Genomic DNA, 56,186 nt, shown 5'->3' on the forward strand with positions numbered 1-56,186 from the left:
CAATTTCACGTTCTGGTTCTGGAATTGATGCATCAACAGCTGTCATCAAGTCATCTATTTTAGTCTCCCAATCTGCTTCTCCTTCGATAGCTTTTAATCCCGAAACTTGAACGACAGGGATGTCATCGCCGGGGAAGTCATAACTTGTAAGAAGTTCACGAATCTCCATTTCTACAAGTTCTATCATTTCTTCATCATCAACCATGTCACATTTGTTTAGTGCAACAACCAATGCGGGTACTCCAACCTGCTTCGCCAAAAGAATGTGTTCTTTTGTTTGTGCCATTGCTCCATCGGTAGCTGCTACAACAAGAATCGCACCGTCCATCTGAGCAGCACCTGTGATCATGTTTTTTACATAATCAGCGTGACCTGGGCAATCAACGTGAGCGTAATGCCTGCCCTCAGTTTCATATTCAACGTGAGCAGTGTTGATTGTTATGCCGCGTTCACGCTCTTCTGGAGCTCCATCAATTTCAGCGTAATCTTGCGCTTCGGCTTGACCTTTCTTTGCTAAAACCTTCGTAATTGCTGCTGTAAGGGTTGTTTTGCCATGGTCAACGTGGCCAATAGTACCTATGTTGACGTGAGGTTTGTTCCTCTCAAACTTCTCGCGAGCCATTTTTTTTAAAGAATCGGGGGGGTGGTTAGTAAATTTTTAGAGATCAGGAATTGCCCTGATTCTTGGAGATAATTGCCTCCGCAACATTACGAGGAACTTCCTCGTAGGTGCTGAACTCCATGGAGAAAATACCCCGACCTTGAGTCATTGATCGGAGTTGAGTGGCATAGCCAAACATTTCGGCTAATGGCACTTTTGACTGGACTTTGGATTGTCCATCTTCGATGGATTGACCTTCAACCTGGCCTCGTCTAGAGGACAGATCTCCAATTATAGATCCTAGGAAGTCCTCGGGCACTTCTACCTCAACTTTCATCATAGGTTCTAGAAGGACAGGATTGCACTTCTTGATTCCATCTTTGAAAGCCATTGAGCCTGCAATTTTGAAAGCCATCTCTGATGAGTCAACATCATGATAAGAGCCATCAACCAATGTAACTTTTACATCTATCAAAGGATAGCCAGCAATCACACCAGACTCACATGTTTCTCTCATTCCTGATTCAGCAGGCTTTATATATTCTTTTGGTACAGACCCACCGACAATTTTATTGACAAACTCAAACCCAGTTCCTGGTTCACCTGGCTCAACTTCAATGACAACATGACCGTACTGACCTTTACCACCAGTTTGTCTTGCAAACTTACCTTCACCTGAAGAGCTGGCTCTAATCGTTTCTCTGTAAGAAACTTGAGGGGCTCCAATATTTGCCTCTACCTTAAATTCTCTCAACATACGATCAACCAGAATCTCTAAGTGCAATTCACCCATACCTGCGATTACGGTTTGATTTGTCTCTTGATCAGTACTTACTCTGAATGTTGGATCCTCCTCAGAAAGAGATGTCAGCGCTTTGCCTAACTTTTCCATATCACTTTTAGTCTTGGGTTCTACCGCAACTGAAATAACTGGCTCAGGAATATAGAGCGTTTCAAGAACAATTGCCTCTTCTGAAGCGCATAAAGTATCTCCCGTAGTTGTGTTTTTGAGACCAAGCACAGCCCCAAGATCACCAGCTCTTAATTCATCAACTTCCTCTCGGTCATCAGCTTTCAAAATTATCAACCTAGAAATTCTCTCTTTTGCATCCTTAGTTGAGTTGAGCACATAACTTCCTTTTTCAAGGACACCAGAATACATGCGAACAAACGTCAATTTCCCATATGGATCAGCCATTACCTTGAATGCAAGTGCGCTAAACGGAGCGCCATCATCTGACGGCCTTACAGCTTCTTTTCCGTTAGGGAGCAAACCTTGAATAGGAGGAACATCAACAGGAGCAGGAAGATAATTAACTACTGCATCTAGTAATAACTGAACCCCTTTATTTTTAAAAGCTGAACCACATAACATAGGAACTACACCATGCTTAAGGACACCTTCCCTAATACCAGATTTGAGTTGTTCTATTGTTAGCTCTCCATTTTCTAGAAATGCTTCTAATAATTCCTCTTCAGTTTCTGCTATTGACTCCATTAATTTTGATCGCCAATCAGATACTAAATCAACCATGTCTGATGGAACTTCAGTCTGCTCAATATCTTTACCAAGATCATCTTTATAGATATATGCTTTATTTTCAACAAGATCAATAATACCTTTCAAATCATTTTCAGCTCCTATGGGTAACTGAATTGGAACTGCATTAGCTTTTAATCTATCTTTAATTTGACCATGGACCTTTAGGAAATCAGCACCAGTTCTATCCATTTTATTGACAAATACCATTCTTGGCACTGAATATCTGTCGGCTTGGCGCCAAACTGTTTCAGATTGAGGCTGTACTCCTCCAACAGCGCAGAAGACAGCGATAACACCATCAAGAACCCTCATCGAGCGTTCAACTTCAATGGTGAAGTCAACGTGACCAGGAGTATCGATAATGTTGATACGATGATCGTCCCATGTGGTTGAAATAGCTGCAGCGGTAATAGTTATTCCTCTCTCTCTCTCTTGAGCCATCCAATCAGTCACGGCTGCTCCATCATGAACCTCTCCCATCTTGTGAACAACACCTGAATAGAAAAGAATTCTTTCAGTGCAAGTTGTTTTACCAGCATCAATGTGTGCAGCAATACCGATATTTCTTACTCGTTCCAAAGGAAAGGCGCGTGCCACAGAAAATACTCCGACTAAAGGGCTTTAAAATGCGCATGGACTCTACAACTAAGCATGCAAAAAAAGAAATATTTTGAGGATTTAAATAGAAAAATTTGATCTAAATCAATAACGATAGTGAGCGAAAGCCTTATTAGCTTCGGCCATCTTATGGGTCTCTTCCCTCTTCCTCACAGCATTTCCAGCCTCATTAGCTGCATCCATAAGTTCTCCAGCAAGTTTTTGAGCCATGCTTCTACCATTTCTCGATCTTGAGAAATTTACCAACCATCTAAGTGCCATTGCAATACCTCTTTCTTGACGAACTTCCATTGGGACCTGATATGTAGCGCCACCAACTCTTCTCGCTCTCACTTCAACAAGAGGTGTGACATTTTTCACTGCTGTTTCAAATAATTCAATCGGATCTGAACCAGTTCGTTCGTTGATCAAACCAAAGGCATCAGAAAGTATTTTTTGAGCTGTGGATTTCTTACCGTGTTTCATCAATCGATGGACCATCATGCTTGCCAAGCGATTATTGAATTGGGGATCAGGGAGAACAGGTCTTTTTTCTGCTGCGTTTCTTCTTGACATGAAATTAAATTTGTATAAGGGGAAAATTCAGTAAATCAAAATAAATTTTTATTCTTTGGGGGATTTAGCTCCATATTTTGATCTTGACTGTCTACGGTCTTTAACCCCAGCGGTATCAAGAGATCCTCTGACTATGTGATATCTAACTCCTGGAAGATCTTTAACCCTTCCACCTCTCAGCAAAACTACAGAGTGTTCTTGAAGGTTGTGACCAATACCACCAATATATGCAGTAACTTCAAAGCCTGAAGTTAATCTGACACGAGCTACTTTTCTTAAAGCCGAGTTAGGTTTTTTTGGAGTTGAGGTGTAAACCCTTGTACAAACTCCTCTCCTTTCAGGGCAACCTCGCAAAGCAGGAGACTTTGTCTTTGTTTTTAGAGTCTTTCGCTCTGTTCTTATCAACTGTTGAATGGTTGGCATTAATTTAATATTTGGTCTAGTTTCGACCAGATTCAACAATTCTCCAGATTACTTGGTCAACCACCCAAATTCATATTTTTATTCAATTAATATTTTATTTTTATTTAGATTCAAGCATATCTACAAATATTTCAAGAAAAGTATTGAATAAAAAACTAGATGGTCGACAAAAATGTTTAAGATGTAACTCTAAAGACTATCAATTCATCTATTTCAAAGCTTACCAATAGCACTTTTGTAAGAAAAGAAAAATAGTAAGTTAAAAAACATGCATCAACGAATCTCCAGATCAAATTGGCCTTACTGCGATAGCACCTATCCAGATGCCTTCTCTGGGGAAAAAGACTCTTGTGGAGTTGGATTTATAGCTAGCGTTGAAGGCAAACAAAATCATTGGGTTTTAACTCAGGCATTACGTGGGCTGAGTTGCATGGAACATAGAGGAGGATGTGGGGGAGATAGCGACTCAGGAGATGGTGCTGGGATTTTATGTGAAATCCCATGGTCATATTTCAAGCAAGTTTGGGACAAGGCTAAGCATTGCGAACCCCAAGCATCAGGAATAGGCATGATATTTATGCCTAAAGACTTAAAAAATAGAGAACTAGCGAAAAAAATATGTGAGCAGGAAGCTGAGTCCTTAGGATTAACCTCCAAAGGATGGAGAGATGTTCCTGTTCATGAAGAAGTTTTAGGCAAACTTGCAAGGGAAAATGAACCTTTTATTACACAATGGATAGTTGATATTAAGGATAAAGAAATCAATCTTGAGGCTTTACTTTTCAGATTGAGGCAAAGGATTTCTAATCGAGCAAATATAGAATTAAAGGAAGATGAATTAGGTCTCTATATTTGCTCTTTAAGTAGCAAAACTATTGTTTATAAAGGAATGGTTAGATCTGAAATATTGGCTCCTTTCTATAATGATTTAAAAGACGATAGATTTGAAGTCTCATATGCTGTTTACCATAGAAGATTTAGTACAAATACATTACCTAAATGGCCTTTAGCTCAACCAATGAGACTTTTAGGTCATAATGGAGAAATAAATACATTACTCGGAAATATAAATTGGGCTAAAGCAACAGAAACAGATATAAGTTCTGTTTGGAAAGAAAATGCAAATGATCTAAAACCTATAGTCGATAATTTATATAGTGATTCAGCAAATCTTGATTTAAACCTTGAACTATTAGTTCGAAGTGGAAGGCCAATAACTGATAGTTTGTTAACACTTATTCCCGAAGCTTTTAGAGACCAGCCTGAATTAATCAATAAACCTGAAATAACTGCTTTTTATGAATATGCTGCAGGAACCCAAGAACCTTGGGATGGTCCAGCTTTAATAGTCTTTACTGACGGAACAAATATTGGAGCAACTCTTGATAGAAATGGTTTAAGACCAGCTCGCTATTGCATTACTAAAAATGGATATGTTGTTATGGGATCTGAAACAGGTGTTGTTGAATTAGAAGAAGATGTAATCCAAGAAAAAGGTCGTCTAGGTCCTGGTCAAATGCTTGCGGTAGATTTAGAAAGCAAGAGAATTTTACGAAACTGGGATGTTAAAGAAGAGTCAGCAAATAGATACCCATATTTAGATTGGTTAAAAGCAAATCGTATAAACCTTAACAACCAAAGTTGGGAAATAAATAATAAATTTGATAAGCAAAAATTGCTTCAATATCAAATTGCATTTGGCTTTAGTGCAGAAGATTTTGATTACATAATTAATAGCATGGCAGCAAATGCAAAAGAACCAACTTATTGCATGGGAGATGATATACCACTAGCAATACTTTCTAACAAATCACATATTCTTTACGACTATTTCAAACAGAGATTTGCACAAGTTACCAACCCACCAATTGATCCTCTTAGAGAAAAGCTAGTCACTAGCTTAGAGATGAATCTAGGGGTCAGGAAAGCGCCCTTGAGACCCAAAGAAGAGTCTGCAAGGCTAATTCATCTTGAATCTCCAATACTTAATGAAAAAGAATTAAATTCAATAAAAAATTCTGAACTTTCGTGTAAGCAAATATCGACTTTAATTCCTATTAACGATGATAAAATTATTCTCGAAGAAGGTCTCAAAAATCTATGTAAAGAAGCAGAAGATAGTGTAATCAATGGTAGAGAGATACTAATACTTTCGGATAGAGATATTAATCGAGAAAACTCTTACATTCCACCTCTTCTTGCGGTTGGTGCAGTTCATCATCATTTACTTAGAAAAGGGCTAAGACTAAAAACCTCGATAATTATAGATACAGCTCAATGCTGGAGTACTCATCACATTGCCTGTCTGATTGGATTTGGAGCAAGTGCAATTTGTCCTTGGCTGACATGGGAAACTACTCGCCATTGGTGGCAACTACCTAAAACTCAAAAACTTATTTCCGATGGGAAGTTATCTAATTTATCTATAGAGATTGCTCAAGATAATGTTAAGAAAGCAATGGAAGATGGATTAAGAAAAATACTTTCGAAGATAGGAATCTCAGTATTAGCAAGTTATCACGGAGCACAAATCTTTGAAGCTATAGGTATCGGTGCAGATTTAATTGATTTAGCTTTCAAGGGAACAACAAGTCGTATAGCAGGTCTAACTCTGAGCGAATTATCAATCGAAACAATTTCATTTCATAAAAAAGCTTTCCCCGAACTGGAGCAAAAAAAACTTGATTTTAATGGATTTGTTCAATATCGAAATAGCGGAGAATTTCATTTAAATAATCCAGAAATGTCAAAAATTCTTCATGCTGCAGTGAAAGCTGGGCCTGAATATGACCACTTCAAAACTTATCAACAACTTCTAGAAAATCGTCCCGCTACTACCCTCAGAGATCTCCTTACATTCAAAACAGCTACCCAGCCTTTACCCCTTGATCAAATAGAGAGTGTTGAGAATATTTGTCAAAGATTTTGCACCGGTGGAATGAGCCTAGGTGCCCTATCTAGGGAAGCGCATGAAGTTCTTGCAATAGCAATGAATAGGATTGGAGGCAAAAGTAATAGTGGTGAAGGAGGTGAGGATCCTGCAAGATTCAATGTCCTCGAGGATGTTGATGAAAATAATCAATCAAAAACATTACCTAATCTCAAAGGACTTTTAAATGGAGATACAGCATGTTCTGCAATTAAACAAATTGCCTCTGGCCGATTTGGTGTAACCCCTGAATATTTAACTAGCGGCAAGCAATTAGAAATCAAAGTAGCTCAAGGTGCAAAGCCTGGAGAAGGAGGACAATTACCTGGGCCAAAGGTTGATGAATACATAGCAAGGCTTCGTAATAGCAAGCCAGGAGTAGCTCTTATTTCTCCTCCTCCTCATCATGATATCTATTCCATAGAGGATCTTGCCCAACTTATTCATGACCTACATCAAATAAATCCAACTGCAAAAGTTAGTGTGAAATTAGTTGCTGAGATAGGGATTGGCACAATTGCAGGAGGAGTAGCTAAAGCCAATGCTGATGTCATCCAAATTTCAGGACATGATGGCGGTACGGGCGCATCTCCACTTAGTTCAATCAAACATGCTGGTTTGCCATGGGAACTTGGATTAACGGAAGTTCATCGCTCTTTATTAGAAAATGGTCTTCGCGAAAGGGTTTTATTAAGAGCAGATGGAGGTCTAAAGACAGGCTGGGATGTGGTCATAGCAGCTTTACTTGGAGCAGAAGAATATGGCTTTGGAACAGTCGCAATGATTGCCGAAGGTTGCATAATGGCGAGGATTTGCCACACAAACAAATGTCCAGTCGGTGTAGCAACTCAGCAAGAAGGCTTAAGAAAAAGATTCCCTGGATTACCTGAACATGTCGTTAACTTTTTCATCTTCGTAGCTGAGGAAGTCAGACAATTGATGAGTCAAGTTGGAGTAGCAAAAGTCGAGGATCTAATTGGAAGAACAGATCTATTAATCCCACGGAATATAGACTTAACAAAAACAAAAAAAGTTGACCTATCTAGCCTTCTCAAACCTATAGATAACCCAACAGATCGTTCATGGTTAAGCCACGAAATTGAAGCTCATAGCAATGGAGAGGTTCTTGAAAATGCCCTACTCAAAGATAAAGAAGTTTCTAATGCAATTCAAACTCAGGGAAGTATTACTAAAGAAATTCCTATTGTTAATACAGATAGAAGTGTTTGTGCACGAATCTCTGGAGAGATAGCTAAAAAATATGGAAATAAAGGTTTTAATGGGAATTTAAATTTGATATTTAAAGGTTCAGCGGGGCAAAGCTTTGGTGCATTTATTTTAAAAGGAATGAATATTTCTTTGATTGGAGAAGCTAATGATTATGTAGGAAAAGGCATTAACGGAGGTTCCATTACGATTGTTCCTGAAATTATTAATGACACATCTAACACTCAGGTGATACTTGGCAACACATGTCTATATGGAGCAACTGGTGGAAAATTATTCGCCCTTGGAATAGCTGGGGAACGTTTTGGTGTTCGCAATAGTGGAGCTCATGCTGTTATTGAAGGAGCTGGAGACCATTGTTGCGAATATATGACTGGAGGAGTAGTTGTTGTGCTTGGAAAAACTGGAAGAAATATAGGAGCAGGAATGACTGGAGGCATAGCTTTTATTCTTGATAAAAAAAATGAACTTGACTTAAGAATGAATAAAGAAATTGTTGAGGTCCATCCTCTAACTGCAACTAACCATGAACAATTCTTAAATGACTTAATTTATGAATATCATCAGAAAACGAAAAGTCCATTAGCACAAAAGATTCTCGCAGACTGGTCTTCATGGAAGGAATTATTTAAAGCAGTAGTTCCTCCAAGCGAAAAAAGTAAACTAGGTATTGAGGAAGTGCTTGAGAAAGCTACAATTTAGATAGACAAGAATGCCGATATTTATTAAGACAGAGAAGTTTAAAGATAAAACTTTAAAATTATCTAATAGTGAAAGGAAAAAATTCTTATTAATGCATAAAGAATGGGTCAAAGGTATTACTAACTCAGGCCATTACATCCATAGCGGATATTTAATAAATGACAAAAAGATGCCAGGCGGCGGCGGTTTATTAATTTTTGAAGCGAAGGACTTTTTAACAGCTAAAAAAATTGTAGAAAATGATCCAATGATTAAGTATGAGTTAGTTTCTTGGGATCTTCAAGAATGGATATCAATTGACGGAAGTCAACCAAAGTTTTCAAATTATCTTGGATGAGACATCATTAATTTTTTAACTTCTCCAGCGTGATAACTACTTCTAGTTAATGGTGAACTAATGACCTGTAAAAATCCTAATTTATTTTCTCCCTCAACACGATAACTATCAAATTGCGAAGGGGAAACAAATCTATTAACAGGTAAATGTTTTGGTCCTGGTGATAAATATTGCCCAATAGTTACTATATCAACTTTATTTAAATGGAGATCACTTAGAACACTCAAAATCTCATCATCTGTCTCCCCTAATCCAGCCATTAAACCTGATTTTGTATAGACTCTTGGCCAACCTTCCCGAACTCTTTTTAATAATTCTAAAGACCTTTCATATTTCCCTTGAGGTCTAACTCTTGGATATAGCCTCGGAACTGTCTCGATATTGTGATTAAGGACATTTGGCGCAGCATCCAAGATAACTTTCAAAGCATCCCAATTTCCGCAAAGATCTGGGATTAAGACTTCAATAGAAGTAAAAGGAGATTTACTTTGCACAGCCTTAATACATTTCAAAAATTGACTAGCGCCTCCATCTTCTAAATCATCACGATTAACGGAAGTTATGACGACATGCGTTAAGCCCATTCTGTAAACAGCTTCACCTAGACGATCAGGTTCTGATGGGTCTAAAAGCCTTTTTGAATTATCAAATGAAATATCGCAATAAGGACATTTTCTCGTGCAAGCAGGTCCCATTATTAAGAAAGTAGCAGTACCTCCTGCAAAACACTCTCCAATATTTGGACAACTTGCTTCCTGACAAACTGTATTGAGTTTTAAATCAACTAATAAATCAGCAACATTACCAATCCTCTCTTGCTGTGGTGCTTTAACACGTAGCCAGTCTGGTTTAAGCAAAGCTCTTTTAATAACAAACTAACTTTAGAAAGAATTTCCAGATTGACTTGATTTTTTAACGTCTTCTCAACTTGACAAGCAAAAATAAGCCTAAAACAAAGTATTCGATTTTCTAGTTAGAAGAAGTAAACAAAAAATTAATTAGAAAAATAACCTCTTGGCGTTAAAAATTTATTGTTTTTGATCACACTTTGACTATTACCAATAACCAAAATCGTAAGCATATCTACCCGATCAAATGGCAATGTTTCCAGAGTATGTATTTCTATACTTTCCTCTGGCCTCCCAAGCTGCCGAGCAATAGCAACAGGCGTACTTGGGTTGCGACATTCAAGTAATAAATCAACAGTCTTTTTTAACTGCCAATCACGTTTTATTGATTTCGGGTTAAATATTGCAAGAACAAAGTCACCTATAGCTGCACTTTTTATTCTTTTCTCAATTTGATTCCATGGAGTCAAAAGATCACTCAAAGAAATAGAACAAAAATCATGCATAAAAGGAGCTCCTAGTTTTGCAGCAGCCATTTGAAAAGAGCTAATACCTGGATGAACTTCAAATAAAGGTCTGGAATCAAGCCTTTCATTTAGCCAAAGATCAAGTGCCAATCCTGCCATGCCATAAATTCCACTGTCGCCAGAAGAAATAAGACCAACCTTTACTCCCTGTTTTGCAAGATCAAGAGCATGCTGACAACGATCTTTTTCAAAAGTTAATTTGGAATCAATTCGAACCTGATCATGACCTCGAATTGATTCCAAATAATTTAAGTAAGGACCATAACCGATCCAAACAGCACATCTAGTTAAAGCTTGGCGTGAGTCAGAAGTAAGCATTTTCAAGTCTCCAGGGCCACTACCAATCAAATGCAACTCTCCTTTATGAGGGGCAAAAGGGTTTTCAACCTCAGCCAATGCAATTGTTACGGCACCAGATTCCTCTTCCTTGGAATAATAGATTTGTTTATTTTGTATTAACCTTCCACGATGATCTCCTGCCAAAAGTGCTGCAGCTTCAGCGACTGAAGGAGTTCCCATTTCATTCAACACTACATTTGAAGGAGTAGGCACGTTGACTTTTGAAAGTTCAAAGGCACTAAAAAAATAAATTGGCCATTCATGTTTTTTTGACAAACTCAATAATCCTATTTCATCATTTTTTCTATCGATAGTTGCTAAACCAGAGATTGAAAGAAGTGATAAACCATTTTGATTAAAAGATTGATTAATAGCTCGTTGAATGACCTTTTCATCTGTATTTCTCTCACAGCCAATGCCAATGATTATTGTCGGGGGATGCCATGAACATTTATTCCTATTTTCTTGACCTATATAAAGATCGATATTTTCGAAAGAAATTGGATCATTTTTTTCTAAAAAAGAAAAATTGGAACAACCCTTTAATTGCTGCCACAATTTTGACCCTTTGGATTGAAAAACAATATTTTTTTGTTCTTTAGACTGACTAATCATTAACTTTCGCCAACCGACAACCTCCCCTCCTCTTTTCCAACCCCATCCTTCACCAAAACAATCCAAAGGGATTCTGCTTTCTGTGAATGAATCTGAGGTGCAAATCACTTCTGCTTCTAAAGCAGCTGCTAACTCACTAGCAAATCGATCTCCTCCTTGCTTATGTCCTCCTAAAAGAGTAATAACATTTTTTGCTTTTGAATCCGTTACCAATATTGCTGGATCATTTTCTTTAGATCGAATAAAAGGAGCTATAAGCCTAACTACAGCGCCGATTGAACCTACAAAAATTAATTTATTATTGCCCTGCCATTGATCTTTTAGAAAATCAATTGGTGAGGATTCAACTAAACCATCAATTTTTTTTTCTAAGGAAAGAGTTGAACCAACAGATATAAAAATTTGATCTACATGTTTTGATGCTTGTAATCTCTCAAGCAAAGGCAAAGAGCTTAAAGAAAATCCAAATGCAATCCTTTTTGGGGTTTTAACTAATGTTTTTTCCAGAACGAGAGATAAAATAAATTTTTATTTATCTATATAAGGTAGCTTCTTTAAGAAAGCTTTAGTAAAAATCAAACATCAAAAACCGTGAAATAGTCTTTAAACAAATTTATTGAAATCAATAAAAAGCTCTTATCAAGAAATCAAATAGTATTTTTACCTAGCTATTAGCATCCAATTAAACTTTGCTGAGCCAAGAAAGCCTTATATGACAAATGTTTTCTCTAATTAATATCTATAAGAAGTAAAGCCCCTAGGCCTAAAAAACTTGCTTGCCTGCACTCCACGAAAGGCAAAGATTTACTAATTAAGAAAAACCGTGGATTCAATGACCACTTAAGAATAAAAGTGTAGAACATTTGTTACATGCTTCCGTAGTAACTGACTGTCTACTTTATGCTTATCACATAACCCTTATATAGGTTTTCAAGTAACTTCAAAGGTAGGTCTTGAATGCCTGAAATCTTTCACCAAAGTAATTTCACTTCATAAGTAAAATTACTTGCTAAAGATTTCACCCTAATCTTTCCAAGATTAGGCCCCCCAAACCTCGATCACATTCCTGAAGGAATCACTCGATGACCATTAGCCCACCAGAAAAAGAACAAAAAAAAGAACCGGTTCTCGATAAACCTATCGAAACTGATGCAATCCCTGTAGATTTTTCCAAGCTTGATAAGCCTGGTTTTTGGTCAAAATCCCTTGCTAAAGGGCCAAAGACTACTACATGGATATGGAATCTTCATGCTGATGCGCATGATTTTGATACTCATGTTGGAGATCTCCAAGAAACCAGTAGAAAAGTATTTTCTGCTCATTTTGGACATCTAGCAGTCATCTTTATTTGGATGAGTGCAGCTTTTTTCCATGGAGCTCGCTTTTCTAATTATTCTGGATGGCTCTCTGATCCAACTCATGTCAAGCCAGGAGCACAAGTTGTTTGGCCAATAGTTGGTCAGGAGATGCTTAATGCGGATTTAGGCGGTAATTATCACGGTATTCAGATCACTTCTGGAATTTTTCAGATGTGGAGAGGCTGGGGAATTACCAATGAAACCGAGCTCATGGCTTTAGCTATTGGTGCACTACTAATGGCAGCCATAATGTTGCACGGTGGCATATATCACTATCACAAAGCTGCTCCCAAGCTTGATTGGTTTAGAAATCTAGAGTCTATGCTCAATCACCACATAGCTGGTCTAGTGGGATTGGGTTCGATTGCATGGGCTGGACATTGCATTCACATTGGTGCACCTACAGCAGCACTCATGGATGCAATTGATGCAGGAAAGCCTCTAATTATTGATGGAATTCCAATTGCTTCGATTGCGGACATGCCTCTGCCCCACGAGCTTTGCAATCCTGCTATTGCTAGTCAAATATTCCCTGGCCTCGCTGGAAGAACAGTTGAAAATTTCTTTACGACTAATTGGTGGGCGTTTAGTGATTTCCTAACTTTCAAAGGTGGTCTAAATCCAGTTACTGGTAGCTTATGGATGACAGATATTTCTCATCATCATTTAGCTTTTGGAGTACTAGCTGTATTGGGCGGTCATCTATATAGAACAATGTTTGGCATTGGCCATAGCCTGAAAGAAATACTAGATAATCATGCTGGAGATCCAATTCTTTTCCCTGCTCCAAATGGTCATAAAGGGATTTATGAGTTTTTAGCTAATAGTTGGCATGCTCAGCTTGGTTTAAACCTTGCAATGATTGGCTCCTTGAGCATCATCATTTCCCATCACATGTATGCGATGCCCCCATATCCGTACTTGTCGATTGATTACCCAACTGTCCTAGGTCTATTCACTCACCACATGTGGATAGGAGGATTATTCATTGTTGGTGCAGCAGCTCATGCTGGTATTGCAATGATTAGAGACTATGACCCAGCTGTTCATATTGATAACGTTCTAGACAGAATCTTGAAAGCAAGAGATGCATTAATTAGTCATCTGAATTGGGCTTGCATGTTCTTAGGTTTCCATAGTTTTGGTCTTTATATTCATAACGATGTAATGCGTGCATTAGGAAGACCTGCAGATATGTTCAGTGATACAGGAATCCAACTTCAACCTGTTTTTGCTCAGTGGATTCAAAATATTCATAATTCAGCAGCTGGTTCTACCACTCTTGCTGGTGCAAACGTAAGCCTTCAACCTGGATTAGTTAGTGAAGTTTTTAATGGTTCCGTAAGTCAAGTTGGAGGAAAAATTGGAATCGCTCCTATACCTTTAGGAACTGCTGATTTCATGATTCACCATATCCATGCTTTTACTATCCACGTAACCCTTCTGATTCTTCTAAAAGGAGTTTTATTCGCAAGGAGCTCCAGACTAATTCCTGACAAAGCGAATCTTGGATTTAGATTCCCATGTGATGGACCAGGAAGAGGAGGTACATGCCAAGTTTCATCTTGGGATCATGTTTTCCTTGGATTGTTCTGGATGTATAACGGCTTATCAGTAGTTATCTTCCACTTCTCATGGAAGATGCAAAGTGATGTATGGGGTCTAACAGGAGGAAACTTTGCTCAAAGTTCCATAACTATCAATGGATGGCTTAGAGATTTCCTATGGGCTCAGTCATCTCAGGTCCTAACAAGTTATGGTCAACCTATAAGCATGTACGGTTTGATGTTCTTAGGAGCTCATTTCGTTTGGGCATTTAGTCTTATGTTCCTATTTAGTGGACGTGGTTACTGGCAAGAGTTATTTGAGTCAATCATTTGGGCTCATAATAAACTTAACTTGGCTCCAACCATCCAACCAAGGGCTTTATCTATCACTCAAGGTCGCGCAGTAGGAGCAGCTCATTTCCTTCTTGGAGGAATTGCTACAACTTGGGCCTTCTTCCATGCTCGCTTAATTGGTCTCGGCTGACCCTCTCTGATTTTTTATAAAATAATGGCAACTAAATTTCCATCTTTTAGTCAGGGTCTTGCTCAAGACCCTACAACCAGAAGAATCTGGTACGGCATAGCTACTGCCCATGATTTCGAAAGTCATGACGGCATGACTGAGGAGCAGTTATATCAAAAACTCTTCTCTACTCATTTTGGTCACTTGGCCATAATTGGCCTTTGGGTGGCTGGCAACCTTTTTCACATTGCTTGGCAAGGAAACTTTGAGCAATGGGTTCTAGATCCACTCCACACGCGTCCAATTGCACATGCGATATGGGATCCACATTTTGGACAAGGACTTACTGATGCACTAACTCAAGCTGGAGCGACTTCTCCAGTCAACATTGCTTACTCAGGCCTATACCATTGGTGGTACACCATCGGCATGAGAACTAATGAACAGCTTTTTCAAGGTGCGATCTTTATAAACATCCTTGTTTGTTGGTTATTGTTTGCAGGATGGCTTCATCTTCAACCTAAGTACAGACCCTCATTAGCATGGTTCAAAAATGCTGAGTCTCAGTTAAATCATCACTTGGCTGTTCTTTTTGGATTCAGTAGCATCGCTTGGACAGGTCACTTAATTCATGTGGCCATCCCTGAGTCAAGGGGTATACACGTTGGCTGGGAAAATTGGTTAACTGTTATGCCTCATCCAGAAGGTTTAACTCCTTTCTTCTCAGGAAATTGGGGAGCTTATGCTCAAAACCCTGATTCTATTGATGCAGTTTTCGGAACTTCTCAAGGAGCTGGAACAGCAATATTTACTTTTCTTGGTGGTCTTCATCCTCAAAGTGAATCACTTTGGCTAACAGATATTGCTCATCATCATTTAGCTATAGGAGTTGTATTTATAATTGCTGGACATATGTATAGGACTAACTTTGGCATAGGTCATAGTCTCAAGGAAATTATTGAAGCGCATAATACAAGTCACCCAAAGGATCCACATAGAGGTTATTTCGGGATAAAGCACAACGGTCTTTTCGAGACAGTTAACAATTCACTCCATTTTCAGCTTGGACTAGCACTTGCTTCTTTAGGAGTTGCTTGCAGCTTAGTTGCTCAGCATATGGGTGCATTGCCTTCATATGCATTTATCGCAAGGGATTACACAACTCAGTCAGCTCTATATACCCATCATCAATACATAGCAATGTTCTTGATGGTTGGTGCGTTCTCTCACGGAGCAATTTTCTTTGTCAGAGATTATGATCCAGAGCTTAATAAAGACAATGTTCTAGCAAGAATCCTTAGTACAAAAGAAGCCTTAATTAGCCACTTAAGTTGGGTAACAATGCTTCTAGGCTTCCATACTCTTGGAATTTATGTTCACAACGATGTAGTTGTAGCCTTTGGTACACCTGAAAAGCAGATTCTTATAGAACCAGTATTTGCACAGTTCGCACAGGCTGCTAGTGGAAAAATGATGTATGGATTTAATGCGTTGCTAGCAAATGCATCAAGTTCTGCATCTATAGCTGCTAATTCCATGCCAGGTAATCACTACTGGATGGACATGATCAATAGACCAGATGCACTAACCAATTTCTTACCTATTGGACCTGCAGATTTCTTAGTTCACCATGCGATTGCACTAGGACTACATACAACTGCTTTGATTCTTATAAAGGGTGCTCTTGATGCTAGAGGAACAAAACTAATTCCAGATAAAAAGGATTTAGGATTTGCTTTCCCATGTGATGGACCAGGTCGTGGTGGTACTTGTGATAGTTCTTCTTGGGACGCTACTTATTTAGCAATGTTCTGGGCCTTAAATACTATTGCTTGGATTACCTTCTATTGGCATTGGAAACATCTAGCAATTTGGATGGGTAATACCGCTCAATTCAATGAATCTGGTACCTATTTAATGGGTTGGTTTAGAGATTATCTATGGCTAAATAGTTCTCAGCTAATCAATGGATACAACCCATTTGGTGTAAATGCTTTATCTCCATGGGCTTGGATGTTCTTATTTGGTCATCTCATTTGGGCGACTGGATTTATGTTCCTCATCTCTTGGAGAGGATATTGGCAAGAACTTATTGAAACTCTTGTTTGGGCTCATCAAAGAACACCAATAGCTAATTTAGTTGGTTGGAGAGATAAGCCTGTTGCATTATCCATTGTCCAAGCACGATTAGTTGGTTTAACCCATTTCACAGTTGGAAACTTTGTAACTTTTGGTGCATTTGTTATCGCATCTACTTCAGGTAAGTTCGGATAAATCTATAACCAGGCTTCCAATCAAAAGGACACTGTCTTCAAAAGCAGTGTTCTTTTTTTATGGGTACTAATCTCATATTTCTTAGATTATCTATTGATATTTTTAAGCAGACATATATCAATTTAATATGGAGAATTAGGCATAGAGCAATTCACAAAAACAAAAGATCAATCTAAGGCAAAGCTTGAGAAAAGATATCATTTAATTGAAGTAAATAATTTAGAGCATTAAAAAGCCCCTTACCTTATCGAGGGGCTTTTTATTTAAGTTATTATGGAAAACTTTTAAGCTCCAAGTAAATGATATTCCTTAATCAACGGGAGAACAGTATCTAGATGCAAAGTACCAATTAACAACCACGCAAAAACGACACCTCCAGTGCCCCCTAACCAAAAACCATTTGTAAAATCATTCCATCCTGCTCTAGTAAATAAATCGGAAGGAGGATTAGCTACTGTTGCATCAGGAGGTTGTACGTTAGGAGCCTTACCTGCAGCATTGTAAAGAATAAAAAGAGCAGTCATTATTTGAATAGCTCCTACACCGCCAAGCAAACCTGCCGTTAAAGCAAAATCAGTATTCCTTAGAGGCCCAGTCATAGAAAAAGGACCAAAAAGTAAATAACCAAAAATTGCACCTGTTTCTAGACCTCTGAAGTTTGGCGATAGGCCTTCTCTATAGACAGGAAGATTATTTATAACCATCTTTGTAAACCAACCACTGTTAACTGGGGTTTGAAGATTGCCAACAGTTGGGTCTGAGACTGTTTTCACAGCCCACTTTTGCATAAGTGTTTCTTGAGATTTAGTCATGGGCTAAAAGAATTGGTAGAAAATTAAGTTTTTGAAATTACTCAGTAGCAGTTATGTACCTACCAATCAAAACAATGAAAACGGCTGGACCCATTATTCCAACTAATGGAATCAGAATAGCGGGAAGCAAACTTGAAGCTAGTTCACTAGTCATTACTTATTTCAATAAATCCACATTTATTTTATAGAATTATGATCTAATCAAACCAAATACAACACATTGATGACATAAAAGTTCAATCCGTATATCTTCTTTAACGAAGATGCATTGCTAATCATTTTTTCTCATCATGAATCAAGTTTTTGCTGGTGGTTTAGCTCTAATTATTGCTTTAATCCTTTGGAGTTCAAAAAAACAATCCAAGGCATCAGCTTTTTTCAAATCTCAAAAGGATTCTTTTTCAAAAGCTCAGGTATCATCGGCTTTGGTAATCGAAAAGAGTTTACAAAAACAAAAATCAAAAAAACTGAATAATAACAAATCCAGGTTTTTTTCACCTCAACCTTCACTTAATTCAATAGAAACAAAAAAACAATTAAATAAATTAATCTCTAGCAACCCCAATGATCGTCTATTAGCTATTCAAATTGCTAGTCAATGGAACAACAAGAAAGCATTACCTTTTTTAAGAAGAGGATTGAAGGATTCTGACAGTAGGGTTGTTATTGCTTCTGCTTCTGGAATTTCATCTTATAAAGGAAAAACTATTGATTTATATAAAAAACCTCAAGTTTCTAGACGTCCTCGAAATGTATCTCTAATCCGATAAATTGGTCTATTTTGACTTTCATGATAAGTGCGGATCTGAAGCTCTCCAAGTAAACCAAATCCAAAAAGTTGAACTCCAGTCACTGCAAGAAGTAAAGCGAAAATAAGTAAAGGTCTATTACCTATATCTTCTCCTAAAAGTTTGATGATTAATAGGTACAAGCTTGTTATGAAGCTCCCAATGATTGCAAGAATTCCACCAAAACCAAATACATACATAGGTCTAGTTAAAAATCTATTCATAAACCAAACAGTCAACAAGTCCATCAAGACTCTAAAAGTTCTATCTATTCCATACTTACTAGATCCAAATTGACGAGCTCTATGATTTACTTTAACTTCCGTAATTCTAGCTCCTTCAATATTTGCAAGAACAGGCAAGAATCTATGCAATTCTCCATATAATCTCATATCAGTCAGTACTTCTTTCCTGTAAGCCTTTAAAGAACATCCATAATCATTAAGTCGCACACCAGTAACCTTCCCAATCAATCGGTTAGCAATTTTTGATGGAAGCTTTCTACTTATCGCAGCATCTTGCCTTCGATATCTCCACCCACTCACAAGATCAAATCCATCCCTAATCTTATTAACTAATAACGGAATATCTGCAGGATCATTTTGCAAGTCACCATCAAGTGTAACAACTATCTCTCCAGAAGAAATATCAAATCCTGCTGCCATCGCTGCGGTCTGTCCATAGTTTTTACGCAGAAGAACTCCAACTAATTCTGGTATATCAAAGCTTAGTTTTCTAATCACCTCTGCGCTGTTATCTGATGAACCATCATTAACTAAAACTAGTTCAAAAGTTTCCTCCATAGGCTGTAAAACTTCTAATAACTGATTCACCAAAAAAGGAAGACTTTCTTCTTCGTTATAGATAGGAACAACAACTGATAGTGCAACATTAGAATTCATTAAAACTCCTCATAAAGTTCAATTAATCTTCTTTAGAGTTTTTCACTCTGATAACAAGAGATTACTCTTCCAGCAGATCTAAATTTAGATCTGTAAAAAGAAGCAATTTTCCCAAGGTTCGGTTGAAATAAACCATCAATCTCTATTCCATTATGCCCATCAGTTACCCCAGAACTATGAATATAAAAACCATTCTCAATATGTAATCCAACGTGGGTACATTTTTCAGATGATCCAAAGAAAAGTAAATCACCAGGTTTTAAATATTTGTCTAAAACTTCAATATCCAATGCAATATTTTTGCAGAATTTTTCCTGCTGATAAGCATCTCTTGGTATCCAAATGCCTGAACTTGCAAAAGCAGATTGAACCAAACCAGAGCAATCAAAATTTGGACCTATCGTTCCACCCCACAAATATTCATTACTCATTTTTTTCGCGTCCTTAGTCCAAGACAATATCGCAGGAATCCTAGAAAAAATTCTCTCTTCAGTAAAAAATTCAAATTCCCAAGATTCTATTTTTGAAGCTTGATGAGTTAATTCAGAAAATCTAAACCAACAAATATAGTCATCTTCCAAAAGACGCACTTTAACTCTATCGATGAATTCCTTATCTTTAAAATTAGATCTTAAACAATCAATCAATTGAAAACTCCTACCAATACTTGCTTGTGTAACTAATTCATCACTATTTTCACTTTTAAATCCATCAATATTTATTCGCAGTTTCCATAAACTTCCCAAAACAAATGAAGCTTTAGTTAGCAAAACCTCTAAGGTCATATTGAATTCTTCTCGAGCGCTATGGCGTTCTACCGGCAAGACCCTGAGATGGCATATTGCCTGAAAGGTCTACTCGATAGATTTGAAAAAGAAGGTCGCCCATACCTTCAAGAAAACATTGCAATAACATGCATTCGTTATGACAAGCAAAGTCCATCTACATCTAGTGGATATGGGACAGGGTGGAATTCAAACAGATTTTTTTATCCTGCAAGCGTAGTAAAAATAGTTTATGCATTGGCGACTCAGGTATGGCTAGAACAAGACTTAATTGTTGACTCAGAAGAACTTAGAAGAGCCTTACATGAAATGATTGCAAACTCCAACAATGACGCCACAAGTTATATTGTAGATCTTTTAACAGGTACAACAAGTGGTCCATCTCTTAATAAGTCAAACTTTCAAGCATGGAAAATCCAAAGGCAATTAATCAACCACTGGCTAGACGAACTTAGATGGCCTGAAATTAAAAAGTGGAACTGCAGTCAAAAGACATGGAATGAAGGACCTTTTGGAAGAGAAAAAGATTTTTATGGAAAAAAGAATGAGAATCGAAACAGTATGACAACCGATGGGAGTGCCAGAATCTTTGAATCATTAATGACTCTTGAAATGCTTCCAAAATTAGCAAGCGAGCATTTAATAAAAGTTTTTCATCGCTCACTCGACCCAGTTTCTCGCAAGCAAGACCCAGAGAATCAAGTAGATGGTTTTTTAGGAGCAGGCCTTCCTTTAGCTTCTAAACTTTGGAGCAAAGCAGGGCTAATGAGTGAAGTTCGCCATGATGTCGCATGGTGGAAGTCGCCTAATAAGAATCCTATGCTTACAGTCGTCTTTACAACTGGCAAAGAATTAGTCAAAGATCAATTTTTGCTTCCTGCGCTTAGCAGTGAGTTAAACAAATTAGCTATTTAGCAATAAGTAAAATTCCAGCGAATAAAATAGATCCCAAAAGAAATCCAACAGCCAAAAGCACTGCTATTATTGGTGTATTTAAGTAAACAGATATAGTTGCGAGTTGATTACCCTTTGCTTCAGACACCTTTAAAACTCATAAAAATCACCTTGATTAAAGCATCTAACTCTGCCATAAAACAAAAAAAGTTTAACTGATAAAACAATTTTTAAAAAACCAAAGAATTTTCATTAACATCAAAAAATAGTTCAAATAAAATTTGATTTTGGTTTCTTATTTTGTAAGCTTTTAATATCTTTATTCCCTTCACTTTCTTTTATTGCATTATCTTGTTTATCAATCTTTTTATTTATTATTTTTTCATCAGCTTTCTTTAAATTATCATCTAATGAACTTATTTTAGTTGATTTTGCTAAGTCTTTTGTCTCAATATTTTTTTGGATTGTTGAATTCATAGAGTCTATATCCTTTAAAATAGTTATATCTAGAGCTTTATTTTTATCAACTCTTACAATACCGTTAATGTCAGAATTATTAAATAAATTAAAATCAAATCTACCTTTTGCAAAAGATACTGAGATAAATACTAGTATTGAACCTAGAATAATAATCAAAAAAATATTCGATAATAAACTATTTAGTGGAGACCAAAAAAATGTTACTTTAGCAACTTCACTTGTTTGTTTAGATCTATCAGTAGAGGGACTTAAATCTAAAAATATATCTTGATTAATCCACCCTTTATTAGCTTTCCTATAGGGAGACTCACTTTTAGTGAACTCAAAAACCTCTTGGATTCTTTCTTTAAGCACAGGTTAGGTTTACCTAAAACTACAAGAACGAAAACATAGCAGAAAGTCAGAATAAAAAAGTTGCTTTTATATAGATATTCGTGAAATTGAATTACCCAGCAATAAATACCATTGCAGAAACAAGAATAGCCGAAGCCAAAATCCCTATGGAGGCTATTGACACGATCTTTCCAGTGTTTAATGAGACGGATACCGTTAACAATTCAGTTCTAGAGTCTCTTTTTTGTTGTGAATTAACTTGAGTTGGAGAATTAACTTTCTTACGGGCTTGAGCTTTTTTATCCGCTGCTGCCTTTTTCTCGGCTAAAGCTTTCTTAGCTGCTGCTGCCTTTTTATCTGCTAACGCCTTCTTATCCGCAGCTGCCTTTTTATCTGCTGCTGCCTTTTTCTCGGCTAAAGCTTTCTTAGCTGCTGCTGCCTTTTTATCTGTTAACGCCTTCTTATCCGCAGCTGCCTTTTTATCTGCTGCTGCCTTTTTATCTGCTAACGCCTTCTTATCCGCAGCTGCCTTTTTATCTGCTGCTGCCTTTTTATCTGCTAAAGCTTTCTTAGCCGCCGCTGCCTTTTTATCTGCTAACGCCTTCTTATCCGCAGCTGCCTTTTTATCTGCTGCTGCCTTTTTCTCGGCTAAAGCTTTCTTAGCCGCTGCTGCCTTTTTATCTGCTAACGCCTTCTTATCCGCAGCTGCCTTTTTATCTGCTGCTGCCTTTTTCTCGGCTAACGCTTTCTTAGCCGCTGCTGCCTTTTTATCTGCTAACGCCTTCTTATCCGCAGCTGCCTTTTTCTCGGCTAACGCTTTCTTAGCCGCTGCTGCCTTTTTATCTGCTAACGCCTTCTTATCCGCAGCTGCCTTTTTCTCGGCTAACGCCTTCTTATCCGCAGCTGCCTTTTTATCTGCTAACGCTTTCTTAGCGGCTTGAGCTGTTTTCGCTTGCACTTTAAATCCAAAAATTTTCCTTATTCAAGCATCCAGATATCAATGATTTTAAAAATATTGGCTAGTTGCAATGAAGTAATGCAAAAGATTTTTTCGTATACGTAATGGTTTCAAATCTCAATTTGGAATATATTCAATGATCCCATCTTTAATTATATGAACATGCTTAAATTGCTTTAATTAGTTAATCCTTTTACTTCGAGTCAATTTGGCGCTATATGGACTTCTCTGACATCCAATAAGAACGGAGAGGGAGTAATTCCGATTAGAGCAAAAAGAACGGGACGGAACGGGTTCGAAATAGTTGTTGTGGGGAGAGCGGAAAAATCCCCCTCAAAATCCCCCTCATTAGAAAAATGTTAATTAAAAGCTATTATATTGAATTGTAGAATTACTGAACTTGTAAGTTCGAAAAAAGTTTTGACATCTCGTGATAAAGATCAAGGAAAAAAGAAAATCAAGAATGTTAAAACATACCCAGTTCCATTCACTTTGGAAGAAAAAAAGAAAAATATTACTTTTAATACAAACACGCCTTCTCAACCTTCTAAAGAACAAATAATCAATCAAGCAATTGAATTTCATTCACAAGGAAATATTCCAGAAGCGGCAAAATATTATAAAAATTTCATCAATCAAGGATTCAAAGATGAGAGGGCTTTTTCTAATTATGGAGTCATATTAAAAAGTCTTGGTAAATTAAAAGAAGCAGAAATATCAACTCGTAAAGCAATTGAAATTAAACCTGATTTAGCAGATTCATATTATAATCTGGGGATCATTTTAAAAGATCTTGGCAAATTAAAAGAATCAGAAACATACACTCGCAAGGCTATTGAACTGAATCCTAATTACGCAGAGGCTCATTCCATTTTAGGACTAATATTGCGAGATCTTGGTAACTTACAAGAAGCAGAAAGCTACACTCGCAAAGCTATTGAAATTAAACCTAATTACGCAGAAGCTTGTTCCAATTTAGGACTAATATTGAAAGATAGCGGCCAATTACAAGAAGCAGAATTGTCATGTCGCAAAGCGATTGAAATTAATCCTAATTTCGCTGATGCGTATTCCAACCTGGGAGGTATATTGAGCGATCTTGGCAAATTAAAAGAAGCAGAGCTATCAGCTCGCAAAGCCATTGCAATTAAACCTAATTACGCAGAAGCTTGTTCAAATTTAGGAATAATATTGAAAGATCTTGGTAACTTGCAAGAAGCAGAAAGCTACACTCGCAAAGCTATTGAAATTAAGCCAAATTTCGCAGAGGCTCTTTATAGCCTGGGAAGCTTATTGATAGATCTTGATAAACGAGAAGAAGCAATGAAAAGCTTGTTAAAGGCAGTTGAATTAAAACCTGCATTAGATAAGGCAGTTAGAGACTTAGCCATTAATTTAAATTATGAAAAAAAATTTGAATTAGCTTTAAAATATCTAAGCAAAAATGAATCTATTTCTTGTCAAAGCCTATATCTAGGCTGTCTATTATCTCTAGATCGAGAAAAAGAGTTTAATGAAAAATATCAAGAACTATCTAAAAAGAGAGTCTGTAATGCTGAGATTGGAGGCATAATTGAGCATGCCAGTATTATTTACGAAAAAAAATATCATTCACCTTTCTGTAATCAAGCCATGAAATATGTCTTGTTTGAAAAAATAAATGAAGAATCATTCTCCACAAATGATCTAAACAAAATGATTTCTTATATAAAAAACGAAAAAACTATGATGAGGTATCAAGGTACTCTTCATAAAGGAATTCAAACTTCTGGAAATTTATTTTCATTAGATCTTCCATTTGTTAGGTCAATTAAAAAAGCCTTAGAAGAAAAGATTGAACTTTACAGAAATAAATTTAAAGATAGTGGGCAAGGCTTCATCCTTAATTGGCCCGAAAAGTATGAACTTCGGTCATGGATGATAAGTATGAAAAACGGAGGATTCCTGGCACCTCATAATCATGAATATGGATGGGTTACTGGTAGTTTTTATCTACAGATTCCTAAATATAGTAATAATGATAATCATTCAGGTGATATAGCTTTTAGTTATAAAGGTCCTAGATATCCTAATAAAGGTAAGAATTTTAATTTAATGATTAAGAAAATAGAAATCAGAGATATTTGTATATTTCCTTCTTCTTTATTTCACCATACAATTCCATTTGAAAGCACAGAAGAACGGATATGTTTTGTTTTTGATTTAATACAGAAATAATAATATTAAATCTATATATAAGAAATGCTTACCGAAATATAAAAAAGAAAAACTTGCCAAACTGGCCAAAGTTTGAAGTAAAATATCCCAAAAATCAAAAAGGAATCTATCAGTCTCTAATTTCTAAAGGCGAGTAAATAATTATTCTAAAGACGAGCAAAATCAAATGATATCACAAGGCCTTTACTTAAATCTTTCAGTCAAAAATGATTACTTACCTTAATTAATTGAGAAGTATTCATAACATTTATGATGTCCAAAGCGTATAGGAGTGCTGTGCTTCTTCAAGCATTTCTAAAACTTCTTGCTTACAAGCACATGATATTTGAGCAAGCAAGCAGATCATTTGGTAGGTTATTTTCTAATGCCGTATGAGATGAACAAAACCGCCTACAAAGTTGATAATAATTTTGAGCGAGAGAAAGAAGGAAATCCTATCTCTCTTGGAGTAGAAGCACCTTCTTTGTAGGTCCTTTTTTAATGCCTTAAGTAATAAACAGACCACACATATCCACCCAATAAACTTCAATCCCCCTCAGACGCAGCAAAAATCCCCCTCAACGAGCGTGAAACCGATTGACATATCAGAGATCTCTCTCCTAGTGAGTTCTCAAAATCCCCCTCGCACTTTTCGTTCTGTATGGCACACTAAGGGACCGCTTGAAACTCTTAAACTTTCAAAACCATTACTACGACTGTATTCTTGCTTTTTCTGGGAACGCCTGAAACGCTCTGAAACTAATTAAGAACGGAGAGGGAGGACTTTTGAGTGACACCAAGTGGACTGTGGTGAAGCAGCATTACGCAAGGAGATGGGATTTTTGGGTTATTCCACCCAACATTCCACCCAACACAATTCAAATGTTATTTAAGGAGCACGATTACACTCTAAAATATACCTTCAAAATGAAGTGAGGGTCTCAAGGTCGCTGAAGCAGCAGGATCCCTTTCTTAATGCAAAAATTAAGGTTTCCAATACTCATCCCATTCATCCTGAAGTTCTTTCTGCGATAAAGAGTTGTAGAAACCTCTCCACTTCTTTTCTGAATTTGCGTCAGTTGCACTCAATGACACCATTAGATCTATTGCTTCTTCTTTGGTAAAGGATTTGCCTTGATTTGATTTGAATATCACTTACGAAGCAATCTCCTCCCAAGGATCACGTGAAGATAGTTCCTTGAATGGTATCAATTTAAAATCACCTCTCCTGATACCACTACAGATCAATCCATCTGGATGTTCTCTCTTAAATATTTCAACTGCATCTTCTTTTCGTTCTGATGGAATAGTGACTTTATAAATCACATCACCTGAATCACGAATCTTATAAACAAAAATCCAATTATATTCTTTACTATCCATCATCAGTTCATGCTGACTAACTTTGTTTTAACTCACTTTGGTCTGATGAACCAATTACACAAATGGAAACAGGTGTTTTCTCTCATGTTCCAATGATTTTGTTTAATTAGAAATGGGTTGGAGTTCTAGCACTTGTCTTCCCGTAGGTCAGGGAAGTGGTTAGTTAAAGGGAATCGGATTGTTCACATGGATACACAAGTGCTGAACTTAAATTGAAGTGGGCAACCAAAATCTTGCCCACTTCTTTAATGGAAGAAATTAAGAACGGAGAGGGAGTAATTCCCATTAGAGCAAAAAAGAACGGGACGGAACGGGTTGGGAATAGTTGTTGAGGGGAGAGCGGAAAAATCCCCCTCAAAATCCCCCTCATTAGAAAAATATTAATTAAAAGCTATTATATTGAATTGTAGAATTACTGAACTTGTAAGTTCGAAAAAAGTTTTGACATCTCGTGATAAAGATCAAGGAAAAAAGAAAATCAAGAATGTTAAAACATACCCAGTTCCATTCACTTTAGAAGAAAAAAAGGAAAATATTACTATTAATACAAACACGCCTTCTCAACCTTCTAAAGAACAAATAATCAATCAAGCAATTGAATTTCATTCACAAGGAAATATTCCAGAAGCGGCAAAATATTATAAAAATTTCATCAATAAAGGATTCAAAGATGAGAGAGCTTTTTCTAATTATGGAGTCATATTAAAAAGTCTTGGTAAATTAAAAGAAGCAGAAATATCAACTCGTAAAGCAATTGAAATTAAACCTGATTTCGCAAAGGCTCATTACAATCTGGGAAATATATTGAATGATCTGGGTAAATTAAAAGAAGCAGAAATATCAACTCGTAAAGCAATTGAAATTAAACCTGATTACGCAGATGCTTATTCCAATTTGGGAAATATATTGAATGATCTGGGCAAATTACAAGAGGCAGAATTGTCATATCGCAAAGCAATTGAAATTAAACCTGATTACGCAGAGGCTCATTACAATTTGGGAAACTTATTGAAAGAGCTAGGCAAATTACAAGAAGCAGAATTGTCATATCGCAAAGCAATTGAAATTAAACCTGATTTCGCAGAGGCTCATTACAATCTGGGAAATATATTGAATGATCTGGGCAAATTACAAGAGGCAGAATTGTCATATCGCAAAGCAATTGAAATTAAACCTGATTTCGCAGAGGCTCATTACAATCTGGGAAATATATTGAATGATCTGGGCAAATTACAAGAGGCAGAATTGTCATATCGCAAAGCGATTGAAATTAAACCTGATTTCGCTGAGGCTCATTACAATTTGGGAAACTTATTGAAAGAGCTAGGCAAATTACAAGAAGCAGAATTGTCATATCGCAAAGCGATTGAAATTAAACCTGATTTCGCTGAGGCTCATTACAATTTGGGAAACTTATTGAAAGAGCTAGGCAAATTACAAGAAGCAGAATTGTCATATCGCAAAGCGATTGAAATTAAACCTGATTACGCAGAGGCATTTTGGAATCTTTCATTACTTGAACTACTTCAAGGTGACTATAAAAATGGTCTAGAAAACTATGAATTTAGATTCAAAAAAAAGAAGCCTGCTATTCCTCACTGTAAGACAAAAGTCCAAAGGATAAATAATCAAAAACTACAAAAAGGAGAAAAGCTCTTAGTCATTAGCGAACAAGGTTTAGGCGATACTCTTCAATATATGAGATATATTCCTTACCTTAGAAATCAAGAACTCAAAATTTCTTTTTGTGCTCAAACAAAACTACATTCATTGATCCAAGCCTCAGGGATTGATCAGAATCCATTAACGCCAGAACAAGCTGAGACAATTTCAGAAGGGCAATGGAGTTCATTATTATCTTTACCTAGATATCTAGAGATAAATCCCCAAAAACCAATCATTTCTGAACCATATATCTTTTCCACTAATCAACTAAAAAAGAAATGGAAAAACATACTCTCTAAAGAGAAAAGACCAATCATTGGTATTAACTGGCAAGGGAATCCAAATATGGAAAAGACTTATCAAGGACGATCAATTCCTCTTGAAACTTTTGCCACTCTTGCTAGGAACAATAATTTTAAATTACTTTCACTACAAAAAGGTTTTGGTTCAGAGCAACTTGAAAAATGCTCTTTCAGAAATAAGTTTGTTAACTGCCAAGCTCAAATTGATGAGACTTGGGATTTTCTTGAAAATGCTGCCATAATTGAGAACTGTGATTTAATCATTACTTGTGATACTTCGATTGCTCATTTAGCTGGAGGAATGGGTAAAAAAGTTTGGTTACTGCTAAAAGATATTCCTTTTTGGACTTGGGGACTTGAAAGGGAGAATACATTTTGGTATCCATCGATGAGATTATTCCGTCAAAAAGAGCGAAATAATTGGCAAGAGGTTATGGAGAGAGTATTAATGGAAATTACAAAAGAAAAAAATTACTAAAAAAGTTAAATTCAGTTTTTAGCACACGTATTTTGTACTAAAAACCTTATCTATTGACCTGATTCATTACTTTTGAAAGTGTTGGTATGTTTTTTCAAACTTTTCCCAGTTCTATAAGTTTGTTTTATAAGGTTATGTCTTGATATCTATCAGTTTGAGTAAGGATTTCAATAGCAGGTTTCAGCATATCTTTGTAGTTCTTCCATCCACCAATTGATTTTGAATTAATTGGGGAACGAACTTGAACATTGCTTGCTGTTGAAACTGAGCGTGGATTAAGATGAGGCGATAGATATTTATCTTCCCATTTCCAACCTAACCAAGAGATCAAAGATTTGATTTCTTTATTTGGATTGCTAACTAATGAGTCATAATTTAAGTCATAAATTGTTGATTTAAATCTATTCTTATATTGAGTCATAATTTCTTCTTGATCTAGATAAATTCTTACGCAATCAACTAGGGATGAGGAATATTCATTTCCTTTAGCAAAATGTGTTCGGTAAATTGAAAGAATATTATCTAAAGGATTTCTATAGCAGTGAATAATTTTTGCGTTTGGTATTCTTTTAGCAATAATACCTGTGTATTGATAATTATATAAGTTTTTATTAGTTGCAATGTTCAACTCAGTATGATTATTTACTTTTTCCCCATAAAGTTCAGCAAAATTTGCATCTTTTTTAGACTTCTTATACTCTAGAAAAGATTCCTCTAGAATATTAATTTCACCTAGATCACATACTTCATTGTTCATACTAAGAATTGATTCCAATAATGTAGAACCACTTCTAGGCATTCCGACAATGAAAATACTCTCAGGAGAATTTCTGGGTTCTTTTTTATTAATTTCATTTTTATTAGATTCAATAAATAATGCCTGAGACTTACTTAATAACTTATTAGATTCAGATGGTTTAATAGCAAGTTTTAATTCATTCGCCAAATCAAGATATGTAGAACTCTCTTCGTATTGTTTTTCCTTATGAAGAATATTTGCTCTTGCAAAGTAAATATAAACTTGATCTTCTTGGGATTTATTAATTAAGATATTTTTAGAAAAGAGTTGATCCTGCCATATATTATTCTCATCAGAATATTTAATTAATGATATTGAATAGTATGCTATTGCGTAATCAGGTTTGATTTTAATTGCTTTGCGGCATGACAATTCTGCTTCTTCTAATTTGCCAAGATCTTTCAATATGATTCCCAGATTGTAATGAGCATTGGCGAAATCAGGATTAAGTTCAATTGCTTTGCGGTATGACAATTCTGCTTCTTGTAATTTGCCTAGTTCTTTCAATAAGACTCCCAAATTGTAATGAGAGTCTGCGTAATCAGGTTTGATTTTAATTGCTTTGCGGCATGACAATTCTGCTTCTTCTAATTTGCCAAGATCTTTCAATATGATTCCCAGATTGTAATGAGCATTGGCGAAATCAGGATTCAGTTCAATTGCTTTGCGGTATGACAATTCTGCTTCTTCTAATTTGCCTAGTTCTTTCAATAAGACTCCCAAATTGTAATGAGCGTCTGCGAAATCAGGATTAAGTTCAATTGTTTTGCGATATGACAATTCTGCTTCTTGTAATTTGCCAAGATCTTTTAATATGTTTCCCAGATTGGAATGTGCTTCTGCGAAATTAGGGTTAAGTTCAATTGCTTTGCAGTATGACAATTCTGCTTCTTCTAATTTGCCAAGATCACTCAATATGATTCCCAAATTGTAATGTGCTTCTGCGAAATCAGGATTCAGTTCAATTGCTTTGCGGTATGACAATTCTGCTTCTTCTAATTTACCAAGATCACTCAATATGATTCCCAGATTTAAATGCGCTTTTGCGTAATCAGGTTTAATTTCAATTGCTTTGCGAGTAGATAATTCTGCTTCTTGTAATTTGCCTAGACTTTTTAAAATTATTCCATAATTAGAAAAAACCCTGTGATCTTTGAAAACTTTATCAATAAAATATTGATAAAGTTTTGCTGCTTCTGAAATATTGCCTTGTGAATGAAACTTCAATGCTTGATTAATTATTTGTTCTTTAGACGGTTTGGAAGGAGTGTTCGTAGTAATAGTAATATTTTTTTTGATTTCTCCTAAAGCAAATGGAACGGAGAATGTTTTTATTTCAGTGACTTTTTTCTTTACTTCTCCATCTTGACTAGAAAGATCCATCTTCTCTTATCTTTTCTCTCTTTTGATTCTTCCGATTTTACTACTTAAGTAAAGCGGATACTTGAAATTGGTTAGTGTCCTGAAGATGCTTGAATCCTTATCCCTTAGATCTTGATTGGTGGTGCTTGCAATTCCTGTTCTTAAAAACTTTTTGCCACCTTTCATCCCAATTGCCCTGAATACTTTGACTCCCGTAAGTTCCAATAATATTTCCTAAGCACATTGCAGCAGTCTTCCCCCTCGCCTCATATGCACATACTGGACACTGAAGAATCCAAGTACCCTTAGTTCCCTTGATGATCCTTGCTTGCTTTCTATCCGCACACTTTGCATGATGTTTTGCACAAGTAGGACATTTAACTTGCCAACAAAAATCTATTTTATTCCATACACCTGATAACTCCAAAGCAATATCTCTTGCGAAGGAGTCCTGATCAACTCTATGCATTATTTTTATCTCTAATGTTTATAAGTAATTAACTTATTAGGCTAACCATGTTGTTACATTATGTTAACACGAATGTACATTTCTGTCAACTCAAGACTACATAACAAATGAGATGGTGATGATGCTTTAGAGACTCTAAGTGTCCTTTTGTTTCCGCAAACGAAAAAGAAAGCATAAATAAAGTATGCGGAGCAATCTGTGTAAGACGTAGAGATATCAACTGAACAAAACTCAATAATGACATCAGCAACATATTCACCAACAAAAATAAACAGAATACATAAACAAAAACCTCTATCAAACAATGTTCATATGGTTCTTACTGATGAGGAACTTGAAATGGAAACCAACATTAGAGAACTAACAAATACACCAAAGAGAACAGACTTGTATAAAAAATGCTTGAAGTCTATGGATGACTTATTACGCAAATAAAAATTGAAAAGATAGAACATGAGTAAGCAAGCAATTATCAATACAAATACAGACACAAGACTGAATAAAGCATTAGTTCAAATCAACAAGAATGCATCTAGCAGTATCAACAGTGAACCAATGAAGAAGAATGCACTAATTGATTCACTACTTAATGCTGCAATGGATAAAATGGTGCGAGATAAGAAGATCAAACTATAGTAAATTTTTGGAACCTTAGTAACCTACAAACGCCCCAAAACGAGCAAGAGATATTAAACAAATAAAAAAAATTCCAGTTGGAAAAAATCATAAAATAAGTTTGCAAAGAGTAGTTCCCGTCTACTCTTTTTTATTGTCTTCTTCGCCATCTTTAAGCATATTGATTACTCTGTCCCACCATGCCTTGACTTCTTCAGTACCCTTTCTTGCTGCTTCTGTTTCTGGACACATTGCTCTCCACCTCTGAAACACACTTCCATTTTTGCTGAAAAAGTTTGGTTTGCCGCTGCTAGTGAATGCACTTAAATTTCGTTCCCACTTTTCCTCTGGTGGAGATGGAGGAGGAGAAAAATATTCTCTGCTTCTATTAGTAAAAATATTTGTCTTGCAGTTGGAATAGTTCCAACTTGTAGTACCACCAGTACCAATTGGTGAATCAAATACTGGTGCTCGCTGCTCTAACCCACCTTCACGAGTCCACATGTATGGAGTACGTTTCACTTTGATTTTTCTCCAACCATCACCTATCTCAACCATGTTTGTTAGTTGTTCAACTTTCTTGTGACATCCAGCACCACAACTAAACTTTTCAATCACGTTGGTTTGAAGAACAATTTCTGATTGAAGTGCAGCGGCAAATAGTAGTGGAATCAATTGAACCCCCTCAACTTGGTTTCATCAATTACTGCTGGATGCAAAATCAATGAGTGAGGTTCACCAATATTGGATCTATTAGAAAAAGACTTAGGTCTTATCCCTTCAACCCATCCGCTCTTATGACACCAATGAATTGGAAAATTATCTCCACGCTTGTGACCCTCTGGCATTTTTAGACTGCTGAACTTGCACCAAAAACCTTTGCCACGTTTAAGTTCAACCACGTCAGATGAATGGCGTCTTCCAGCGAATCCAAGAGAACCAAGTGATGGGTATGCAACAGGACAGCATGGTGGTTCACCTTTGATTTGACGGCAGCGGCAAGGATAGAAAATTCCATTCTTGTTACCAATAAAAACCACGTTCCCTGTATGAGTTACTTGTGAATACATCTCTACGTTGCCGTTATCAATATCACTGTCATCCATGACATATGCAGCGAAAACTCCAGCGAAGAGAACAGGAGCAAGGAAGATATTCATAAACATCTCAGGGGTTCACAACGTCCAACATGCGTCCTGAATCGTCAGTCATCTTATGCCTGAGATTTGTTGATTTTGCTCTTCTGGTCATTGTCCTAAAGGTATCTGCTTCGTTGGTTTTGGTGAGATACTTTTGCCAAATTCCATGTTGGTTTTGCCAGTAAATATGAAACTTCATCATTACTTTTGACCAAGAATTGTTTATCAAATTAAGCACATAAATTTGAGTCCTAAAGTGTTAGGTCCCCGTTACAGGACCAACCTCCCAACAACACATTTCCTGAGATCCTTTGCAGCAACTGAATTTTCTCCCAACAACAAAATGACTTCTCCCAACAACATTCCCAACAACACACGCTTGACTTAGTATGAACCCACCTGACTCCAATTGACCCGCTCTATTCAGTCATATCAGTAGTTTTGGGGGATTATGAACCTTTCTGAATCCGTCTGAATCTAATGAAAAACGGAGAGGGAGGGATTCGAACCCTCGACAGAAGTTGCCTCCTGTAACTCCTTAGCAGGGAGCCGCTTTCAACCACTCAGCCACCTCTCCATTCCCCATACCTTATCAAGTCAAAGCTCAAATAATTTGTATTGTGATCCTCTACAAATTTTAAGTGACAACTCTAGGAAGTCGATTTCGGAAACTGCAAAGAACTTCCCATGGAATTGATCCAGACAAATCACACCAATCTTGAGGAGAGATGCAAACCTCACCATCAGTTCCAAGAAGAGTTAAAACCTGACCTGTTTTTATATCTGGTTTATCAGTTATGTCAAAAACCATTTGATCCATTGCAATTGCACCTACTTGAGGAACTAACACTCCATCTATTGAGGCTGATATTTTTCCAGAAAGGCTTCTGCTTACCCCATCTGCATAGCCAATAGCAACGACAGCAAGCTTGCTTGCCCTTTGAGTTTTAAAAAAATGTCCGTACCCCACTCCAATTCCTTTCCCAACATCCCTAACCAAAGTAACTCGAGCCTTAACTTTCAACGCTGGGCTAAGTTTCAAATCAGACTTAAAATCATTTACAGGGAAATAACCATACAAACTTAGTCCCACCCGAACCATATCAAAATGAAGTCGACTATCTGAAAGTGTTCCCGCAGAATTTGCTAGGTGTCTGCATATAAACTTGTTTCTTTTGCCCAAACCCTTTAAGACCTTCTCAAATCTATTTAACTGAATCTGCGTGAAACTTAGTTGAGTATTATTTTCTAGATATCTATCAGCAATTGCCAAATGACTATATATACCTTCTAAGGCTATATTTTCAAGACAATCAATCTTATTAATTAATTCTTTAAATTGATTGCAGTTACAGCCAAGTCTCGTCATACCTGTGTCTATTTTTAAGTGAATAGCAAATTTTTTATTCTTATTTTCTGCGATATTATTGCAAATTATTGCCTCACGAATTCCACTAATCGTAGGAATAAGATCCCAGCAAAAGGAAGAATAAAGTTCTTCTGAATTAATTAGATTTCCAAGAATTAATATCTGACACTTCAAGCCAGCATTCCTTAATTGAATACCCTCTTCTAAAGTTGCTACTCCAAGACTGTCTGCACCTCCAGTTAACGCAGATTTAGCAACAGTCTCTGCACCATGTCCGTATCCATCAGCTTTCACAACTGCCATCAATGAACAATCATCGCCAATAAAGTTTTTCAAGACTCTTGCATTATTTTCGATAATTTTCGAATCAACCTCAACCCATGCACGACTGCGAGGATCAGGGGTAATTACATTTTCAGTTAACCCACCAAAAGTGAAAGATCTTTCAGTTCTATTGATTTTTGACATACTCTGCATCCAATCAATGTAATAAGGGAAACTGCAACAAGGAGTCAATACCACTAGCATGCCGCTTAAATAGCTTGCTTGCATGGGTCAAGTTCTTGTTTTGAATGCTTCCTATGAGCCATTGAACATCACTTCATGGCGACGCGCGACTGTTTTAATGCTCAAAGGCAAGGCTGAAAGTCTTGAAGAAGATGCTACACACAATATTAGGCAAGATGTCAAAGCTCCTACAGTAATAAGATTAAGGCAATTTATTAGAGTTCCATATCGAGATATTCCTCTATCTAGAAAAAATATATTTCAAAGAGATAATAACTCTTGTCAATATTGTGGTCAGAAAAATAAAAAACTTTCAATTGATCATGTTTTCCCTCGTAGTAGAGGAGGAACAGATAATTGGGAAAATGTGATTACTGCATGTCTGCAGTGCAACGTCATGAAAGGTAATAGAACCCCTGAAGAGGCAAAGATGCCTTTAAGAACCAAACCCTATAAACCTTTAAATAACATGAGTTTTGAAACAACAAAACAAATTCATTCTGGTCGTCATAAAGAATGGAGTAAATACGTAATTGGATGGGTAGCTTAGCTTTTAATCTTCAGATTGATTACTAAGCTCTTCCATTTGCCTTTTTTGTTCTTCTGCAATACATGCACCTATGACATCTTCCAATTGACCTGAAAGAACTTGTTCAAGGGGGAAATTAACTCCTAATCGATGATCAGTTGTTCGATTATCTTTGTAGTTATATGTCCTAATCTTTTCACTTCTATCACCTGTGCCAACCTGAGACAATCGAGCAGATCTTTCCTTTGCATTAGCCTCTGCTAGTTCTAGTTCTAATAATTTAGCTCTTAAAATCTCCATTGCTCTTTCTCTATTTTGCATTTGAGAACGTTCTTGCGTACAAAAAACTCTTATACCTGAGGGCTTGTGAAATAAATCAATAGCGGTTTCTACTTTATTTACATTTTGCCCGCCAGCACCACCTGATCTTGCCGTACTAATTTCTAGATCGGTAGATTCTATTTTCACCTCTACTGGATCAGCTTCTGGCATTACAGCAACAGTTGCAGTAGAGGTATGAACTCGTCCTTGAGATTCAGTTGAAGGGACTCTTTGAACTCTATGAACACCTGCTTCAAATTTTAATTGGCTGTAAACAGACTCCCCTTTGACAGAGATAATCATTTCACGAAAACCGCCCATATCAGCTTCTGTTGAACTTATAGGTTTTACATTCCATCCAAGTTTTTGACCATATCTTTCATACATTCTTGCTAAATCACCAGCCCATAAACAAGCTTCATTCCCTCCTGCTCCAGCTCTGATTTCAAGCATCACACTTCTTTCATCTCTTGGATCTTTGGGTAAAAGAGCCAAAGTCAACTTTTGAATTAATTCATTTTTTGAGAGTTCGAGATTTTGAAGTTCTTCTCTAGCTAAAAGTTCCATCTCTTTATCATCTCTGCTTTCTTTTACTAATCCTTTAGCTTCTAGACACTCTTTTTCTATTATCTGGAGCTTTAAATAATCATTAACCAAAGGCTCTAAACGGGATCTTTCTCTAGCAATTGTCTCTAATTGTTTTGGATCTGATGCAACATCTGGATCAGCTAATTGCAACTCCAAGTTTTGAAAACTACTTTTAGCTGTTTCTAATCGTTTAATTAGGGTTGAAGAATCCATTCTTTTTATTCCCTAAATCTTTAGATCAACAGCTGTCAACTTTCTTTTTTTTCTTCTGAAGATTTATCTTTTTGTTCACTCGAGTCCGATGAGGCCATACCATATTTTCTCATGAATCTATCTACTCTTCCTTCCGTATCTAAAATCTTTTGAGTCCCGGTGAAGAAAGGATGATTTCCACTCCAAACATCAACCTGTATTTCAGGCTGAGTAGCACCTGTTGTCATGACAACTTCTCCATTACAAATTACTTTTGCTTCTGGATACCAAGTTGGATGTATATCTGATTTAGGCATGATAAAAAAGTGAAAACTTTAAGGTGAAAAGTAAAATTATCTCTTTGAGAATTGAGGAGCTTTACGAGCTTTTTTCAGACCATATTTACGCCTTTCTTTTGCTCTAGGGTCACGACTAAGGTGCCCCTCTAATTTTAGAGGTTTACGATTATCAAGAGATAAAGTACATAAAGCTCTAGCAGCTCCCTGTTTAATGGCGTCAGACTGGCCAGTCAACCCTCCACCATAGACATTAACTAAAACATCATATGATTCACTCAATCCTAAAGTTTTCAAAGGAGCTTTAACAGCAGATATATAAGCAGGATTAAAATTCAAGTAGTGGTCACCAGGACGACCATTGATGATTATTTCACCTTTCCCAGGAGTTAATCTAACTCTGGCTACAGATGTCTTACGTCTACCAGTTCCCCAGTAAACTACTTTATTTGTGGAACTAGTCATTTTGTAACAGATTCAGAATTTAGAGAAAGAATTTTAGGCTCTTGGGCTGAATGAGGATGATCAGAGCCTTTATAAACTTTGAGTTTCGTAAATAATTGCCTTCCTAACCTTGTGTGAGGCAGCATTCCTTTAATTGCCTTTTCAACTATTCTCTCAGGGATTCTGGATTGAAGAGCCTTAAAGGTTTCAACTTTCATGCCGCCTGGACGTCCAGAATGTCTGCGGTAAAGCTTTTGATCTGATTTTTTGCCGGTTACTTTGATCTTTTCTGCATTTACGACAATAACAAAATCTCCAGTATCCAAGTGAGGAGTGAAATTTGGCTTTGTCTTACCCCTTAGGACGCTAGCAACTTCAGTTGCTAGTCGACCAAGAGTCTGATTCTCTGCATCCACGAGAAACCACTGGCGATCTATTGAGTCCGGCGATGGAACTGATGTCTTGTTCATTTTTCCTGAACACCTTTAACACTGAATAAGCATTATCGTTTTGATAATACTGTTTAAGGAAGTTATCAAGTCAAAAAATTGATCTGATTCTTCAGAAAAATAATTCTACACTTTCAAGGCTTAAAACTGGCCTTTTTGTTCGGATGAAATTTAAATTACTGATTTAACAAAATTCATATATTTTTAATTTATTAATCTTTTAATTAGCTTGTGTATTTCGTAGGTTCAAATTTTGGAAGATAAAAACTTGGAAAAGTGTCAAAACTTTTCTCTTTTGAAAAGATTTTTTCCTCATAACCAACTCTTATCAAACACAGTCCATGAGCAGGAGCAGCCTCTTTCACCTCAGAGCGCAATCCCTTTCTCCATCTATATCTAAATTTTTCAAGAGAAAGTCGTTTTTCTCCAACAGCAACTAATTGACCCATCAAAAGCCTGACCATCCCGTACAAAAAGCCACTGGCCTGAATTTCAACTGTAACTATGTCTCCATAACGAGAAATAGAAACATCTTGCACTGTGGTCAATGAATTACTTCTATTACTTCCTGCTTTTTGAAACGCTGCAAAATCATGTAAACCTAATAAATCATTCAGAGCATGCTTCATTAAATTGATGTCCAACATAAATCTATATTTATGCCAACTTATATTTTGAAGAAAAAGATTTGGATAGGAACCATTAAAAATAGAATATCTATACCTTCGATATTTTGCCGAATAGCAAGCATGCCAAACTTTGGGAACACCTACTGCTTCAAGAACTTTAATTGATGCTGGAAGTCTGCCATTTAAGGCTGATGCCCATTTATGAATAGGAATTGGGCCAGAGCAATCAAAATGAACAACTTGTCCTGAAGCATGAACTCCTGAATCAGTTCTGCCTGCTGCAATTGCCTTGACTGGTCTGATTGGATCAAGTTCTGCAATTTTTTCTTCTAAAGTTCCTTGAACAGTTATTGAATCTTTTTGATTTTGCCAGCCTCTAAAACCTGATCCATCGTATTGAATGACAAGAGCAATTCTATTAGTCAAATTGAACTAATAAGTAAAAATATTGATTTGTTTTTGAAAAATTAATATCCTATACAAGTTCAACAATGGCCATTTCAGAATTATCCCCGCGTCTTGGGGTCGTTCTCACGATTCTTGTATAACCACCTTCTCTATCGCCGTATCGCTCTTGGGCCTTTTCAAAAAGTGCATGAACTAATTGCTTATCATATACATATCCAATAGCTCTTCTCCTTGAAGCAAGACTGCCATCCTTAGCCAAGGTAATCATCCTCTCAGTTTCATTTCTCAAAGCTTTAGCTCTTGCTTTCGTTGTTGTAACTCTACCTTCGCGAATTAGTTGAGTAGTTAATCCTCTTAAAAGTGCCTTCCTTTGATCTGCAGGTAGACTCAATTGTGGAATTCGACGTTGATGACGCATTGGATTAGCTTTGAAATTTAGTAGTAATAAAACTGAAAGTCATGCAGAAGTTCTACTTTGTGGAATAGAAATTCCAATTCTCTCAAGAGCTTCAATAACTTCGTCAGCGGATTTAGAACCGAAGTTCTTAATTTCCAATAAATCCTCATAACTGAAACCCATCAAGTCTGAAACAGAGTTCACTTGGGCTCGTTTTAGGCAATTATAAGCTCTTACAGATAAGTTTAACTCCTCGAGGGGGATTTGGGCCTCTGCTGCAGGCTCTGGCTCTTCAGGAATCTCTTCTACCATTGAAACAGTAGCAAGAGGTTGAAAAAGTTCGATTAATTGATTAGCAGCTTCCGCTAATGCATCGTCTGGGGAGGTGGATCCATCGGTGACCAACTCCATTTTTAATCTTTCTCTGGTTGATCCTCCCTCAGCTACAGCAGTTTCATCAATAGTAAAATTAACTCTATTTATAGGCATAAATACAGCATCTATCTGAAGCAAATCAATTGCGCTTGTCTCCTCATTTTTTCTATCAACTGGTCGATATCCAACACCTCTTTCTACATGTATTTCTAGTTCTAGGTTATGCCCCTCCTGAACTGTTGCTATTGGACGATCACCATCAACAACTTCAACTTGAGATGAGAACTGAATATCCTTTGCTTTAACATCAGCTGGGCCTGTTACAACAAGTCTTCCTATCTCAAGCTCTTGACTACGACTGTCAACTGAAATTTGTTTACAATTTAGAAGGATGTCTAGCACGTCTTCTCTTACACCAGGAATTGTTGCATATTCATGATTAACTCCTGCAATCCTGACAGCTGTAACTGCGCTGCCTTCGAGTCCGCCCATCAACACTCTGCGTAAAGAATTACCCAAAGTTGTTGCTTGACCTCTCTCAAGAGGTCCGATTAGGAAGACACCTGTTTGGGAACGATCATTAGAAACTTGATGATCGATCCTGTCTATCTGGTATTGCAACACGGTCTAATGCGATGTGGAAAAAAAGAAAAGTTCACTTAAGTGAATAGATTTTAAACGCGTCTGCGTTTAGGTCTCCTGCAACCGTTATGAGGAAGAGGAGTTACATCTCTGATCAAAGTAATTTCAAGACCAGCTACTTGCAACGCTCTTATTGCGGTTTCACGACCTGAGCCTGGTCCTCTTACAAGAACTTCTATTTGACGCATTCCTTGCTCTAGGGCCCTTCGGGCCGCAAGTTCAGCCGCGGTCTGAGCAGCAAAAGGAGTACCTTTTCGAGCTCCTTTAAAACCGCTTGCTCCTGCTGATGACCAGGAAATGACTTCACCAGAGGTGTCGGTAATAGAAACAATGGTGTTGTTGAAGGTACTTTGAATATGCACAACTCCATTGGGAACGTTGCGCTTTGACTTCTTAGAACCGGATTTCTTTGAGGTTGTAGCCATTAGGCTGTGCTTTATTTAAAAAGATTTTGTAAATTACCAGCTGGTAACAGGATTCTTAAGAAATTATTTCTTTCTTCCTGCAACAGTTTTTCTTGCTCCTCTCCTTGTGCGAGCATTAGTTCTTGTTCGTTGTCCACGAACAGGAAGGCTCATTCGATGCCTGCGTCCACGGACACATCCTATATCTTGAAGTCTTTTAAGCGCCATTCCTTCTTGGCGCCTCAAGTCTCCTTCAAGAGTGAATTCTTCAGTAACAGCTCTGAGCTTCTGAATATCACTATCCTCTAAATCCTTTACACGAATATCAGGATTAACACCTGATTTTTCAAGGATAGATTGGGCTCTGGTTAAACCAATGCCGTAAATGTAAGTAAGGGCAACTTCTACCCGCTTTTCGCGAGGTATATCGATGCCTGAAATCCGTGCCACTTAGGGATAAATCGAAGAGGACAATGAAAATCATCAAAATTAAATGATGACAGTTGTTGAAAAAGGCAAACGAAAAAAATTAAACGTTTAAGACTTCTTCAAAAGTCAGGAATCAGCCCTGACGCTGCTTGTTACGAGGCCTTTTCTTGTTGATCACATAGATTCGGCCTCTACGCCTCACGATCTGATCGTCAGGACTAATTTTTTTGACTGAGGATCTAACCTTCATTTGGTGAGACTCTCCTATTTCCAAAGTAAAATCTTACTACATCGTCAGCCTAAAGATTTCTCAATGCATGAAAAAACAACATCAATGTCAGCATTACCTTCTATCTCTTCAAGAATACCTTGCTTCTTATACAAATCAATTAGTGGAGAGGTTTTTTCTCTGTATATTTTTAGTCTGTTAGTTATTACTTGCTCATTGTCATCCTGTCTTCCTCTCTCTACAAGCCTTTTAATTAAATAATCGTCAGCAACTTTTATTAAGATGACCCCCTCTAGAGGTTGATTAATTTTTTCTAAAAGATTTTTTAGAGAATTAGCTTGATTGACATTTCTAGGGAACCCATCCAACAACCAACCCTCATTAATATTTGCCAACCTCCCTTCAACAATTGAGAGAACTAATTCATCACTCACTAATTCTCCTTTATTCATAATCTCAGCAGCTTTGATACCTAAAACAGATCCTGAGGAGACCTCATCTCTAAGTAAATCTCCAGTTGAAAGATGAATTAGTCCGTATTTTTTGCAAAAAAGATTTGCTTGAGTCCCTTTCCCCGCGCCAGGGGGGCCAAGAAATAGTAATTTTTTTTTCATTTAAATAAAATCATAGTAAAACTTTATTGGCGTACTAATCCTTCATATCTTTGAGAAATGACATAAGTCTGAATCTGTTTAGAGGTATCAATTGCCACTCCTACCAAGATCAATAGTGACGTTGCCCCAAGCCCTTGAAAAGTTTGAACATTAGTTGCTCTCTCTACTGCAGCAGGGACAATAGCAACTGAACCAAGAAATAATCCACCAAGCAAAGTAAGGCGATTTTGAACACCTGAAAGGTAATTAGAAGTAGCACCTCCTGGTCTTACGCCTGGAATTGCAACACCACCTTTTTTTAAATTAGAGGCTATGTCTAATGGATTAATTGTTAGAGAAGCATAAAAGTAAGCGAAACCTAAAATTAATGCAAAAAAGGTAATTGCATATGGCCATGGGTTGGATGAGCCTGGATTAAGTGAACTCGCAGCCTTGATAAGTAAAGGATTTTGAGTAAAATTTGCGATTGTTATTGGTAGAAAAATTAATGCAGAAGCAAATATTATGGGCATAACGCCACCAGCATTTAACTTAAGAGGTAAATAACTTTGCCTACTTGGCAAAAGGGCTCCTCCACCCATTTGACTTTTTGCACTTACTATGGGAATCCTTCTAGCACCTTCTTGAACAAAAATAATACCAACAATAGTAATTAAAAAAACTATCAAAAGAATGATTATCCCCAGGACATCCGCTCGATCTCCAGTCTGAGCTTTTTCAATAGTAGAACTAAGTGCCTTGGGCAAAGTAGCAACAATATTCAAAAAAATAACTAATGAAGCGCCTTGGCCTATCCCTTTTTCAGTAATGATCTCACTAAGCCACATAACTATCATCGATCCAGTGACTAATGCCAGTGATGTCTGAATAACGAATTCAGTTTCGCTAATACCTTCAACCGCATACTGTCGAAGAATCAAAGCAAAAACCGTGCTTTGAACCAATCCCCATCCCAAAGCGACGTATCTAGTGATTTGAGCAATCTTCCTTCTTCCTGCTTCTCCTTCATTTTTCTGTAAATCTTCCAATTGAGGTAAAGAGGCAGTAAGCAATTGAATAATTATTGACGCATTAATAAATGGAAGAATACCTAGTGCAAAAACTCCTAAAGTTGAAATCCCACCGCCTGTAAAAATATCAAGAAATCCAATTAATTGTCCTCCCTGATCAATAAAAGTTTTAAAAGCCTCTCTATCTATTCCAGGCATAGGAATATAAATTCCTAATCTAACAATTAGCAATAAGCCTAGGGTCGTAAATACTCTACCCCTAAGTTCCTCATTACTAAAAAGCTGGGTGATTACTTCACCTGCACTTGGGTTTCGACCACGACTTATTAACATTTAACAAGGATAATTGATTGGAGGCTAGTGTATAAAACTAAATTCTCGAGATAAAGCAATTAGTTATATAGCTCACATGAGCCCCCGACTTCTTCAATTTTATTTTTAGCAGATGCTGTAAACGCTGCAGCTTGAACAGTCAATTTTACTTCTAATTTCCCATTACCAAGGATTTTTAGAGGATTTTTTGGTTTAGTCAAAATACCCTCCTTGACCAATAAATCGAGGTTAACTATTGTCCCATCTTTCAATGCATTCAACCTAGAAACATTGAGGACAGTAAAATTTTTCTGATTAACAATTGGGAAATGCTTTAGTTTTGGAACTCGTCTGTACAAAGGCATTTGACCACCCTCAAATCCTGGGCGAGTAGGTCTTCCTGATCTAGATTTTTGTCCCCTCATACCAAAGCCGCAACTAGCACCTTGACCAGCAGCTATTCCTCGACCTTTACGCATTTTTTTACGTCTAGATCCTTTATTTGATTGAAGAGATTCTAATTTAATAGTCATGATTTTTAGGAATAAATCTGCTCAAGTGAAATACCACGCTCTTTTGCTGTGGCTTTATGAGTTCTTAACTCACTTAAAGCAACCATTGCAGCACGAGCATTATTAAGAGGGGTCTTACTGCCTAATCGCTTTGCAAGTACATTCTTAATTCCAGCTAACTCTAGAACGGTACGAATTGAACCACCCGCAATTACACCTGTTCCAGGAGCTGCAGGACGAATCAACACACTTGCTGCCCCATCTCTACCGTTAGAGAGAGTTGGGATCGAACTATTTCGAGTTAAAGGAACACGAACTAAATGTTTTTTGCCATCAGCAACTCCTTTACGAACGGCACCTATAACATCTCCCGCTTTTCCAACACCAACTCCAACTTGTCCTTTTTCATTGCCTACTACAACTATTGCTCTAAAACTCATTTTTTTTCCACCTTTGACTGTTTTCGAAACCCTTCTAATTTGGACAACTCTTTCTTGCCATTCAGAATCTCTTTCTTGACCTCTTCGATCTCTTCTTCCTCCGCGTTTTTCACCACGACTGCGACGATTTTCCTGCCTACCATCTGCCGCTGGAGGGGCACTTGATGATCCAGAAGTTTTTTTATTTGGGGACTGGTTGTTAGAGTCTGTCATTATTAAAGCAATGATTAAAAGTTCAAGCCTGCCACTCTGGCAGCTTCGGCTAGAGCTTTAACCCTGCCATGATAGATGTTCCCACCTCTGTCAAAGATAACTTGTTTGATGCCTTTTGATAAAGCTTTTTTTGCAACAAGCTCTCCTACTGCTGTAGAAGCATCGCAACTTCCAGCATTAACTTTTAAAGAAGCTTTCAGGTCTTTATCAAGAGTTGATGCTGCACATATAGTGTTTTGAGCATCGTCATCTATTATTTGAGCATAAATGTGGTTATTAGAACGAAAAACAGCAAGTCTTGGTCGAGACTCTGTTCCGCTTAAGTTTCTCCTCAAGCGTTTATGTCGTTTTTGGGTCTGTTGTTTTCTAGAAAGTTTTGACATGACTAAAGTTTTTAAAAAGACAAATAAACAAGATTAAGTTTTGCCAGACTTACCAGCTTTTCTAATTATTAGTTCTCCTTGATATTTAATTCCTTTGCCTTTATAAGGTTCTGGGGGCCTGATTGCTCTAATTTTGGCAGCTTCATTGCCAACTAATTCTTTATCAGGTCCAGTTACAATCACATTTGTATTATTTTCAACTTTAAAAGTTATGCCTTCTGGAGGAACAACCTCAACTGGATGACTATAACCTGCACTAACAACAAGAGTTTTTCCTTTTACTTGGGCTCTTGATCCCACACCAACAATCTCAAGTTTTTTTGTAAAACCATTACTAACTCCCTCAACCATATTTGCAACAAGAGATCTACATAGCCCATGCATTTCCCTAGACTGTCTTTTTTCATTTATAGGTTTAACAAAAATAAAGTTTTCATCTTTGCTTAGGCTTACCCCATTAGGAAGAGTTCTCTTCAGTTCTCCTTTCGGACCTTTTACAGTGATGGAAAGCCCTTCAAATTTTACATCTACCTTTTCGGGAAGGGAGATTGGTTTTTTTCCAGTACGAGACATAATAAATACCTAATCAATCAACAGACGTAGCAGAGGACTTCTCCTCCAACACCTTGCTTCCGAGCATCACGATCACTCATGACACCGTTAGAGGTAGAAATTATTGCAATTCCAAGACCTCCTAAAACTTTTGGTAATCCTCGAGTATTTTTATAAATCCTCAAGCCAGGCTTACTAACTCGCTGCATGGAACGAATAATTGGTGAGCGATGCTTCCCAGTATATTTCAATCCAAGAATGAGCTGCTTTCGAAAGCCTTCTCCTTCTTCATTGATTTCAGCAATGAATCCCTCACTTTGAAGAACCTTAGCGATACTAAGAGACATTCTTGAAGCAGGGACTTTGGTTTTTTCATGACGTTTTTCACTTGCATTTCTTATGCGAGTGAGCATGTCTGAAATTGGATCGTGGTTGGCCATAGTATTTAGCTAATCAAACTCATTTTTTACGGAAAGGCATTCCCATTTCACTTAGAAGAGCCTTACCTTGTTCATCAGAGGAAGCACTGGTCACAATTGTGATATCCATGCCTCTAATGGTGTCGACTTTGTCAAAAGTAATCTCAGGGAAAATAAGTTGCTCTTTGACTCCAATGGTGTAATTTCCTCGGCCATCAAAGCTTTTTGGACTCACACCACGAAAATCTCTGATTCTTGGAAGTGCCAAATTTATGAACCTTTCCAAAAATGCATACATTCGGTCACCTCTAAGTGTGACGGCGCAACCTATGGGCATGCCTTGTCTGATCTTAAAAGTAGCAATTGCTTTCTTAGCTCTTGTCACAAGAGCTTTTTGTCCCGAAATTGTTGCCATTTCCTTTAGAGAGGCCTCTAAAGCTTTTGAATTCGTTGCGGCTTCACCAAGACCTCTATTTAAAGTGACCTTTTGCACCTTAGGAACTTGATGAACATTTTTTAGACCAAGATCTTTTAAAAGCTTTGGTCGAATTGTCTCTCGGTAACGTGTTTTTAGTGACATTGTTGGAAAAAAGTTAATTCTGGTCTTGGTCAGAATTCAATTGGGAAAAGAAAGTCTGCTGTACTTGATTCAGACAAAGGAATAGTGAATTAATCGATTAATTCCCCAGTCTTTTTTAATCGTCGTTTCTTTGATCCGTCTTTATCTACAAAAATCTCAACCTTACTAGCAACTTTTTCTTTAGTTGAGTAGATCATTACATTTGAAGCATGCAAGGAAAATTCTTTGGTTTCTATTCGACCAGTTTCTCCTTCTTGTGAGGGTTTTACATGCTTTGTTCTTTGGTTAATTCCTTGGACTAAAACCCTATTTTCATAGGGAAGTGTTTTAAGGACTTCACCGGTTTTACCCTTGTCCTTTCCAGAAATAACCTGAACTGTGTCTCCTTTACGGATTTTCATTTTGATCCGATCAGCAGAACCTTTGGTTTTGTTAATTGCTGGCATGACTAAATAACCTCTGGAGCTAAAGAGACAATTTTAGTAAAATTGCGCTCTCTTAATTCTCGTGCGACGGGACCAAATACCCTAGTACCTCTTGGGTTTTGATCATCATTAATAAGAACAGCAGCGTTGTCATCAAAGCGAATTGAATTTCCAGTCTCTCTACGCATTGTTGCTCTCGTACGAACAACAACTGCTTTAACGACATCTGATTTTTTGACTCCCATATTTGGCATCGCATCTTTAACAGAAGCAACAATCACATCACCAACGTGGGCATACCGGCGATTAGAACCCAAGACCCTTATGCATTGCAAACGTTTGGCCCCACTATTATCTGCAACGGTTAAGAATGTTTCTTGCTGAATCATTTTGCAGCCTCCTTAGATTTCATACCCTTAACAAGAACATCTGTAACCGTCCATCGTTTGTGAGCGCTAATAGGAGGAGACTCTTTAATTCGAACTCTGTCTCCCACTTTGCAATGGTTTTCTGCATCATGGGCTTTATATCTAGTCGTACGACTAATAATTTTTTGGTAGATAGGATGTGGAAATCTATTTTCCACAGCTACGACTACTGTTTTTTGCATTTTGTCACTGACAACAGTGCCAACCATTTCCTTAAGTGCCATAACTAAAAAATCAAGATGATGTGTTTGAGCGGCTTCGCTCATTAGAAACCGTTAAAAGTTGAGCCAATTCAGTTCGTGCCTCTTTGAAACGGTGAGTTTTAGCTAGCTGTCTGGTGGCTTGCTTAAAACGAAGGTCAAAAAGTTCTTTACGAAGATTTTGAATCTTGTCTGACATCTCGGAATCAGAGAGATTCCGTAGATCTTTCGTAGTTGTTTTGCTCATGATGATGACTCCGAATCATCTGCTGTAACTGGCGTTTTAGCAGGTTTATAATTTCCCTTATTGAGATCTTCATCTAGGGAAATAAATTTTGTTTTAACAGGCAGCTTGTATTGAGCAAGTCGCATTGCCTCTTTTGCAATTGCCTCTGTAATTTCGTCTCCGCCCATTTCAAACAAGATTCGACCAGGTTTGACAACTGCAACCCAAAATTCTGGATTACCTTTACCAGATCCCATTCTTGTTTCAGCAGGCCTCATTGTCACTGGCTTATCTGGGAAAATACGAATCCAAATCTGTCCTCCCCTTTTGACATAACGAGTCATTGCTCGTCGACTTGCCTCGATTTGCCTTGAGGTGACCCATCCACAGTCTTGAGCTTGCAATGCAAACTGACCAAAAGCGATTTTGTTGCCTCTAGTGGCAACGCCGCGCATACGGCCTCTTTGTTGTTTACGAAATTTGGTTCTTTTTGGGCTAAGCATGATTAAAACTCCTTATTTACCTTCATTGGAACGATCCTCAAATTGTTGAGGCCTTCGATTTCCCCTACTTCGTCGAGGAGAAGAACCGACAGGCAAGGGTTGTTCTTCTTTAGGAAGAACTTCGCCTTTGAAAACCCATACCTTGATTCCTAAAACGCCATAGGTTGTACTAGCTACTTTGGTTGCATAATCAATTTCTGCTCTCAAAGTGTGGAGAGGAACTCTCCCCTCACGTGTCCATTCAGAACGTGCTATTTCAGCACCATTCAGCCTTCCACCAACTTGTATTTTTAGACCTAAAACACCAGCTCTTTGGGCTCTTTGTACCGCCATTCGGATTGTTCGTCTAAAAGCAACACGCTTTTCAAGTTGCTGCGCAATATATTCAGCCAGAAGATAAGCATCAGCATCAACTTTTTCTACTTCAACTACATTTATGCGGACTTGTCTATTTCTATCACCAATTGTTTTTTGAATACCCGATCTGAGTTCTTCAATCCCACTTCCTTGCCTACCCACAATTACTCCAGGCCTAGCAGTTTTCAATTCAACCTCAAGTTGATCTGCCTTTCGGGCAATCAATACATCACTTATGCCTGCTGCTAAATATTTTTTCTTGATGAAAGTACGGATCCGATCATCTTCTTGCAGCAATAAGGGATAAGTTTTACTTGGTGCGTACCATTTAGAACGATGTTCTTGGGTGATACCAAGCCTAATTCCGGTAGGGTGAATTTTATGTCCCATCAGTCTGAGTCCTCAGAATTGGTTGATTGAGTGGCCGAAACAGAAATGCTGATGTGGCACGTCTGCTTTTTGATAGCAAATGCTCTGCCTTGAGCCCTAGGCCGATAGCGCTTCATTGGTGGGCCCATGTCAGCCGTAGCAGTGGAAATCATCAAAGAAGAAGGGTCAAGTCCAAGATTGTTTTCTGCATTAGCAACAGCTGATCTCAATACCTTTGTTATTGGCTCAGTTGATCGGTAAGGCATGAATTCAAGCATAATTAATGCATCCCTGTAAGTTCTTCCTCTTATTTGATCAAGTACACGTCTTACTTTTGAAGCAGATCCGCGGATGTAACGACCATGAGCTTGGGCTGTCGTTTTAGTAGATGAAGTAGTCATGATTAGCGTGCTCCTTTTTTATCTCTGATGTGACCTCTGTAGGTTCGAGTTGGGGCAAACTCACCTAACTTGTGTCCAACCATTTGCTCAGTTATAAAAACTGGTATGTGGCTTTTTCCATTGTGAACAGCAATTGTGTGGCCAATCATCAATGGCAGAATTGTTGAAGCTCTTGACCATGTTTTGATGACAGCTTTATCGTCATTAGAGTTTTGCTTCTCGATTTTACGAAGCAAACTGTCTGAAATAAAAGGCCCTTTTTTGAGTGAACGTCCCATAACGGTTTAAAAGAATTGGTGAAGAAAGATAGAAATCATGAATCGCGACCTCCTCTACTCCGTTTAGATACTTTGCGTCGTTTTCGAAGAACGTACTTATTACTGGGCTTATTCTTCTTCCTAGTTTTTAAACCAAGAGCAGCTTTACCCCAAGGGGTTACAGGACCAGCACGTCCAACAGGTGCTTTTCCCTCTCCACCTCCATGAGGGTGATCGCATGGATTCATTACACTTCCTCTAACTTGAGGTCGTCTTCCAAGCCATCTTCTTCTTCCAGCTTTTCCAAGGCTCGTATTTCTAATTTCTGAATTACCAACCTCTCCAAGAGTGGCGTAGCATTCTTTTCTAACTAAACGAACTTCAGTTGAAGGTAATTTCAAAGCAACATAATCTCCTTCCTTAGCCATGACTTGGGCACTAGCTCCAGCTGTACGAACCATCTGACCGCCTCGGCCTGGATACAGCTCAACACAATGAACGCTCGAGCCTAAAGGCATTGAAGAAAGTGGTAAAGCATTCCCAGTTTCAATTGGTGCATCTGGACCTGAAATAACTTCTTGCCCAACAGTTATGTCAGCAGGAGCAAGTATGTATCTCTTTTCACCATCAGAGTAGAAAAGTAGAGCAAGTCTTGCATTCCGATGTGGGTCATAATGTATTGCCGCAACTTTGGCCGAAACACCATGCTTATTTCGACGAAAATCAACAATCCGATATAACCTCTTATGCCCCCCTCCTCTATGTCGACAAGTAATTACTCCTCTATTGTTGCGCCCTTTTTTTCGATGCTTGGATACTACAAGTGAGCGCTCAGGTTTACTGGATGTAACTTCACTAAAGTCAGTTACTACTCTTGAACGAGTACCAGGTGTGTAAGGTTTGAAACTTCTTATTGCCATTGTTTTAAGCCTCCTCTGATTCTGGGAACAACTGTATGGAGTTGCCTTCAGCTAGGCGGACCACAGCCTTCTTCACTTGAGGCCTCTTTCCAGAAAACCTGCCAACTCGTCTGCTTTTTCTTGGGGGATTCATAGTACTAATACCAAGAACCTTGACATCAAACATTTTTTCTACAGCAGCTTTTATGTCTGGCTTAGCTGCCCTTGGATCGACTTCAAACGTATACTGATTTAAATCCAAAGCTTTTGTAGCCTTCTCAGTTATCAAAGGACGCTTAATCACATCAGTAAGTCGTTTCTCAAAAAATTTAGTCATTACCATAGACCTCCTTAATGGTTGATAATGCGTCTTCGCCTATTACCAAAGAATTGGCATTGAGAAGATCAAACACATTTAATTGATCGGCAGAGATAAGCTTTACTTTCTCTAAGTTTTTAATTGAACGCTTTATAATTTCTGATGGTTTATTGAGAATAATGAGAATTTTCACATCAGAATCAATTCCTACTCGCTTGAGTAGAGCAACAATTTCACTTGTTTTTGGAACTTCAAGCTTTGAACCGAAGTCTTTGATTATTTTTGCGTCTGGAATTCTACTCATTAGAGCAGTCCGAAGAGCTAGCCTTCGCTCCTTCCTATTCATTTCCAAGTTATATTTGCGAGGCTTAGGGCCAAATATAATCCCACCTCCTGGTCGAAGAGGAGTTCTAATTGAGCCTTGTCTTGCTCTACCAGTACCCTTTTGCTTGTAGGGTTTTCGCCCACCTCCTCGAACCTCAGACCTAGTCAAAGTGCTTGCAGTACCTTGACGGCTGTGAGCCTGTTGACGCAAAACAGCACGATGTAATAAATCTGCGGCTGAGGATTCCTTTGCAGTCTTCAAATCAATTGATGATTCTCCAGCCTCTTTCCCTTGCCAATCAAGAACAGTACAGTTAGTCATCATTTACCTCCTTGCTGGGTAGGGGCGCCAACTCTTTTGGCTGGTCTTATATTTAAAAGAGATCCAGGCTTCCCTGGAACGGATCCTTTTACTACCAATAAATTGTGATTTGTATCTATCTTTAGAATTTCAAGTGCTCTGGTAGTGACTTTTTTACCGCCCATTCGACCAGCCATCCTTTTTCCAGGATAAACACGACCTGGAGTTGTTCCAGCTCCTATTGAACCAGGTAATCGATGATTCTTTGAACCGTGACTCATGGGACCTCGGCTAAATCCATGTCGCTTTTGATAACCAGCGAATCCTCTACCCATAGTGTCACCACTAATATCAACTTTTTGACCTTTTTCGAAATCATCAACGGTTATTGAAGCTCCAAGTTCAAATTCACTAGAATTTTCTACTCGGTACTCTCGAAGATGACGCAAAAGGTCATTCCCTGATTTAGCAAGGTGACCTTTTGAAGGTTTGTTGATAAGTTTTTCACGAATTAACTGAAAGCCTATCTGTACAGCGGCATAGCCATCCGTATCAGCAGATTTCAATTGAGTGATTCGACAGGGACCCGCTTCGATCAAAGTGACTGGAACGGCTCTGCCTTGATCATCGAAGAGTTGGGACATACCCAACTTCTTACCTAAGATTCCTAAAGACATGAGTTAAATAAACGCCAGCAAAAGGTCAATCATCTCTAAGGAGAAAGACTTGAAATCTGAATTAAATCGCCTATCTAGCCAAAAAAGTTGAAATTAATTGAAGTTCAATTTATTTGGAAATGCTAGCGACAATCAGCTGGCTGAGACTTTTTTAAACTTTTCACAAAGTTCAAATAGTATCTCGACAAAAGAAAATTAATTCTTCTGCACTGGCCAAAAAGACTAAACGCAAACGTCTAATCTGCTCAAGCATCCAGAGGCTCGGCTAGCGGGCGAGCATAGAAAAGCTTTAGCAACTTAAAAGATTACACTATTAACACCCATTTTGTGTGATGCTTCACTTGAATAAGAGAAAGAATTTGATTTAAGGATGCCTTTATTACTCTCTGGCCAGAAATTTCGCACTGATCTTGAATCATTCGGCTGCCTTGCCATCCTTTCTCCATTAGAAGGAGGAGCAGAAACTCGTTTACTTCGAAGACTAAGAGCTAGTGGATATCAAACACAGGTAACTTCCGCTCGAGGATTGGGAGATCCAGTTGTCTTTCTTACCCAATTACATGGAATCCGACCACCACATTTGGGACATCAAAATGTAGGGCGAAATGGTGCTTTAGGCGAAGTTCAACAAGTTATTCCTCAATTAAATGAATTGTTAGTCGAAGATAAACCCCTAGTTCTATGGTTATTAGAGGGTCAAGTCTTATCCAAGTCGGAACTATTAGCAATAAATAATCTCTGCCAAAAGGAACCTCGTATAAAAATTGTTATTGAAATGGGTGGGGCTCGAAGTATTAAATGGCAACCTTTAAATGAATTCATTAATAAGGATTAGAAATTCATCAAGGTGATTAATCCAAATTCAACTTGCAATTCGGAAGCTCTCAAAAAAGGTAACTGGGTAAAATTAATCTGTGGTGCAAGTAATCAAGATTTACCTTCAATAAATGATCTTTGCTCAATTTATGGGGCTGCAGGGGTTCATTGCATTGACCTCGCTGCCGACGAAGCTGTTGTTCTTGCAGCTCGCAATGCTATTGATTGGGTTTTCGAAACCTATGGGAAAAAACCATGGCTGATGATCAGTTTAAGTGATGGGAAAGATTCGCATTTTCGCAAAGCTTGGTTTAATCCAGACCTATGTCCATCGAATTGCTTAAGACCCTGTCAAAATATTTGTCCGGCTCACGCGATTGAAAACGCAGGTGGTGTAAATGCTAAAAAATGCTATGGATGTGGTCGATGTATTGATACATGCCCTTTAGGCATTATTCACGAAAAAGATCGAAGATTAACTCTGAGAGATTTCGCTCCATTGTTAACCACTATCAAACCAGATGCAGTAGAAATTCATACTGCTCCAGGAAGAGGCAAAGAATTTGAAAAAACAATCAAGGAAATTTTCAAAGGCGACCTGCAGCTAAAGCGATTATCTGTTAGTTGCGGTTTACAAGGACATGGAATAAACCATGAACAATTAGCAGAAGAACTTTGGCTGCGACATAAATTCCTGAGAATTCATAATCAAAAACCTCTTTGGCAAATTGATGGGCGTCGAATGAGTGGAGATCTCGGAGCAGGTGCGGCCAAAATCGCCGTAAAACTTTGGGAAAGATTACGCCCAATTGCTCCACCAGGCCCGTTGCAACTTGCTGGAGGGACTAATGAATCAACAATTAAGTACCTCCCAGGGATTAAAGGACCTGAAGGAATTGCTTTTGGAGGAAAAGCAAGAAAGATAATCCAACCATGGCTAGAAGAAGCTCAACGAAAAGGAATTAGTCTTAGAGAATGGCCCGAAGGCTGGGAGGCGGCTCTTTCAGAAGCAAAGCGACTAATAAATCCTTGGCTTGTAAGAAAATCTTTATAATTGATTTTTTCTAGCTAAATCAATCATTCGAAAGCACAAGTCGAGCTTTAATAATGAATATTTTTTCCGATTAACTCAAAAAAACTGGATAAAGACATGACAGGATTGAATCAAATATGCAATTATCTAAGAGATAGAATCCAAATCTTTGTCACTCCATTGCAAACATAGATTTGGAACAATGGGCCGTCGCCAAGTGGTAAGGCATCGGGTTTTGGTCTCGACATTCCTAGGTTCGAATCCTAGCGGCCCAGTTTTCAAGAATTAGTGATAGATAAACCTTTACTTGTACTGGATTTTGATGGTGTCATAGTTGACGGCATCAAGGAGTATTGGTCAAGTTCTCATCAAACTTGTCTAAACATATGTTCTGCCAAAGAAAAAGAAATAATTTCTTTTTCTAGTGAGATTCCCGCAGCTTTTAAAACTCTGAGACCCTGGGTTCATCATGGTTGGGAAATGGTTATATTGGCTGCTGAATGTTCAGATAAAACTAGTCAACTAAACTTAAAAGGTATTGAGAGTTTCTCAAAAAATTACTCAAAAGAATGTACTTCAGCACTTAATCGACGAGGTTGGACACCTTTTAAATTACAAGAAGCTTTAAATCAAACTAGAAGAGAAGCAATATCAAATAATTTCAATCAGTGGTTAAATTTGCATCAGCCTTTTTCTTTAGTCACTCAACGCCTCAAAAAACTTGAGAAGGAAGGCATTGAATTTGCTGTTTTAACAACAAAAAGTATCGAGTTCACAAAAAAACTTTTGGATTGTTTCGATCTTCATCCAAAGCTTGTTTTCGGTCATGAATCAGGGAGCAAAGTCGATGTCTTGAACCAACTCTTACAGAAAAGAATAATTCGAGGGTTTATTGAAGATCGTAGAACTACCTTAGAAAAAGTCTTGGAAGATCAAACCCTGAGATCTATCCCTTGTTACTTAGCAAACTGGGGATACTTGAAACCTCAGGATCGAAATAATCTTCCTTCTGGTATTAAATTACTAAATTTAGATATTTTACGAGAACCTATCTCGAAGTGGTCTTGACTTAATAGCGTACGTCTGTACTATCGGTTTAATTGCTATTCGTTGAGGAGCTGAGTATTTCATCATCAATCCCAACGTCTTTTGTTATCCCTCTGAATTAAAGTTATTTATCATGTCAAACGAAGGTAAGCCACTCCAATTAACTGAATCTAAGAAAATAGACGCAAAATCTGGAGAGAAAGAAAAAGCATTGAGCTTAGTTGTTGGGCAAATAGAACGCAATTTCGGAAAGGGTTCGATCATGCGTCTTGGCGACGCATCAAAGATGCGGGTAGAAACAATATCTACGGGCGCTTTAACTCTTGATTTAGCTCTTGGTGGAGGCTATCCCAAAGGACGTGTAATTGAAGTTTATGGTCCCGAAAGTTCTGGAAAAACAACGCTGACATTACATGCAATAGCAGAGATTCAACGTAACGGCGGAGTTGCTGCTTTTGTAGATGCAGAACATGCTCTTGACCCAGTCTATGCAGCTTCGCTTGGTGTTGATGTAGAAAATCTTCTCGTATCTCAACCGGATACAGGTGAGATGGCATTGGAAATCGTTGACCAACTTATTAGATCTGCTGCAGTCGATCTAGTAGTTGTTGATTCAGTCGCTGCACTGACGCCCCGTTCAGAGATAGAAGGAGAAATGGGTGATCATTCAGTAGGTGCTCAAGCTCGTCTAATGAGTCAAGCAATGAGAAAAATTACTGGAAATATTGGAAAGTCTGGTTGCACAGTAATTTTCTTAAATCAATTACGTCTAAAAATTGGTATTACATATGGGAATCCAGAAACAACAACTGGTGGAAACGCTCTTAAGTTTTATGCCTCTGTAAGATTAGATATTCGTCGTATCCAAACGTTAAAGAGAGGAACTGAAGAATATGGAATTCGTGCAAAAGTGAAAGTTGCAAAAAACAAAGTTGCGCCTCCATTTCGAATAGCCGAATTTGATATTCTTTTTGGGAAAGGAATTAGTACTCTTGGTTGTCTTCTTGATTTAGCAGATGAGACTAATGTCGTTACTCGTAAAGGAGCTTGGTATAGCTATGAAGGTGACAATATTGGGCAAGGGAGAGACAACAC

Annotated in this window: 67 protein-coding genes and 2 tRNA genes (2 of these 69 running past the window's edge); 17 read left to right on the forward strand and 52 right to left on the reverse strand. The window is 37.6% G+C overall.

Features of this window, described 5'->3' with window-relative positions; genetic code table 11:
- The 4 genes from tuf to rpsL all read right to left on the reverse strand — a co-directional run.
- Window positions 1–622: the 5' portion of an elongation factor Tu gene (gene tuf, locus PMN2A_RS08605; RefSeq protein ID WP_011295418.1), read on the reverse strand. The gene continues 578 nt to the left of window position 1, outside the view; 622 of the gene's 1,200 nt are visible here — the first part of the coding sequence; it begins with the start codon at window positions 620–622; the stop codon falls past the left edge of the window.
- 43 nt (window positions 623–665) lie between these two features.
- Complete coding sequence (fusA, locus tag PMN2A_RS08610; protein WP_011295419.1) at window positions 666–2,741, reverse strand: elongation factor G; 2,076 nt, start codon at window positions 2,739–2,741, stop codon at window positions 666–668.
- A gap of 105 nt (window positions 2,742–2,846) precedes the next feature.
- On the reverse strand, window positions 2,847–3,317 hold the full coding sequence (gene rpsG / locus PMN2A_RS08615; protein WP_011295420.1) for a 30S ribosomal protein S7: 471 nt from the start codon (window positions 3,315–3,317) through the stop codon (window positions 2,847–2,849).
- Between the two features lie 48 nt (window positions 3,318–3,365).
- Window positions 3,366–3,740: a 30S ribosomal protein S12 gene (gene rpsL, locus PMN2A_RS08620; RefSeq protein WP_011295421.1), complete on the reverse strand. Its 375-nt coding sequence runs from the start codon at window positions 3,738–3,740 to the stop codon at window positions 3,366–3,368.
- Window positions 3,741–4,008: 268 nt separating this feature from the next.
- Here rpsL and gltB point away from each other — a divergent pair, with 268 nt between their 5' ends.
- A complete protein-coding gene (gltB, locus tag PMN2A_RS08625; RefSeq protein WP_011295422.1) occupies window positions 4,009–8,598 on the forward strand; it encodes a glutamate synthase large subunit in 4,590 nt (1,529 codons plus the stop codon).
- A 10-nt stretch (window positions 8,599–8,608) separates the two neighbouring features.
- Window positions 8,609–8,935, forward strand: coding sequence for a YciI family protein (locus PMN2A_RS08630; protein WP_011295423.1), 327 nt, complete (start codon window positions 8,609–8,611; stop codon window positions 8,933–8,935).
- Here PMN2A_RS08630 and lipA read toward each other — a convergent pair.
- Together lipA and cobJ are read right to left on the reverse strand one after the other, a co-directional pair.
- Window positions 8,923–9,792, reverse strand: a complete 870-nt coding sequence (gene lipA / locus PMN2A_RS08635; RefSeq protein ID WP_011295424.1) for a lipoyl synthase — start codon at window positions 9,790–9,792, stop codon at window positions 8,923–8,925. The two genes, PMN2A_RS08630 and lipA, sit on opposite strands and share 13 nt — an antisense overlap.
- Window positions 9,793–9,929: 137 nt before the next feature.
- Window positions 9,930–11,711: a precorrin-3B C(17)-methyltransferase gene (cobJ, locus tag PMN2A_RS08640; RefSeq protein WP_011295425.1), complete on the reverse strand. Its 1,782-nt coding sequence runs from the start codon at window positions 11,709–11,711 to the stop codon at window positions 9,930–9,932.
- Window positions 11,712–12,346: 635 nt separating this feature from the next.
- Here cobJ and psaA point away from each other — a divergent pair.
- Entirely contained in the window at window positions 12,347–14,653 is a 2,307-nt protein-coding gene (psaA, locus tag PMN2A_RS08645) for a photosystem I core protein PsaA (protein WP_011295426.1), read from the forward strand.
- A 24-nt stretch (window positions 14,654–14,677) separates the two neighbouring features.
- Window positions 14,678–16,906, forward strand: coding sequence for a photosystem I core protein PsaB (psaB, locus tag PMN2A_RS08650; RefSeq protein ID WP_011295427.1), 2,229 nt, complete (start codon window positions 14,678–14,680; stop codon window positions 16,904–16,906).
- A 284-nt stretch (window positions 16,907–17,190) separates the two neighbouring features.
- Here the strand turns inward: psaB and PMN2A_RS08655 are convergent, their stop codons facing one another.
- Together PMN2A_RS08655 and PMN2A_RS08660 are read right to left on the reverse strand one after the other, a co-directional pair.
- The gene (locus tag PMN2A_RS08655) at window positions 17,191–17,718 is read right to left on the reverse strand and encodes a photosystem I reaction center protein subunit XI (protein ID WP_011295428.1); all 528 of its coding nucleotides are present in this window, start codon (window positions 17,716–17,718) and stop codon (window positions 17,191–17,193) included.
- Between the two features lie 37 nt (window positions 17,719–17,755).
- A complete protein-coding gene (locus tag PMN2A_RS08660) occupies window positions 17,756–17,872 on the reverse strand; it encodes a photosystem I reaction center subunit VIII (RefSeq protein ID WP_011295429.1) in 117 nt (38 codons plus the stop codon).
- Window positions 17,873–18,008: 136 nt separating this feature from the next.
- Here PMN2A_RS08660 and PMN2A_RS08665 point away from each other — a divergent pair, with 136 nt between their 5' ends.
- A complete protein-coding gene (locus tag PMN2A_RS08665; RefSeq protein ID WP_011295430.1) occupies window positions 18,009–18,488 on the forward strand; it encodes a HEAT repeat domain-containing protein in 480 nt (159 codons plus the stop codon).
- Here PMN2A_RS08665 and PMN2A_RS08670 read toward each other — a convergent pair.
- Together PMN2A_RS08670 and PMN2A_RS08675 are read right to left on the reverse strand one after the other, a co-directional pair.
- Complete coding sequence (locus PMN2A_RS08670) at window positions 18,446–19,408, reverse strand: glycosyltransferase family 2 protein (RefSeq protein WP_011295431.1); 963 nt, start codon at window positions 19,406–19,408, stop codon at window positions 18,446–18,448. The genes PMN2A_RS08665 and PMN2A_RS08670 overlap by 43 nt on opposite strands.
- A gap of 32 nt (window positions 19,409–19,440) precedes the next feature.
- A complete protein-coding gene (locus PMN2A_RS08675) occupies window positions 19,441–20,193 on the reverse strand; it encodes a C40 family peptidase (protein WP_011295432.1) in 753 nt (250 codons plus the stop codon).
- 21 nt (window positions 20,194–20,214) lie between these two features.
- On the opposite strand from PMN2A_RS08675, the gene PMN2A_RS08680 reads away from it, so the two are divergent.
- Complete coding sequence (locus PMN2A_RS08680) at window positions 20,215–21,108, forward strand: serine hydrolase (protein ID WP_011295433.1); 894 nt, start codon at window positions 20,215–20,217, stop codon at window positions 21,106–21,108.
- Here PMN2A_RS08680 and PMN2A_RS11060 read toward each other — a convergent pair.
- The 3 genes from PMN2A_RS11060 to PMN2A_RS08690 form a co-directional block, all read right to left on the reverse strand.
- Window positions 21,101–21,235, reverse strand: a complete 135-nt coding sequence (locus PMN2A_RS11060) for a hypothetical protein (protein ID WP_011295180.1) — start codon at window positions 21,233–21,235, stop codon at window positions 21,101–21,103. The genes PMN2A_RS08680 and PMN2A_RS11060 overlap by 8 nt on opposite strands.
- A 122-nt stretch (window positions 21,236–21,357) precedes the next feature.
- Entirely contained in the window at window positions 21,358–21,921 is a 564-nt protein-coding gene (locus tag PMN2A_RS08685) for a hypothetical protein (RefSeq protein WP_011295434.1), read from the reverse strand.
- 91 nt (window positions 21,922–22,012) lie between these two features.
- Window positions 22,013–22,858, reverse strand: a complete 846-nt coding sequence (locus tag PMN2A_RS08690; RefSeq protein ID WP_011295435.1) for a hypothetical protein — start codon at window positions 22,856–22,858, stop codon at window positions 22,013–22,015.
- Window positions 22,859–23,278: 420 nt separating this feature from the next.
- Between PMN2A_RS08690 and PMN2A_RS10900 the strand changes: the two genes are divergently transcribed.
- Window positions 23,279–25,075, forward strand: a complete 1,797-nt coding sequence (locus PMN2A_RS10900; protein ID WP_187146448.1) for a tetratricopeptide repeat protein — start codon at window positions 23,279–23,281, stop codon at window positions 25,073–25,075.
- Window positions 25,076–25,400: 325 nt separating this feature from the next.
- Window positions 25,401–25,544 carry a hypothetical protein gene (locus PMN2A_RS10905; protein ID WP_187146449.1) on the forward strand — a complete coding sequence of 48 codons (144 nt, stop codon included), beginning with the start codon at window positions 25,401–25,403 and terminating at the stop codon, window positions 25,542–25,544.
- Between the two features lie 494 nt (window positions 25,545–26,038).
- Here the strand turns inward: PMN2A_RS10905 and PMN2A_RS10910 are convergent, their stop codons facing one another.
- Window positions 26,039–26,209, reverse strand: coding sequence for a hypothetical protein (locus PMN2A_RS10910; RefSeq protein WP_011294975.1), 171 nt, complete (start codon window positions 26,207–26,209; stop codon window positions 26,039–26,041).
- Window positions 26,210–26,440: a hypothetical protein gene (locus PMN2A_RS08700; RefSeq protein WP_011295062.1), complete on the reverse strand. Its 231-nt coding sequence runs from the start codon at window positions 26,438–26,440 to the stop codon at window positions 26,210–26,212.
- Window positions 26,441–26,878: 438 nt separating this feature from the next.
- On the opposite strand from PMN2A_RS08700, the gene PMN2A_RS08705 reads away from it, so the two are divergent.
- On the forward strand, window positions 26,879–28,882 hold the full coding sequence (locus tag PMN2A_RS08705; protein WP_144043293.1) for a tetratricopeptide repeat protein: 2,004 nt from the start codon (window positions 26,879–26,881) through the stop codon (window positions 28,880–28,882).
- A 124-nt stretch (window positions 28,883–29,006) separates the two neighbouring features.
- Here PMN2A_RS08705 and PMN2A_RS10230 read toward each other — a convergent pair whose 3' ends face one another.
- A complete protein-coding gene (locus PMN2A_RS10230) occupies window positions 29,007–31,064 on the reverse strand; it encodes a tetratricopeptide repeat-containing sulfotransferase family protein (protein WP_011295438.1) in 2,058 nt (685 codons plus the stop codon).
- Between the two features lie 97 nt (window positions 31,065–31,161).
- Window positions 31,162–31,512 carry a hypothetical protein gene (locus PMN2A_RS08715; protein ID WP_011295439.1) on the reverse strand — a complete coding sequence of 117 codons (351 nt, stop codon included), beginning with the start codon at window positions 31,510–31,512 and terminating at the stop codon, window positions 31,162–31,164.
- A 237-nt stretch (window positions 31,513–31,749) separates the two neighbouring features.
- Between PMN2A_RS08715 and PMN2A_RS08720 the strand changes: the two genes are divergently transcribed.
- Together PMN2A_RS08720 and PMN2A_RS08725 are read left to right on the forward strand one after the other, a co-directional pair.
- Window positions 31,750–31,947: a hypothetical protein gene (locus PMN2A_RS08720; protein ID WP_011295117.1), complete on the forward strand. Its 198-nt coding sequence runs from the start codon at window positions 31,750–31,752 to the stop codon at window positions 31,945–31,947.
- Window positions 31,948–31,965: 18 nt separating this feature from the next.
- On the forward strand, window positions 31,966–32,148 hold the full coding sequence (locus PMN2A_RS08725) for a hypothetical protein (RefSeq protein WP_011295141.1): 183 nt from the start codon (window positions 31,966–31,968) through the stop codon (window positions 32,146–32,148).
- Window positions 32,149–32,268: 120 nt separating this feature from the next.
- Here the strand turns inward: PMN2A_RS08725 and PMN2A_RS08730 are convergent, their stop codons facing one another.
- The 5 genes from PMN2A_RS08730 to alr all read right to left on the reverse strand — a co-directional run bounded on the left by PMN2A_RS08730 (window position 32,269) and on the right by alr (window position 35,112).
- Window positions 32,269–32,802, reverse strand: coding sequence for a hypothetical protein (locus PMN2A_RS08730; RefSeq protein ID WP_011295440.1), 534 nt, complete (start codon window positions 32,800–32,802; stop codon window positions 32,269–32,271).
- Window positions 32,799–33,287, reverse strand: a complete 489-nt coding sequence (locus PMN2A_RS08735) for a hypothetical protein (protein WP_144043294.1) — start codon at window positions 33,285–33,287, stop codon at window positions 32,799–32,801. The genes PMN2A_RS08730 and PMN2A_RS08735 overlap by 4 nt, the downstream gene beginning before the upstream one ends.
- 238 nt (window positions 33,288–33,525) lie before the next feature.
- Window positions 33,526–33,675, reverse strand: coding sequence for a hypothetical protein (locus tag PMN2A_RS10915; RefSeq protein ID WP_187146450.1), 150 nt, complete (start codon window positions 33,673–33,675; stop codon window positions 33,526–33,528).
- A gap of 79 nt (window positions 33,676–33,754) precedes the next feature.
- Window positions 33,755–33,843: transfer RNA gene (locus PMN2A_RS08745), tRNA-Ser, on the reverse strand.
- A 60-nt stretch (window positions 33,844–33,903) separates the two neighbouring features.
- Window positions 33,904–35,112 carry an alanine racemase gene (gene alr / locus PMN2A_RS08750; protein WP_011295442.1) on the reverse strand — a complete coding sequence of 403 codons (1,209 nt, stop codon included), beginning with the start codon at window positions 35,110–35,112 and terminating at the stop codon, window positions 33,904–33,906.
- 73 nt (window positions 35,113–35,185) lie between these two features.
- On the opposite strand from alr, the gene PMN2A_RS08755 reads away from it, so the two are divergent.
- The gene (locus PMN2A_RS08755; protein ID WP_011295443.1) at window positions 35,186–35,692 is read left to right on the forward strand and encodes an HNH endonuclease; all 507 of its coding nucleotides are present in this window, start codon (window positions 35,186–35,188) and stop codon (window positions 35,690–35,692) included.
- A 3-nt stretch (window positions 35,693–35,695) separates the two neighbouring features.
- Here the strand turns inward: PMN2A_RS08755 and prfA are convergent, their stop codons facing one another.
- From prfA to rplC, 30 genes are all read right to left on the reverse strand, one after another.
- A complete protein-coding gene (gene prfA / locus PMN2A_RS08760; protein ID WP_011295444.1) occupies window positions 35,696–36,793 on the reverse strand; it encodes a peptide chain release factor 1 in 1,098 nt (365 codons plus the stop codon).
- 35 nt (window positions 36,794–36,828) lie between these two features.
- Window positions 36,829–37,089, reverse strand: a complete 261-nt coding sequence (gene rpmE, locus PMN2A_RS08765; RefSeq protein ID WP_011295445.1) for a 50S ribosomal protein L31 — start codon at window positions 37,087–37,089, stop codon at window positions 36,829–36,831.
- 36 nt (window positions 37,090–37,125) lie between these two features.
- Entirely contained in the window at window positions 37,126–37,533 is a 408-nt protein-coding gene (rpsI, locus tag PMN2A_RS08770) for a 30S ribosomal protein S9 (protein WP_011295446.1), read from the reverse strand.
- Window positions 37,530–37,982, reverse strand: a complete 453-nt coding sequence (gene rplM, locus PMN2A_RS08775) for a 50S ribosomal protein L13 (RefSeq protein WP_011295447.1) — start codon at window positions 37,980–37,982, stop codon at window positions 37,530–37,532. Before rplM ends, rpsI begins: the two co-directional genes overlap by 4 nt.
- A 203-nt stretch (window positions 37,983–38,185) precedes the next feature.
- Entirely contained in the window at window positions 38,186–39,016 is an 831-nt protein-coding gene (truA, locus tag PMN2A_RS08780; protein WP_011295448.1) for a tRNA pseudouridine(38-40) synthase TruA, read from the reverse strand.
- 49 nt (window positions 39,017–39,065) lie between these two features.
- Window positions 39,066–39,416 (reverse strand): 50S ribosomal protein L17, encoded by a 351-nt coding sequence (gene rplQ / locus PMN2A_RS08785; RefSeq protein WP_011295449.1) that lies wholly within the window; start codon window positions 39,414–39,416, stop codon window positions 39,066–39,068.
- 39 nt (window positions 39,417–39,455) lie between these two features.
- The gene (locus PMN2A_RS08790; RefSeq protein WP_011295450.1) at window positions 39,456–40,394 is read right to left on the reverse strand and encodes a DNA-directed RNA polymerase subunit alpha; all 939 of its coding nucleotides are present in this window, start codon (window positions 40,392–40,394) and stop codon (window positions 39,456–39,458) included.
- 50 nt (window positions 40,395–40,444) lie between these two features.
- Window positions 40,445–40,837 carry a 30S ribosomal protein S11 gene (gene rpsK, locus PMN2A_RS08795; RefSeq protein ID WP_011295451.1) on the reverse strand — a complete coding sequence of 131 codons (393 nt, stop codon included), beginning with the start codon at window positions 40,835–40,837 and terminating at the stop codon, window positions 40,445–40,447.
- 63 nt (window positions 40,838–40,900) lie between these two features.
- Window positions 40,901–41,266 (reverse strand): 30S ribosomal protein S13, encoded by a 366-nt coding sequence (rpsM, locus tag PMN2A_RS08800; RefSeq protein ID WP_011295452.1) that lies wholly within the window; start codon window positions 41,264–41,266, stop codon window positions 40,901–40,903.
- A 112-nt stretch (window positions 41,267–41,378) separates the two neighbouring features.
- Window positions 41,379–41,495 carry a 50S ribosomal protein L36 gene (gene rpmJ / locus PMN2A_RS10200; protein WP_011295453.1) on the reverse strand — a complete coding sequence of 39 codons (117 nt, stop codon included), beginning with the start codon at window positions 41,493–41,495 and terminating at the stop codon, window positions 41,379–41,381.
- A 44-nt stretch (window positions 41,496–41,539) separates the two neighbouring features.
- The gene (locus PMN2A_RS08805) at window positions 41,540–42,088 is read right to left on the reverse strand and encodes an adenylate kinase (protein WP_011295454.1); all 549 of its coding nucleotides are present in this window, start codon (window positions 42,086–42,088) and stop codon (window positions 41,540–41,542) included.
- A gap of 23 nt (window positions 42,089–42,111) precedes the next feature.
- Window positions 42,112–43,431: a preprotein translocase subunit SecY gene (gene secY, locus PMN2A_RS08810; protein WP_011295455.1), complete on the reverse strand. Its 1,320-nt coding sequence runs from the start codon at window positions 43,429–43,431 to the stop codon at window positions 42,112–42,114.
- A 59-nt stretch (window positions 43,432–43,490) separates the two neighbouring features.
- The gene (rplO, locus tag PMN2A_RS08815; RefSeq protein ID WP_011295456.1) at window positions 43,491–43,943 is read right to left on the reverse strand and encodes a 50S ribosomal protein L15; all 453 of its coding nucleotides are present in this window, start codon (window positions 43,941–43,943) and stop codon (window positions 43,491–43,493) included.
- A 5-nt stretch (window positions 43,944–43,948) separates the two neighbouring features.
- On the reverse strand, window positions 43,949–44,575 hold the full coding sequence (gene rpsE, locus PMN2A_RS08820) for a 30S ribosomal protein S5 (protein ID WP_011295457.1): 627 nt from the start codon (window positions 44,573–44,575) through the stop codon (window positions 43,949–43,951).
- Between the two features lie 14 nt (window positions 44,576–44,589).
- Window positions 44,590–44,958, reverse strand: coding sequence for a 50S ribosomal protein L18 (rplR, locus tag PMN2A_RS08825; RefSeq protein ID WP_011295458.1), 369 nt, complete (start codon window positions 44,956–44,958; stop codon window positions 44,590–44,592).
- A gap of 33 nt (window positions 44,959–44,991) precedes the next feature.
- Window positions 44,992–45,531 (reverse strand): 50S ribosomal protein L6, encoded by a 540-nt coding sequence (gene rplF, locus PMN2A_RS08830; RefSeq protein WP_011295459.1) that lies wholly within the window; start codon window positions 45,529–45,531, stop codon window positions 44,992–44,994.
- Window positions 45,532–45,548: 17 nt separating this feature from the next.
- Window positions 45,549–45,950, reverse strand: coding sequence for a 30S ribosomal protein S8 (gene rpsH, locus PMN2A_RS08835; RefSeq protein ID WP_011295460.1), 402 nt, complete (start codon window positions 45,948–45,950; stop codon window positions 45,549–45,551).
- Between the two features lie 19 nt (window positions 45,951–45,969).
- The gene (gene rplE / locus PMN2A_RS08840; RefSeq protein WP_011295461.1) at window positions 45,970–46,509 is read right to left on the reverse strand and encodes a 50S ribosomal protein L5; all 540 of its coding nucleotides are present in this window, start codon (window positions 46,507–46,509) and stop codon (window positions 45,970–45,972) included.
- 89 nt (window positions 46,510–46,598) lie between these two features.
- Window positions 46,599–46,910 carry a 50S ribosomal protein L24 gene (gene rplX, locus PMN2A_RS08845; RefSeq protein WP_181414088.1) on the reverse strand — a complete coding sequence of 104 codons (312 nt, stop codon included), beginning with the start codon at window positions 46,908–46,910 and terminating at the stop codon, window positions 46,599–46,601.
- A 47-nt stretch (window positions 46,911–46,957) separates the two neighbouring features.
- Window positions 46,958–47,323 carry a 50S ribosomal protein L14 gene (gene rplN, locus PMN2A_RS08850; protein ID WP_011295463.1) on the reverse strand — a complete coding sequence of 122 codons (366 nt, stop codon included), beginning with the start codon at window positions 47,321–47,323 and terminating at the stop codon, window positions 46,958–46,960.
- Entirely contained in the window at window positions 47,320–47,586 is a 267-nt protein-coding gene (gene rpsQ / locus PMN2A_RS08855) for a 30S ribosomal protein S17 (RefSeq protein ID WP_011295464.1), read from the reverse strand. Before rpsQ ends, rplN begins: the two co-directional genes overlap by 4 nt.
- Window positions 47,587–47,596: 10 nt before the next feature.
- Complete coding sequence (rpmC, locus tag PMN2A_RS10205) at window positions 47,597–47,809, reverse strand: 50S ribosomal protein L29 (protein ID WP_011295465.1); 213 nt, start codon at window positions 47,807–47,809, stop codon at window positions 47,597–47,599.
- Window positions 47,806–48,291, reverse strand: coding sequence for a 50S ribosomal protein L16 (rplP, locus tag PMN2A_RS08860; RefSeq protein ID WP_011295466.1), 486 nt, complete (start codon window positions 48,289–48,291; stop codon window positions 47,806–47,808). Before rplP ends, rpmC begins: the two co-directional genes overlap by 4 nt.
- Before the next feature lie 12 nt (window positions 48,292–48,303).
- Complete coding sequence (gene rpsC, locus PMN2A_RS08865) at window positions 48,304–49,038, reverse strand: 30S ribosomal protein S3 (protein WP_011295467.1); 735 nt, start codon at window positions 49,036–49,038, stop codon at window positions 48,304–48,306.
- Window positions 49,038–49,418 carry a 50S ribosomal protein L22 gene (gene rplV, locus PMN2A_RS08870; RefSeq protein ID WP_011295468.1) on the reverse strand — a complete coding sequence of 127 codons (381 nt, stop codon included), beginning with the start codon at window positions 49,416–49,418 and terminating at the stop codon, window positions 49,038–49,040. Before rplV ends, rpsC begins: the two co-directional genes overlap by 1 nt.
- A gap of 2 nt (window positions 49,419–49,420) precedes the next feature.
- Entirely contained in the window at window positions 49,421–49,696 is a 276-nt protein-coding gene (gene rpsS, locus PMN2A_RS08875; RefSeq protein WP_011295469.1) for a 30S ribosomal protein S19, read from the reverse strand.
- A 35-nt stretch (window positions 49,697–49,731) separates the two neighbouring features.
- Entirely contained in the window at window positions 49,732–50,595 is an 864-nt protein-coding gene (rplB, locus tag PMN2A_RS08880) for a 50S ribosomal protein L2 (RefSeq protein WP_011295470.1), read from the reverse strand.
- Between the two features lie 4 nt (window positions 50,596–50,599).
- Window positions 50,600–50,911 (reverse strand): 50S ribosomal protein L23, encoded by a 312-nt coding sequence (locus PMN2A_RS08885; RefSeq protein ID WP_011295471.1) that lies wholly within the window; start codon window positions 50,909–50,911, stop codon window positions 50,600–50,602.
- Window positions 50,904–51,539, reverse strand: coding sequence for a 50S ribosomal protein L4 (gene rplD / locus PMN2A_RS08890; RefSeq protein ID WP_011295472.1), 636 nt, complete (start codon window positions 51,537–51,539; stop codon window positions 50,904–50,906). The genes PMN2A_RS08885 and rplD overlap by 8 nt, the downstream gene beginning before the upstream one ends.
- Window positions 51,539–52,195: a 50S ribosomal protein L3 gene (rplC, locus tag PMN2A_RS08895; RefSeq protein WP_011295473.1), complete on the reverse strand. Its 657-nt coding sequence runs from the start codon at window positions 52,193–52,195 to the stop codon at window positions 51,539–51,541. The genes rplD and rplC overlap by 1 nt, the downstream gene beginning before the upstream one ends.
- A 370-nt stretch (window positions 52,196–52,565) precedes the next feature.
- Between rplC and PMN2A_RS08900 the strand changes: the two genes are divergently transcribed.
- From PMN2A_RS08900 to recA, 5 genes are all read left to right on the forward strand, one after another.
- A complete protein-coding gene (locus PMN2A_RS08900; RefSeq protein WP_011295474.1) occupies window positions 52,566–53,030 on the forward strand; it encodes an NAD(P)H-quinone oxidoreductase subunit N in 465 nt (154 codons plus the stop codon).
- Between the two features lie 12 nt (window positions 53,031–53,042).
- Window positions 53,043–54,065 (forward strand): LdpA C-terminal domain-containing domain, encoded by a 1,023-nt coding sequence (locus PMN2A_RS08905; protein WP_011295475.1) that lies wholly within the window; start codon window positions 53,043–53,045, stop codon window positions 54,063–54,065.
- Between the two features lie 182 nt (window positions 54,066–54,247).
- Window positions 54,248–54,319, forward strand: a tRNA-Gln gene (locus tag PMN2A_RS08910).
- 13 nt (window positions 54,320–54,332) lie between these two features.
- Window positions 54,333–55,112, forward strand: coding sequence for an HAD family hydrolase (locus tag PMN2A_RS08915; RefSeq protein ID WP_011295476.1), 780 nt, complete (start codon window positions 54,333–54,335; stop codon window positions 55,110–55,112).
- A 112-nt stretch (window positions 55,113–55,224) separates the two neighbouring features.
- Window positions 55,225–56,186, forward strand: partial view of a recombinase RecA gene (gene recA, locus PMN2A_RS08920; protein WP_011295477.1) — the 5' portion only. Its footprint extends 172 nt past the window's final position; the window shows 962 of its 1,134 coding nt (coding positions 1–962); the start codon lies at window positions 55,225–55,227; its stop codon lies beyond the right edge, outside the window.

Origin of the sequence: Prochlorococcus marinus str. NATL2A (genome assembly GCF_000012465.1) — a bacterium.
In the GTDB taxonomy this organism is placed as follows: domain Bacteria; phylum Cyanobacteriota; class Cyanobacteriia; order PCC-6307; family Cyanobiaceae; genus Prochlorococcus_B; species Prochlorococcus_B marinus_B.

What these genes read in the sequence shown, in the direction of transcription:
- rplO (WP_011295456.1), bottom strand. Translation starts at nt 43,943, where the DNA reads ATGACTATTAAATTAGAATCTCTTCAATCAAATAAAGGATCTAGACGT.
- alr (WP_011295442.1), bottom strand. Translation starts at nt 35,112, where the DNA reads ATGCAGAGTATGTCAAAAATCAATAGAACTGAAAGATCTTTCACTTTT.
- rplD (WP_011295472.1), bottom strand. Translation starts at nt 51,539, where the DNA reads ATGACTAACTGTACTGTTCTTGATTGGCAAGGGAAAGAGGCTGGAGAA.
- rpsK (WP_011295451.1), bottom strand. Translation starts at nt 40,837, where the DNA reads ATGGCTACAACCTCAAAGAAATCCGGTTCTAAGAAGTCAAAGCGCAAC.
- PMN2A_RS08665 (WP_011295430.1), top strand. Translation starts at nt 18,009, where the DNA reads ATGAATCAAGTTTTTGCTGGTGGTTTAGCTCTAATTATTGCTTTAATC.
- PMN2A_RS08675 (WP_011295432.1), bottom strand. Translation starts at nt 20,193, where the DNA reads ATGACCTTAGAGGTTTTGCTAACTAAAGCTTCATTTGTTTTGGGAAGT.
- PMN2A_RS08680 (WP_011295433.1), top strand. Translation starts at nt 20,215, where the DNA reads ATGGCGTTCTACCGGCAAGACCCTGAGATGGCATATTGCCTGAAAGGT.
- gltB (WP_011295422.1), top strand. Translation starts at nt 4,009, where the DNA reads ATGCATCAACGAATCTCCAGATCAAATTGGCCTTACTGCGATAGCACC.
- rplQ (WP_011295449.1), bottom strand. Translation starts at nt 39,416, where the DNA reads ATGCGTCATCAACGTCGAATTCCACAATTGAGTCTACCTGCAGATCAA.
- PMN2A_RS08720 (WP_011295117.1), top strand. Translation starts at nt 31,750, where the DNA reads ATGACATCAGCAACATATTCACCAACAAAAATAAACAGAATACATAAA.
- PMN2A_RS08735 (WP_144043294.1), bottom strand. Translation starts at nt 33,287, where the DNA reads ATGAATATCTTCCTTGCTCCTGTTCTCTTCGCTGGAGTTTTCGCTGCA.
- rpmE (WP_011295445.1), bottom strand. Translation starts at nt 37,089, where the DNA reads ATGCCTAAATCAGATATACATCCAACTTGGTATCCAGAAGCAAAAGTA.
- PMN2A_RS08630 (WP_011295423.1), top strand. Translation starts at nt 8,609, where the DNA reads ATGCCGATATTTATTAAGACAGAGAAGTTTAAAGATAAAACTTTAAAA.
- rpsC (WP_011295467.1), bottom strand. Translation starts at nt 49,038, where the DNA reads ATGGGACATAAAATTCACCCTACCGGAATTAGGCTTGGTATCACCCAA.
- rplB (WP_011295470.1), bottom strand. Translation starts at nt 50,595, where the DNA reads ATGGCAATAAGAAGTTTCAAACCTTACACACCTGGTACTCGTTCAAGA.
- rpsH (WP_011295460.1), bottom strand. Translation starts at nt 45,950, where the DNA reads ATGGCCAACCACGATCCAATTTCAGACATGCTCACTCGCATAAGAAAT.
- rplF (WP_011295459.1), bottom strand. Translation starts at nt 45,531, where the DNA reads ATGTCTCGTACTGGAAAAAAACCAATCTCCCTTCCCGAAAAGGTAGAT.
- PMN2A_RS08715 (WP_011295439.1), bottom strand. Translation starts at nt 31,512, where the DNA reads ATGCATAGAGTTGATCAGGACTCCTTCGCAAGAGATATTGCTTTGGAG.
- PMN2A_RS08755 (WP_011295443.1), top strand. Translation starts at nt 35,186, where the DNA reads ATGGGTCAAGTTCTTGTTTTGAATGCTTCCTATGAGCCATTGAACATC.
- prfA (WP_011295444.1), bottom strand. Translation starts at nt 36,793, where the DNA reads ATGGATTCTTCAACCCTAATTAAACGATTAGAAACAGCTAAAAGTAGT.
- rplN (WP_011295463.1), bottom strand. Translation starts at nt 47,323, where the DNA reads ATGATTCAGCAAGAAACATTCTTAACCGTTGCAGATAATAGTGGGGCC.
- PMN2A_RS08885 (WP_011295471.1), bottom strand. Translation starts at nt 50,911, where the DNA reads ATGACTAAATTTTTTGAGAAACGACTTACTGATGTGATTAAGCGTCCT.
- secY (WP_011295455.1), bottom strand. Translation starts at nt 43,431, where the DNA reads ATGTTAATAAGTCGTGGTCGAAACCCAAGTGCAGGTGAAGTAATCACC.
- PMN2A_RS08900 (WP_011295474.1), top strand. Translation starts at nt 52,566, where the DNA reads ATGCCTTTATTACTCTCTGGCCAGAAATTTCGCACTGATCTTGAATCA.
- rpsL (WP_011295421.1), bottom strand. Translation starts at nt 3,740, where the DNA reads ATGCCAACCATTCAACAGTTGATAAGAACAGAGCGAAAGACTCTAAAA.
- rpsE (WP_011295457.1), bottom strand. Translation starts at nt 44,575, where the DNA reads ATGACAGACTCTAACAACCAGTCCCCAAATAAAAAAACTTCTGGATCA.
- rplP (WP_011295466.1), bottom strand. Translation starts at nt 48,291, where the DNA reads ATGCTTAGCCCAAAAAGAACCAAATTTCGTAAACAACAAAGAGGCCGT.
- rplV (WP_011295468.1), bottom strand. Translation starts at nt 49,418, where the DNA reads ATGACTACTTCATCTACTAAAACGACAGCCCAAGCTCATGGTCGTTAC.
- PMN2A_RS08670 (WP_011295431.1), bottom strand. Translation starts at nt 19,408, where the DNA reads ATGAATTCTAATGTTGCACTATCAGTTGTTGTTCCTATCTATAACGAA.
- PMN2A_RS10230 (WP_011295438.1), bottom strand. Translation starts at nt 31,064, where the DNA reads ATGGATCTTTCTAGTCAAGATGGAGAAGTAAAGAAAAAAGTCACTGAA.
- PMN2A_RS08700 (WP_011295062.1), bottom strand. Translation starts at nt 26,440, where the DNA reads ATGATGGATAGTAAAGAATATAATTGGATTTTTGTTTATAAGATTCGT.
- rpmC (WP_011295465.1), bottom strand. Translation starts at nt 47,809, where the DNA reads ATGAGCAAAACAACTACGAAAGATCTACGGAATCTCTCTGATTCCGAG.
- rplR (WP_011295458.1), bottom strand. Translation starts at nt 44,958, where the DNA reads ATGTCAAAACTTTCTAGAAAACAACAGACCCAAAAACGACATAAACGC.
- rpmJ (WP_011295453.1), bottom strand. Translation starts at nt 41,495, where the DNA reads ATGAAGGTTAGATCCTCAGTCAAAAAAATTAGTCCTGACGATCAGATC.
- PMN2A_RS08725 (WP_011295141.1), top strand. Translation starts at nt 31,966, where the DNA reads ATGAGTAAGCAAGCAATTATCAATACAAATACAGACACAAGACTGAAT.
- rpsQ (WP_011295464.1), bottom strand. Translation starts at nt 47,586, where the DNA reads ATGGCACTTAAGGAAATGGTTGGCACTGTTGTCAGTGACAAAATGCAA.
- rplX (WP_181414088.1), bottom strand. Translation starts at nt 46,910, where the DNA reads ATGAAAATCCGTAAAGGAGACACAGTTCAGGTTATTTCTGGAAAGGAC.
- rpsG (WP_011295420.1), bottom strand. Translation starts at nt 3,317, where the DNA reads ATGTCAAGAAGAAACGCAGCAGAAAAAAGACCTGTTCTCCCTGATCCC.
- rplM (WP_011295447.1), bottom strand. Translation starts at nt 37,982, where the DNA reads ATGAACAAGACATCAGTTCCATCGCCGGACTCAATAGATCGCCAGTGG.
- PMN2A_RS08660 (WP_011295429.1), bottom strand. Translation starts at nt 17,872, where the DNA reads ATGACTAGTGAACTAGCTTCAAGTTTGCTTCCCGCTATTCTGATTCCA.
- rpsS (WP_011295469.1), bottom strand. Translation starts at nt 49,696, where the DNA reads ATGGGACGTTCACTCAAAAAAGGGCCTTTTATTTCAGACAGTTTGCTT.
- PMN2A_RS08805 (WP_011295454.1), bottom strand. Translation starts at nt 42,088, where the DNA reads ATGAAAAAAAAATTACTATTTCTTGGCCCCCCTGGCGCGGGGAAAGGG.
- psaB (WP_011295427.1), top strand. Translation starts at nt 14,678, where the DNA reads ATGGCAACTAAATTTCCATCTTTTAGTCAGGGTCTTGCTCAAGACCCT.
- rplE (WP_011295461.1), bottom strand. Translation starts at nt 46,509, where the DNA reads ATGTCACTAAAAACACGTTACCGAGAGACAATTCGACCAAAGCTTTTA.
- PMN2A_RS08655 (WP_011295428.1), bottom strand. Translation starts at nt 17,718, where the DNA reads ATGACTAAATCTCAAGAAACACTTATGCAAAAGTGGGCTGTGAAAACA.
- rpsI (WP_011295446.1), bottom strand. Translation starts at nt 37,533, where the DNA reads ATGACTAGTTCCACAAATAAAGTAGTTTACTGGGGAACTGGTAGACGT.
- rplC (WP_011295473.1), bottom strand. Translation starts at nt 52,195, where the DNA reads ATGTCTTTAGGAATCTTAGGTAAGAAGTTGGGTATGTCCCAACTCTTC.
- psaA (WP_011295426.1), top strand. Translation starts at nt 12,347, where the DNA reads ATGACCATTAGCCCACCAGAAAAAGAACAAAAAAAAGAACCGGTTCTC.